The sequence below is a fragment of the Frigoribacterium sp. AC759 genome (assembly GCF_979256015.1).
Genome location: NZ_CEEDMT010000002.1, coordinates 1 through 56,659 on the forward strand (window position 1 = coordinate 1; position 56,659 = coordinate 56,659).

53 protein-coding genes (1 of these 53 cut by a window edge) are annotated in these 56,659 nt (G+C 70.9%); 42 read left to right on the forward strand and 11 right to left on the reverse strand.

Translation table 11 applies throughout. From position 1 onward, the window contains the following. The 5 genes from ACZ6JE_RS02895 to ACZ6JE_RS02915 form a co-directional block, all read left to right on the forward strand. On the forward strand, positions 1-407 hold a 407-nt coding region (locus ACZ6JE_RS02895; protein WP_464318181.1), incomplete at its 5' end, for a DoxX family protein. A 118-nt stretch (positions 408-525) separates the two neighbouring features. Then, entirely contained in the window at positions 526-1,410 is an 885-nt protein-coding gene (locus ACZ6JE_RS02900; RefSeq protein ID WP_464318182.1) for a LamB/YcsF family protein, read from the forward strand. Next, positions 1,407-3,248, forward strand: coding sequence for a 5-oxoprolinase subunit B/C family protein (locus tag ACZ6JE_RS02905; RefSeq protein WP_464318183.1), 1,842 nt, complete (start codon positions 1,407-1,409; stop codon positions 3,246-3,248). Before ACZ6JE_RS02900 ends, ACZ6JE_RS02905 begins: the two co-directional genes overlap by 4 nt. Next, positions 3,245-4,771: an ATP-binding protein gene (locus ACZ6JE_RS02910; RefSeq protein ID WP_464318184.1), complete on the forward strand. Its 1,527-nt coding sequence runs from the start codon at positions 3,245-3,247 to the stop codon at positions 4,769-4,771. Before ACZ6JE_RS02905 ends, ACZ6JE_RS02910 begins: the two co-directional genes overlap by 4 nt. A 54-nt stretch (positions 4,772-4,825) precedes the next feature. Continuing rightward, a complete protein-coding gene (locus tag ACZ6JE_RS02915) occupies positions 4,826-6,301 on the forward strand; it encodes an NCS2 family permease (RefSeq protein WP_464318185.1) in 1,476 nt (491 codons plus the stop codon). A gap of 98 nt (positions 6,302-6,399) precedes the next feature. Here ACZ6JE_RS02915 and ACZ6JE_RS02920 read toward each other — a convergent pair whose 3' ends face one another. Together ACZ6JE_RS02920 and ACZ6JE_RS02925 are read right to left on the reverse strand one after the other, a co-directional pair. After that, positions 6,400-7,260 (reverse strand): aldo/keto reductase, encoded by an 861-nt coding sequence (locus ACZ6JE_RS02920; RefSeq protein ID WP_192060472.1) that lies wholly within the window; start codon positions 7,258-7,260, stop codon positions 6,400-6,402. Next, positions 7,257-8,030: an EI24 domain-containing protein gene (locus ACZ6JE_RS02925; RefSeq protein ID WP_320478866.1), complete on the reverse strand. Its 774-nt coding sequence runs from the start codon at positions 8,028-8,030 to the stop codon at positions 7,257-7,259. Before ACZ6JE_RS02925 ends, ACZ6JE_RS02920 begins: the two co-directional genes overlap by 4 nt. Before the next feature lie 73 nt (positions 8,031-8,103). On the opposite strand from ACZ6JE_RS02925, the gene ACZ6JE_RS02930 reads away from it, so the two are divergent. Next, positions 8,104-8,619 carry a hypothetical protein gene (locus tag ACZ6JE_RS02930; RefSeq protein ID WP_320478867.1) on the forward strand — a complete coding sequence of 172 codons (516 nt, stop codon included), beginning with the start codon at positions 8,104-8,106 and terminating at the stop codon, positions 8,617-8,619. 3 nt (positions 8,620-8,622) lie between these two features. Further along, positions 8,623-9,114, forward strand: coding sequence for a hypothetical protein (locus ACZ6JE_RS02935; protein ID WP_464318186.1), 492 nt, complete (start codon positions 8,623-8,625; stop codon positions 9,112-9,114). Here ACZ6JE_RS02935 and ACZ6JE_RS02940 read toward each other — a convergent pair. Then, complete coding sequence (locus ACZ6JE_RS02940; RefSeq protein ID WP_464318187.1) at positions 9,080-9,631, reverse strand: YbhB/YbcL family Raf kinase inhibitor-like protein; 552 nt, start codon at positions 9,629-9,631, stop codon at positions 9,080-9,082. The genes ACZ6JE_RS02935 and ACZ6JE_RS02940 overlap by 35 nt on opposite strands. 110 nt (positions 9,632-9,741) lie before the next feature. Next, a complete protein-coding gene (locus tag ACZ6JE_RS02945; protein WP_464318188.1) occupies positions 9,742-10,605 on the reverse strand; it encodes an aldo/keto reductase in 864 nt (287 codons plus the stop codon). Positions 10,606-10,792: 187 nt separating this feature from the next. On the opposite strand from ACZ6JE_RS02945, the gene ACZ6JE_RS02950 reads away from it, so the two are divergent. From ACZ6JE_RS02950 to ACZ6JE_RS02960, 3 genes are read left to right on the forward strand one after another with little or no spacing between them, the layout of a single operon-like run. Next, a complete protein-coding gene (locus ACZ6JE_RS02950) occupies positions 10,793-11,227 on the forward strand; it encodes a PGPGW domain-containing protein (protein WP_464318189.1) in 435 nt (144 codons plus the stop codon). A gap of 46 nt (positions 11,228-11,273) precedes the next feature. Continuing rightward, entirely contained in the window at positions 11,274-12,224 is a 951-nt protein-coding gene (locus ACZ6JE_RS02955; protein ID WP_464318190.1) for a DnaJ domain-containing protein, read from the forward strand. 30 nt (positions 12,225-12,254) lie between these two features. Beyond that, positions 12,255-13,148, forward strand: a complete 894-nt coding sequence (locus ACZ6JE_RS02960) for an NUDIX domain-containing protein (RefSeq protein WP_243215762.1) — start codon at positions 12,255-12,257, stop codon at positions 13,146-13,148. 58 nt (positions 13,149-13,206) lie between these two features. On the opposite strand, the gene ACZ6JE_RS02965 is transcribed toward ACZ6JE_RS02960, so the two are convergent. Beyond that, positions 13,207-14,706 (reverse strand): S1C family serine protease, encoded by a 1,500-nt coding sequence (locus tag ACZ6JE_RS02965; RefSeq protein WP_464318191.1) that lies wholly within the window; start codon positions 14,704-14,706, stop codon positions 13,207-13,209. Positions 14,707-14,937: 231 nt separating this feature from the next. On the opposite strand from ACZ6JE_RS02965, the gene ACZ6JE_RS02970 reads away from it, so the two are divergent. From ACZ6JE_RS02970 to ACZ6JE_RS02980, 3 genes are all read left to right on the forward strand, one after another. Continuing rightward, a complete protein-coding gene (locus tag ACZ6JE_RS02970) occupies positions 14,938-15,426 on the forward strand; it encodes an FHA domain-containing protein (RefSeq protein WP_192060465.1) in 489 nt (162 codons plus the stop codon). Next, complete coding sequence (gene ftsR / locus ACZ6JE_RS02975) at positions 15,426-16,124, forward strand: transcriptional regulator FtsR (RefSeq protein WP_192060464.1); 699 nt, start codon at positions 15,426-15,428, stop codon at positions 16,122-16,124. Before ACZ6JE_RS02970 ends, ftsR begins: the two co-directional genes overlap by 1 nt. Before the next feature lie 157 nt (positions 16,125-16,281). Continuing rightward, positions 16,282-16,830 carry a MerR family transcriptional regulator gene (locus tag ACZ6JE_RS02980; RefSeq protein ID WP_192060463.1) on the forward strand — a complete coding sequence of 183 codons (549 nt, stop codon included), beginning with the start codon at positions 16,282-16,284 and terminating at the stop codon, positions 16,828-16,830. 119 nt (positions 16,831-16,949) lie between these two features. Here ACZ6JE_RS02980 and ACZ6JE_RS02985 read toward each other — a convergent pair whose 3' ends face one another. Next, positions 16,950-17,762, reverse strand: a complete 813-nt coding sequence (locus ACZ6JE_RS02985; protein ID WP_192060462.1) for a ParA family protein — start codon at positions 17,760-17,762, stop codon at positions 16,950-16,952. Between the two features lie 93 nt (positions 17,763-17,855). Between ACZ6JE_RS02985 and ACZ6JE_RS02990 the strand changes: the two genes are divergently transcribed. Continuing rightward, positions 17,856-18,353, forward strand: a complete 498-nt coding sequence (locus ACZ6JE_RS02990) for a peptide deformylase (RefSeq protein ID WP_192060461.1) — start codon at positions 17,856-17,858, stop codon at positions 18,351-18,353. Positions 18,354-18,373: 20 nt separating this feature from the next. Here the strand turns inward: ACZ6JE_RS02990 and ACZ6JE_RS02995 are convergent, their stop codons facing one another. After that, a complete protein-coding gene (locus ACZ6JE_RS02995) occupies positions 18,374-20,212 on the reverse strand; it encodes an AMP-dependent synthetase/ligase (RefSeq protein ID WP_192060460.1) in 1,839 nt (612 codons plus the stop codon). Between the two features lie 102 nt (positions 20,213-20,314). Here ACZ6JE_RS02995 and ACZ6JE_RS03000 point away from each other — a divergent pair, with 102 nt between their 5' ends. From ACZ6JE_RS03000 to ACZ6JE_RS03010, 3 genes are all read left to right on the forward strand, one after another. After that, positions 20,315-21,265, forward strand: a complete 951-nt coding sequence (locus ACZ6JE_RS03000) for an ROK family glucokinase (protein WP_243213970.1) — start codon at positions 20,315-20,317, stop codon at positions 21,263-21,265. A 64-nt stretch (positions 21,266-21,329) separates the two neighbouring features. Further along, a complete protein-coding gene (locus tag ACZ6JE_RS03005; protein ID WP_192060458.1) occupies positions 21,330-22,019 on the forward strand; it encodes a lysophospholipid acyltransferase family protein in 690 nt (229 codons plus the stop codon). 55 nt (positions 22,020-22,074) lie between these two features. After that, positions 22,075-23,445 (forward strand): class II 3-deoxy-7-phosphoheptulonate synthase, encoded by a 1,371-nt coding sequence (locus ACZ6JE_RS03010; RefSeq protein ID WP_192060457.1) that lies wholly within the window; start codon positions 22,075-22,077, stop codon positions 23,443-23,445. Between the two features lie 91 nt (positions 23,446-23,536). On the opposite strand, the gene pknB is transcribed toward ACZ6JE_RS03010, so the two are convergent. Both pknB and ACZ6JE_RS03020 read right to left on the reverse strand, forming a co-directional pair. After that, complete coding sequence (gene pknB / locus ACZ6JE_RS03015; RefSeq protein WP_464318305.1) at positions 23,537-25,486, reverse strand: Stk1 family PASTA domain-containing Ser/Thr kinase; 1,950 nt, start codon at positions 25,484-25,486, stop codon at positions 23,537-23,539. A 110-nt stretch (positions 25,487-25,596) separates the two neighbouring features. Continuing rightward, complete coding sequence (locus ACZ6JE_RS03020; protein WP_464318192.1) at positions 25,597-26,916, reverse strand: LysM peptidoglycan-binding domain-containing protein; 1,320 nt, start codon at positions 26,914-26,916, stop codon at positions 25,597-25,599. 225 nt (positions 26,917-27,141) lie between these two features. Between ACZ6JE_RS03020 and ACZ6JE_RS03025 the strand changes: the two genes are divergently transcribed. Then, on the forward strand, positions 27,142-27,501 hold the full coding sequence (locus tag ACZ6JE_RS03025; protein WP_341850017.1) for an Rv2175c family DNA-binding protein: 360 nt from the start codon (positions 27,142-27,144) through the stop codon (positions 27,499-27,501). Between the two features lie 60 nt (positions 27,502-27,561). Here ACZ6JE_RS03025 and ACZ6JE_RS03030 read toward each other — a convergent pair whose 3' ends face one another. Then, positions 27,562-28,683, reverse strand: coding sequence for a polyprenyl synthetase family protein (locus ACZ6JE_RS03030; protein ID WP_243213972.1), 1,122 nt, complete (start codon positions 28,681-28,683; stop codon positions 27,562-27,564). A 98-nt stretch (positions 28,684-28,781) separates the two neighbouring features. On the opposite strand from ACZ6JE_RS03030, the gene ACZ6JE_RS03035 reads away from it, so the two are divergent. From ACZ6JE_RS03035 to dnaE, 21 genes are all read left to right on the forward strand, one after another. Then, positions 28,782-29,186: a DUF3040 domain-containing protein gene (locus ACZ6JE_RS03035; RefSeq protein ID WP_192060454.1), complete on the forward strand. Its 405-nt coding sequence runs from the start codon at positions 28,782-28,784 to the stop codon at positions 29,184-29,186. Positions 29,187-29,485: 299 nt separating this feature from the next. After that, positions 29,486-29,917 carry a division/cell wall cluster transcriptional repressor MraZ gene (gene mraZ, locus ACZ6JE_RS03040; RefSeq protein ID WP_192060453.1) on the forward strand — a complete coding sequence of 144 codons (432 nt, stop codon included), beginning with the start codon at positions 29,486-29,488 and terminating at the stop codon, positions 29,915-29,917. 102 nt (positions 29,918-30,019) lie between these two features. Next, complete coding sequence (gene rsmH, locus ACZ6JE_RS03045; protein WP_192060452.1) at positions 30,020-30,970, forward strand: 16S rRNA (cytosine(1402)-N(4))-methyltransferase RsmH; 951 nt, start codon at positions 30,020-30,022, stop codon at positions 30,968-30,970. Beyond that, positions 30,967-31,665, forward strand: a complete 699-nt coding sequence (ftsL, locus tag ACZ6JE_RS03050; protein ID WP_464318193.1) for a cell division protein FtsL — start codon at positions 30,967-30,969, stop codon at positions 31,663-31,665. Before rsmH ends, ftsL begins: the two co-directional genes overlap by 4 nt. A 74-nt stretch (positions 31,666-31,739) precedes the next feature. Beyond that, on the forward strand, positions 31,740-33,527 hold the full coding sequence (locus tag ACZ6JE_RS03055) for a peptidoglycan D,D-transpeptidase FtsI family protein (RefSeq protein ID WP_371740732.1): 1,788 nt from the start codon (positions 31,740-31,742) through the stop codon (positions 33,525-33,527). Positions 33,528-33,541: 14 nt separating this feature from the next. Further along, positions 33,542-35,092, forward strand: a complete 1,551-nt coding sequence (locus ACZ6JE_RS03060; RefSeq protein ID WP_192060450.1) for a Mur ligase family protein — start codon at positions 33,542-33,544, stop codon at positions 35,090-35,092. After that, positions 35,089-36,489 carry a UDP-N-acetylmuramoyl-tripeptide--D-alanyl-D-alanine ligase gene (locus tag ACZ6JE_RS03065; RefSeq protein WP_464318194.1) on the forward strand — a complete coding sequence of 467 codons (1,401 nt, stop codon included), beginning with the start codon at positions 35,089-35,091 and terminating at the stop codon, positions 36,487-36,489. Before ACZ6JE_RS03060 ends, ACZ6JE_RS03065 begins: the two co-directional genes overlap by 4 nt. Beyond that, positions 36,486-37,589, forward strand: coding sequence for a phospho-N-acetylmuramoyl-pentapeptide-transferase (gene mraY / locus ACZ6JE_RS03070; protein ID WP_192060448.1), 1,104 nt, complete (start codon positions 36,486-36,488; stop codon positions 37,587-37,589). The genes ACZ6JE_RS03065 and mraY overlap by 4 nt, the downstream gene beginning before the upstream one ends. Beyond that, entirely contained in the window at positions 37,586-39,154 is a 1,569-nt protein-coding gene (murD, locus tag ACZ6JE_RS03075) for a UDP-N-acetylmuramoyl-L-alanine--D-glutamate ligase (protein ID WP_243213976.1), read from the forward strand. The genes mraY and murD overlap by 4 nt, the downstream gene beginning before the upstream one ends. After that, positions 39,147-40,418 (forward strand): putative lipid II flippase FtsW, encoded by a 1,272-nt coding sequence (ftsW, locus tag ACZ6JE_RS03080; RefSeq protein WP_243213977.1) that lies wholly within the window; start codon positions 39,147-39,149, stop codon positions 40,416-40,418. Before murD ends, ftsW begins: the two co-directional genes overlap by 8 nt. After that, the gene (locus ACZ6JE_RS03085) at positions 40,415-41,548 is read left to right on the forward strand and encodes a UDP-N-acetylglucosamine--N-acetylmuramyl-(pentapeptide) pyrophosphoryl-undecaprenol N-acetylglucosamine transferase (protein ID WP_464318195.1); all 1,134 of its coding nucleotides are present in this window, start codon (positions 40,415-40,417) and stop codon (positions 41,546-41,548) included. The genes ftsW and ACZ6JE_RS03085 overlap by 4 nt, the downstream gene beginning before the upstream one ends. Then, positions 41,545-42,975 (forward strand): UDP-N-acetylmuramate--L-alanine ligase, encoded by a 1,431-nt coding sequence (gene murC, locus ACZ6JE_RS03090; protein ID WP_192060444.1) that lies wholly within the window; start codon positions 41,545-41,547, stop codon positions 42,973-42,975. The genes ACZ6JE_RS03085 and murC overlap by 4 nt, the downstream gene beginning before the upstream one ends. Positions 42,976-43,423: 448 nt before the next feature. Then, positions 43,424-44,155: a cell division protein FtsQ/DivIB gene (locus ACZ6JE_RS03095; RefSeq protein ID WP_243213979.1), complete on the forward strand. Its 732-nt coding sequence runs from the start codon at positions 43,424-43,426 to the stop codon at positions 44,153-44,155. 137 nt (positions 44,156-44,292) lie between these two features. After that, complete coding sequence (ftsZ, locus tag ACZ6JE_RS03100; protein WP_192060442.1) at positions 44,293-45,456, forward strand: cell division protein FtsZ; 1,164 nt, start codon at positions 44,293-44,295, stop codon at positions 45,454-45,456. 2 nt (positions 45,457-45,458) lie between these two features. After that, positions 45,459-46,157, forward strand: coding sequence for a YggS family pyridoxal phosphate-dependent enzyme (locus tag ACZ6JE_RS03105; protein WP_464318196.1), 699 nt, complete (start codon positions 45,459-45,461; stop codon positions 46,155-46,157). A gap of 35 nt (positions 46,158-46,192) precedes the next feature. Next, positions 46,193-46,726, forward strand: coding sequence for a cell division protein SepF (locus tag ACZ6JE_RS03110; protein WP_192060440.1), 534 nt, complete (start codon positions 46,193-46,195; stop codon positions 46,724-46,726). A gap of 80 nt (positions 46,727-46,806) precedes the next feature. After that, positions 46,807-47,100 carry a YggT family protein gene (locus ACZ6JE_RS03115; protein WP_192060439.1) on the forward strand — a complete coding sequence of 98 codons (294 nt, stop codon included), beginning with the start codon at positions 46,807-46,809 and terminating at the stop codon, positions 47,098-47,100. Positions 47,101-47,330: 230 nt separating this feature from the next. After that, complete coding sequence (locus tag ACZ6JE_RS03120) at positions 47,331-48,077, forward strand: DivIVA domain-containing protein (protein ID WP_192060438.1); 747 nt, start codon at positions 47,331-47,333, stop codon at positions 48,075-48,077. A 4-nt stretch (positions 48,078-48,081) separates the two neighbouring features. After that, positions 48,082-48,693 (forward strand): signal peptidase II, encoded by a 612-nt coding sequence (gene lspA, locus ACZ6JE_RS03125; protein ID WP_464318197.1) that lies wholly within the window; start codon positions 48,082-48,084, stop codon positions 48,691-48,693. Then, positions 48,690-49,613 (forward strand): RluA family pseudouridine synthase, encoded by a 924-nt coding sequence (locus tag ACZ6JE_RS03130; RefSeq protein WP_464318198.1) that lies wholly within the window; start codon positions 48,690-48,692, stop codon positions 49,611-49,613. The genes lspA and ACZ6JE_RS03130 overlap by 4 nt, the downstream gene beginning before the upstream one ends. Before the next feature lie 98 nt (positions 49,614-49,711). Continuing rightward, a complete protein-coding gene (gene dnaE, locus ACZ6JE_RS03135) occupies positions 49,712-53,173 on the forward strand; it encodes a DNA polymerase III subunit alpha (protein ID WP_192060601.1) in 3,462 nt (1,153 codons plus the stop codon). Between the two features lie 39 nt (positions 53,174-53,212). Here dnaE and ACZ6JE_RS03140 read toward each other — a convergent pair whose 3' ends face one another. Then, a complete protein-coding gene (locus tag ACZ6JE_RS03140; protein ID WP_320477231.1) occupies positions 53,213-53,749 on the reverse strand; it encodes a flavin reductase family protein in 537 nt (178 codons plus the stop codon). Between the two features lie 89 nt (positions 53,750-53,838). Here ACZ6JE_RS03140 and hisD point away from each other — a divergent pair, with 89 nt between their 5' ends. The 3 genes from hisD to ACZ6JE_RS03155 all read left to right on the forward strand — a co-directional run. Then, positions 53,839-55,149, forward strand: coding sequence for a histidinol dehydrogenase (gene hisD, locus ACZ6JE_RS03145; protein ID WP_464318199.1), 1,311 nt, complete (start codon positions 53,839-53,841; stop codon positions 55,147-55,149). Positions 55,150-55,212: 63 nt separating this feature from the next. Continuing rightward, complete coding sequence (gene nrdR, locus ACZ6JE_RS03150; RefSeq protein ID WP_192060434.1) at positions 55,213-55,695, forward strand: transcriptional regulator NrdR; 483 nt, start codon at positions 55,213-55,215, stop codon at positions 55,693-55,695. Continuing rightward, positions 55,692-56,659: the 5' portion of a quinone-dependent dihydroorotate dehydrogenase gene (locus ACZ6JE_RS03155; protein WP_243213984.1), read on the forward strand. It continues 76 nt past the right edge of the window; only the first 968 of its 1,044 coding nucleotides appear in the window; its start codon is at positions 55,692-55,694; its stop codon lies beyond the right edge, outside the window. Before nrdR ends, ACZ6JE_RS03155 begins: the two co-directional genes overlap by 4 nt.

The window sequence follows — 56,659 nt, forward strand, 5'->3', positions numbered from 1 at the left end:
GCCCCGCCTCCCGGGCGACCCACCCCGACGCCGACCGTGCCCGCACCACGGCACGGGCGCTCGCCGCGGCCCTCGGGGTCAGCGGGGTCCTGCACCTCGTCCGCCCCGCGGTCTACGACTCGATCGTGCCCCGCGTCCTCCCCGGCCCCGCCCGGGCCTACACGGTCGTCTCGGGCGTGGCCGAGATCGGCATCGCGGCGGCTCTGCTGTCGCGGCCGACCCGACGTCTCGGCGGCACCCTCGCCGCGGCGCTCTTCGTCGCCGTGTTCCCGGCCAACGTGTCGATGGCGGGCCGATCCGTCCGCAGCGGCCGCGCCTCCTCGGTGCGCACCGCGATCGCGATCGCGCGGCTGCCCCTGCAGTGGCCGCTGGTGAGTCGGGCGCTGCTCGTGCGCCGCGCCTCCTGATCCGCGACGCACCGGCGGCCCGGCGGCGCCCAGCAGTCGGCGCGCCGACCCCGCTACGGTGGGGAGCGACCCCTCTGCGCATCCCGACGCACCGCCCGAGCCGCACGGAAGGCCCCGCATGACGACCATCGACCTGAACGCCGATCTCGGCGAGGGCTACGGTCGCTGGACTCTCGGCGACGACGACGCGATGCTCGCCGCGGTCACGAGCGCCAACGTCGCCTGCGGGTTCCACGCGGGCGACCCCCTCACCATGACCGCCGTGGTCGACGCGGCGCACCGTCGCGGCGTCGCCGTGGGCGCCCACGTCTCGTACCGGGATCTCGCGGGCTTCGGGCGCCGTTTCGTCGACGCCTCCGAGGCCGAGCTGGTCGGCGACGTCGTCTACCAGATCGGTGCGCTGACCGGGGTCGCGGCGTCGGTCGGGGCGACGGTCCGCTACGTCAAGCCGCACGGCGCGCTCTACTCGGTGATCGCGGGCGACGACGAGCGCGGTCAGCGGCACGCCCATGCCGTCGTCGAGGGCGTCACGCGGGTCGACCCCGGCCTGGTGCTCGTGGGCCTGGCGGGTTCGCCGCTGCTGACCCGGGCCACCGAGGCGGGGCTGTCGACCATCGCCGAGGCCTTCGCCGACCGGGCCTACACGCCCGACGGCCGACTCGTCCCGCGCACGGACCCCGGCGCCGTGCTTCACGACCCCGCCGAGATCGTCGACCGTGTGCTGCGGCTCGTCGAGACGGGGCGCATCCGGGCCGTCGACGGCACCGATCTCGAACTGCTCGCCGAGTCGGTCTGCGTGCACGGCGACACCCCCGGCGCCGTCGCGATCGCCGCCGGGCTGCGCACGGCTCTCGAGGCGGCGGGCGTCGACGTCCGCTCGTTCGTCGCCGTCCCGCGTCAGGTCGCGGCCACCGAGGCCGCCGTCCCGCCGGCGGCGCAGACCGCAGCGCTCCCGTTCCCGCTCCAGCCCTCGGCCGATTCCGCCGCCGGGTCGCCGTCGTGAGCGACGATCACGGGGTCGACCTCCAGTCGGCGATCGCGCGACTGCGCGTGCTCCCGCTCGGCACCGACGGCATCCTGATCGAGACCGGCGGGCTCGACGAGTCGCTGGCGCTGTTCGGAGCGCTGCTCGCGCAGCCCGTCGCCGGTCTGCTCGACGTCGTGCCCGCGGCGCGGACGGTCGCGGTGCGGTTCCTGCCCAGCCTCCTACCTGTGCGGTCGCTGCTCGCGGTGATCCGATCGCTGCCGAAGTCCCGCGACGCGGCGACCAGCGGTCGACTCGTCGAGATCCCCGTGCACTACGACGGGGCCGATCTCGACGAGGTGGCGCGACTCACCGGGCTGAGCGTCGACGAGGTCGTGCGGAGGCACACGGACGCCGTGCACACCGTCGCGTTCACCGGCTTCGCGCCCGGCTTCGCCTACCTCTCGGGCGGCGACCCGGCTCTCGACGTGCCCCGGCGGGACGTCCCGCGCACCGCCGTGCCCGCGGGCGCCGTCGCCCTCGCCGCGGGCTTCTCCGGCGTCTACCCGCGAGAGAGCCCGGGCGGCTGGCAGCTCCTCGGTCGCACGACCGTCCCGATGTGGGATCTCTCCGAGCGCGTCCCCGCCCTCCTGCAGCCGGGCATGCGCGTCCGCTTCGTCGCCGTGCCGGAGCGCGAGGGCGGCGTCGATCTCGACGGCGTCACGACGCCCCACGGCGACGACCGCACCGAGGAGGCGCGGGTCGGCTCCCCGACGACCGCTCCTGTCGCGCTCCGGGCCGCCACGGTCGAGCACGCGGCGGACCCGGCAGTGTCGCCGACCCGCGCGCTCGTCGTGTCGGCTCCCGGGCCGTTCAGCATCATCGAAGACCTGGGGCGCCCCGGCCGGTCGGGTCTCGGCGTCTCGCGATCGGGCGCGATGGACCACCGGGCGCTCCGCGAGGCGAACCGGCTCGTCGGCTCGTCCACCGGGTCCCCGGCCCTCGAGATGGCCTACGGGGGTCTCGTGGCCACGGCTCGGGGCGACCTCGTCGTCGCGATCGCCGGGGCGCCCGTCGCCATCACCGTCGACCGCGGCGGCGACCGGATCACCGGCGTCGTCGGAGCCCCCTTCGCGCTCGACGACGGCGACGTGCTCGAGGTGGGCGCGCCTCCTCGGGGCGTCTACTCGTACCTCGCCGTCCGCGGCGGCTGGCTCGTCGACCCGGTGCTCGACAGCGCGTCAGGCGACGTCCTGGCCGGGCTCGGACCCGAGCGCCTGCAGGCGGGCGACGAGCTCGTCGTGGCTCGCGGGTGGTCCGAGTCGGTGGCCGCCGCGGCCCCTCACGTGCAGCGGAACGTCTCGGGGCCCGACGAGGTGACGTTCCTCGACGTCGTGCTGGGACCCCGTGACGACTGGTTCACCGACGAGGCGCTCGCCCGCCTGACCGAGCAGGAGTGGACGGTCACGCCGCAGTCGAACCGCATCGGGCTCCGGCTCGAGGGCGCGGTCCCGCTCGACCGCGCCGTGACCGACGAGCTCGACAGCGAGGCCACGGTCTCGGGCGCCCTGCAGATCCCGCCCGACGGGCAGCCGGTCCTGTTCATGGCCGACCACCCCGTCACCGGCGGGTACCCGGTCGTCGCCTGCGTGGTCGGCGATCAGCTCGATCGCGCCGCTCAGGTGCCGATCGGCGCCCGGGTGCGCTTCCGCGCCGTGCCCGGCCCGGCGCTGACCGGCCGCGCCGCTGCGGCGGCCGCCGCAGCCTCGTCGCCCGGGGCCGGGGCCGGGGCCGGGGCCGGGGCCGGGTCCGAAGCCGACGACACCGCACCGGTCGGTCCGCCGGCCGCCGTGCCCGAGCGAGGTGACGAGGCGTGAAGAAGGTCCTCATCGCCGAGCGCGGTCTGATCGCCGTCCGCATCGCGGGCGCCTGCGCCGAGCTCGACCTCGGCTCGGTCGCGGTGCATGCGACCGACGACGCCGAGGCCCTCCACGTCCGTGCGGCCGACGAGGCGTGGGCCCTCGACACCGGCGACGCCCTCGACGCCTACCTCGACATGGACGCCCTGATCGTGGTCGCTCGTCGCAGCGGAGCCGACGCCGTCCACCCCGGCTGCGGCCCGCTCTCCGAGAACGCCGAGTTCGCGCGCCGCGTGGTCGCCGCCGGGTTGACCTGGATCGGCCCGACCCCCGAGACGATGGAGACGCTGGGCGACAAGATCGCCACGCGCGCCCTCGCCGACTCGGTCGGCGCGGCGCTGGTCGTCGGCACGGCGGGGCCGATCGAGAGCGCCTCCGACGCCGTCGTGTTCGCTCAGCGGCACGGCATGCCGATCGCCTTGAAGGCCGCTCACGGCGGGGGAGGGCTGGGCCTCCGCGTCGCCCGCCGCCTCGACGAGGTCGCCGACTTCTTCGACTCCGCGGTGCGCGAGTCGGCGGCGGTCTTCGGTCGGGGCGAGTGCTTCGTCGAGCAGTACGTCGACCGGCCGCGGCACGTCGAGGCCCAGGTGCTCGGCGACGGCCGCGGCGGGGTGGTCGTCGTCGACGTGCGCGACTGCTCGGTGCAGCGACGTCATCAGAAGCTCGTCGCCGAGTCGCCCGCGCCGTTCCTGACCGACGCCCAGCGCGACACGGTCGTCGAGACCGCAAGGTCGATCGCGGGTGCGGTCGACTACCGGGGGGCCGGCACGGTCGAGTTCCTCGTCTCGCAGGCCGGTGCGGTCTCGTTCCTCGAGTTCGGCACGGCCCTGGCCGTCGAGCACGCCGCGACGGAGGAGTCGACGGGGGTCGACCTCGTCCGGCAGCAGCTGCTCGTCGCTGCCGACCGGCCCCTCGAGGTCGGCGACCAGCCGCCGGTGCTCGGTCACAGCATCACCTTCCGCGTCACCGCCGAAGACCCTGGGCGGGGCTTCCTGCCGACCGACGCCGCGGTCACGGCCCTGTCGCTGCCCGGCGGCCCCGGGGTCCGGGTCGATCCCGGCGTGGTGTCCGGCGGCGCGGTGCCTGCGGGGCGCGACTCGCTCCTCCTGACCGTCACGGCCAGCGGTCGCGATCGCGACGAGGCGCTGCGGCGGGCCCGACGAGCGCTCTCCGACCTCGACGTCGTCGGGCCGGCGACGACCGCGCCGTTCCACCGTCTGCTGCTCGACGAAGAGGCCTTCACCGCCGGCGACGGGCGGTTCGGGGTGCACACCCGCTGGATCGAGACCGAGCTCGACGGCCTCGACGCCCTCGCGGTCGCCACGCCGCCGGGCGGTCGCGAGCCGGGCCCCGTCCGCAGCTGGATCGAGGTCGACGGCAGGCGGGTCGAGGTCGCCCTGTCGGCCGCGCTGGCGTCGTCCGAGGTCGTGGCCGCCCTCGTCGCGGCGTCGACGACGGAGGGCGATCCGCCGCCGCTCTAAGATGGGCGTCTGCCCGCGGCCGTCGGGCCACGTCCCCCACCTCGGAGTCGCCTCATGACCACGTCCGCGCCCACCGGCCCCGCCACGACACCCACGAGGCCCGCCGGCCGTCTCGATCGGTACTTCGAGATCACGGCCCGAGGTTCGTCGTTCGCACGGGAGTTCCGCGGCGGCATCGTGACCTTCGTCACGATGGCGTACATCGTCATCCTGAACCCGCTGATCCTCGGCGGCTTCAGCGCCGACCAGGCGGCACAGGACGTCACGGGCGGCTGGCTGCAGAACGACCAGGTCGCCGCGGTCACGGCCCTCACCGCGGGGGTGATGACCATCCTCTTCGGAACGGTCGCGCGCCTCCCGTTCGCCTTCGCCGCAGGGCTCGGCATCAACTCGTTCCTCGCCGTCAACGTCGTGAACGACGTCACCTGGCCCGAGGCGATGGGGCTGGTGGTCATCAACGGCCTCGTCATCACGATCCTCGCCGTCACGGGCCTCCGCGGGTTGATCTTCAACGCCGTCCCAGCCGCCCTCAAGACCGCGATCACGGTCGGCATCGGCCTCTTCATCGCCTTCATCGGTCTCGTCGACTCCGGCTTCGTGCGCCCGAGCGGATCGGCCTCGCCGCCGGTGCAGCTCGGCGACGCCGGCTCGATCGCCAGCCTGCCGACGCTCACCTTCGTGATCGGACTCATCGCGATCGCCGTCCTGATGGCCCGTCGCGTCAAGGGCGCCATCCTCATCGGCATCGTGGGCACGACGATCGTGTCGATCGTGCTCGAGTCGATCTTCCGCGTGGGGCCGTCGCTCGGTCAGGACGCCGACAAGTGGAACCTCAACGCCCCCGTGCTGCCCACGCAGATCATCGCCCTCCCCGACCTGTCGCTGATCGGCGACGTCAGCTTCGGCGCCTTCGCCCGCATCGGCGTCCTCTCGGCCGTCATGCTCGTCTTCACCCTGGTCTTCACGAACTTCTTCGACGCCATGGGCACCATGACCGGCCTCGCGAAGGCGTCCGAGGTCGCCGACGACAAGGGCACGTTCCCGCGGCTGCGTTCGGCGCTGGTCGTCGAGGGCATCGGCGCGGTCGCCGGCGGGGCGACCAGCTCGTCGTCGAACACGGTGTTCGTCGAGTCGGCCTCGGGAATCGGCGAGGGTGCGCGCACCGGGTTCGCCTCGCTGGTCACCGGTCTGCTCTTCATCCTCGCGATGTTCTTCACGCCGCTCACGCAGGTCGTGCCGCTCGAGGTCGCCTCGGCGGCGCTCGTCATCGTCGGTGCGCTGATGGTCTCGCAGATCCGCGACATCGACTGGACCGACTTCTCCGTCGCCCTGCCCGTCTTCCTCACGATCATCGTGATGCCGCTGACCTACTCGATCGCCAACGGCATCGGCGCGGGCTTCATCAGCTGGGTGCTGGTCCGGGCGTTCTCGGGCAAGGCGCGGGGCATCAGCCCGCTGCTGTGGATCGTCGCCGCCGGGTTCCTGGTCTACTTCGTGCGCGGGCCGATCGAGGCTCTGCTGGCTCGGTAGCGGACTGCTGCCCGTCGCCGGTCGGCGAGGCGGCGATCGGGCGACCCACCGGTGAGCGAGTCGTCGACCCGGCGACGCCCGAGCCGAGGAGGCGCGGGTCAGCGCATCTCGAGCGGCACCGGTCCCGACGGGGCCGGGAACGCCCGCTCGAGCTGCACGAACGCCTGATCGTCGAGGTCGACGGCCAGCGCGGCGGCGTTCTCGAGCGCGTGCCCGGTCGTCCCGGCCTTGACGGCCGCGAGCATGTCGGGCGCGAGTCGAAGCACCCAGGCGAGCGCGACCTGCGCCGGTGCGGCCCCGAGGTCGGCGGCGACCGACGTCAGCACGGGGTGGTCGAGCAGCTCACCGCTGTCGACGGGGGAGTACGACATGAGCGGCATGCCGTGGTCGCGCGCCCAGGGCAGCAGGTCGAACTCGGGCCCGCGGTGGGCGAGGTTGTAGAGCACCTGGTTCGTCTGCACGTTCACGCCCCCGGCGGGGCCGACGAGCTCGGTCATGTCGTCGACGTCGAAGTTGCTGACCCCCCAGCCGCCGATCGATCCCTCGGCGACCAGCGCCTCCATGGCCTCCACGGTGTCGGTCAGCGGGTGCCCGCCGCGCCAGTGCAGCAGGTAGAGGTCGAGCCGTTCGACGCCCAGTCGCCCGAGACTCGCGTGACAGGCCTCGATCGTGCCGCGGCGCGAGGCGTTCCCCGGCAGCACCTTGCTCACGAGGAACACCTCGTCGCGCCGACCGGCGACCGCCTCGCCGACGAGACTCTCCGACGCCCCCTGCCCGTACATCTCGGCCGTGTCGATCAGCGTCAGGCCGGCGTCGATGCCGGCGCGCAGTGCTGCGATCTCGGTGTCTCGGCGGCGGGGATCGTCGCCCAGTCGCCAGGTGCCCTGGCCGAGTGCGGGCACGACGCGTCCGTCGGGAAGCGGCACGGACGGGTTGGTGGGGGAGGCGGGGGTCGTCATGCGGGGCGATGGTAGTCGCCGGGCGGCTGGGCGAGCACCTCTCGGGAGAGAAGGGTGGCGGCGGCCACGGCGGCGGGCATGACGGCGACGGCTCCGAAGGGCACGAAGAAGAGCAGGTAGGTGGCCGTGCCGAGACCGAGGGTGCGGGCCCTCCGCGTGGCCAGGAGCCGGCGTCGCTCGCGAAGGCTCCGGCCCCGGGCGTCGAAGGCGTAGCCCGTGAGCTCGACCGCCAGGAACCAGCCTCCCGTCAGCGCGCCCAGCACCGGGATCGCCGTCTGGCCGACCACGGGCACGAATCCGCCGGCGAACAGCAGGAGCCCGACTCCGCCGGTGGCGATCAGCAGGCGCACCGAGTCGCCGGCGCTGCGGGCGAGACCGGCCCAGAAGCCGCGGTCGACCTCGGCGGGGGCGTCGCCCTCCCCCTCCTCGACCCGACGCCAGATGCGCTCGTAGAACGGGTCGCCGACCAGCAGCGTCACCGCGGTGAAGGCGACGACGGCCAGCAGCACGGCGAGCGCCGTCACGGCCAGCCCGGCGACGAGGCGGGCGGCTGTCCGCGCCCACTCCGACCAGTCCTGCGCGAACGGGGTCACGGTCACGGCGATGTCGTCGGCGGCGAACCCCACGACGACGACGAGCGCGACGAACACGGCGCCGACGACGAGCGCCGGGACGGCGCCGAGCAGCATCAGGCGCGGCGACGTGCCCCAGAGTCGCAGGCCGCGTCCGAGCAGGCCGACACCGGCGAGGAACTCCCTGACCACGTCCACCCCGAGAGAGTACCGAGCCGAGGAGGCGCGGGTCCGGTCATGCCGTCCTCCTGTGTCCTCCACAGCCCGGCCCGTGTCCTCCCCTCCCCATCCGGTCGACGTCGACCCTCTCCACAACCGCCCCGTCGCCCGCCTCGAAGCGGTCTCCGTGCTGGGCATCCTCGTTCCCATGACAGCTCTCGAGACGTATCCACCCACCCTCGCCCCTCTGCCCACCGACGAAGAGCTGGCCGACTTCGTCGACGACTTCTGCCTCGAGCCGTGCGACATGCGCGCGATCCTCTGGATGTACCTCGACGACGACGGCGTCCCTCTCGCGCCGCCGATCGCCGTCAGCGGATGCCCGGCCGTGCCGACCCGCGGCGAGGCGGAGCTCTACGCCACACGCATCGTCGAGGTCGCCGGGTGGGTCGAGGCCGCCTCGGTCCTGCTGGTCTGGCAGAACGACGACGAGTCTCTCTCGGCCTCGTTCGACGACCAGCGGTGGGCCCAGGCGATCCTCTCCTGCGTCGATCCCGGCGGGCTGACGATCCATCCACCGATGCGGCGGACTCCGACCGACGTGTCACGACTCGTCCTGGCGGGCTGAGGGGTGCGAGTCCGCGGCCCCGAGGTCCCCCTCGACCCCGACCCCGAGTACCTGCGGCTGCCCGCCCTCGCCCCCGACGCCGATCCCGACACGGCCGACACGTACGCCGCCGAGCTCTGCGCCGAGGCCTGCGACCGCGAGGTCGTGCACGTCGTGTTCCTGGGCGAGGCCGGCGAGCAGCTCTCGCCGGCCGGTCGCCTGCACAACGCCCCGCGCCTGCCGCGGGCGGCCGAACTCGACCAGTTCGTCGACATGCTGCGGCACCAGGGGCTCCGCGTCCGGGCCCGCCAGGTGGTGCTGGTCTGGCAGACGCCGGACGACGACATCACCGACCGGCTCGGCGTCGAGACCTGGGCGCTGGGTCTCCTCGACCGGATGACCGGCGGCCCTCTGGCGCTCCGGGCCCTCTGGCACCGGACGCCCGAGGGCTACTTCGCCCTGGTCGACTCGGGTCTCGAGTTCACGACCCGGCCGGAACCTCGAACGTCGCGCTGATGACGGCCCGCCCCAGGGTGTGGAAGTGCAGGTTGAAGCCCAGGTAGGCGGGGCTGGCCGAGCCGTCGATCCCCAACGTCTCGACGTCGAGGGCGTGCACCGCCACGAAGTAGGTGTGCGGTCCGTGCCCGGCGGGCGGCGCGGCGCCGACGAAGCGGGCCATGCCCGCGTCGTTCCTCAGCTGGATGGCGCCGTCGGGCAGACCCGACCCCTCGTCGTCGCCCGCACCCGAGGGGAGCGAGGTGGTGCCCGCGGGCAGGTCCGCGACGGCCCAATGCCAGAAACCCGATCCGGTCGGGGCGTAGGGGTCGTAGACCGTCACGGCGTAGCTCTTCGTGCCGTCGGGGGCGCCGCTCCAGCTCAGCTGCGGGCTGGCGTCGTCGCCCCCGGGGCCCATCAGGCCGCTGACCTGGGCCCGGCCGAGCTCACCGCCGTCGCGGACGTCGGTGCTCGTGAGGTCGAACGACGGCACCTCGGCGATGATGTCGTACGGGCGGTCGAAGTGGGACTCGGTCATGGTGCTCCTCGGGTCGGGTCGGTTCTGGTCTGGTCGTTTGGTGGCGGTCGTCGTGTCCGCGCTGCGTCGAGACCGGCGCCGGCGGGATGTCGGCGCTGGTCTCCGGGGCATCAGGCCGCGTCGAGACGCTGGATCTCGTCGGCGGACAGCTTGATCGTCGGGGCCGTCGCGGAGTTCATGATCGTCTGCGGTCGGCGCGCGCCGGGGATGGGGATGACGAGCTCCGACTTCGCCAGCTCCCAGGCGAGCGTCAGCACCTGCGGGGTCACGCGGCGGGCGTTGGCGATCTCGGCGAAGACGGAGTGCTTCGCGCCGAGCTCCGCGGCGTCGGTGATGCCGCCGAGCGGGCTCCAGGGCAGGAAGGCGATGCCGAGCTCGTCGCAGAGGGCCAGCTCCACCTCGCTCGACCGAAAGGCCGGCGAGTACTGGTTCTGCACCGAGACGAGGCGGTTGTCGAGCACCGTGTTCGCCTCGCGGATCTGCTCGACGGTGGCGTTCGAGATGCCCGCCATCCGGATGACGCCCTCGTCCAGCAGCTCGGCGAGCGCGCCGATCGAATCCGCGTACGGGACGGCCGGGTCCGGGCGGTGGAACTGGTACAGCCCGATGGCGTCCACACCGAGGCGCTTCGCGGAGGCCTTGGCCGCCTCCTTCAGGTAGGCCGGGTCGCCGTTCTGCGCCCAGGCGCCCTCCGTCGGCCGCAGGTGACCGCCCTTGGTGGCGACGAGCACGTCCGACGTGTCGCCGTGGAACCCGGCCAGCGCCCGCGCGATCAGCTCCTCGTTGTGACCGACCTCGTGCGCGCCCGCCTGGTGGTACGCGTCGGCGGTGTCGATCAGGGTGATGCCCTGCTCGAGCGCGGCGTGGATCGTGGCCACGGCCTGACGCTCGTCGGGGCGCCCTTCGATCGACAGGGTCATGGCGCCCAGTCCGACGGCGCTGACCGTCACGTCTCCGATGGTTCTCGTTCTCATGGGTCTCTCCTTCTCACCACGCGGCGTCCTCCGACGACGCGCGGTGCCCGGGGACGCACCCCGTCCGTGCGGGGTGCATGTCGTGCATCCGTCCTGACTACGCCTCCCACCGCCCGACGGCACGCCACTCAGCCGCTTGGCAGTCGGCGCGGCGGTCCCTGCCAGGGCCGCGCCGTATGGTCTCGACATGATCTCCGACGCCTCGGGCGACCCGCGCCACTCGACGCCGATGGTCCGCGCGACCTCCTCGGGGTCCGACGGATCGGGCTCCGGCTCGTCGGGCTCCGGCTCGTCGGGCGGGGGCGGCCGGTTCCGCGCCTCCTACCGCCGGCAGCGGGCGCGTCTCGACGCGTTCCCCCGGCTCCGCTGGCTGTACAAGGTCGGGGTGGCCCTGGTCGGGCTGTTCGTCGTCGTGCTCGGTCTCGTCCTCGTGCCGCTGCCCGGTCCGGGCTGGCTGATCGTGTTCGTCGGCGTCGCCATCCTCGGCACCGAGTTCCCGCTCGCGCACCGCATCTCGCTCGCGCTGCGTCGCCTCGCGCACCGTCTCCTCCTGCGGTGGCGCGCGTGGCGTGCGGCTCGGGCCGCTCGCGGGGGCCGGTCGACGGGTCCGGCGACCCGCTGACCACCCGCATCGACTCGTTCAGCCGCCCCCCGGTATCCTCGTCGTCGTGACGCCCAGCCCCGCCTCCTCGACCCCGTACGAGGTGCTCGGCGTCCCGGCCGCCGCCTCCGACGACGACCTGCGTCGCGCCTACCGGCGTCTCGCCCGCGAGACCCACCCCGACCTCGGCGGCAGCGCCTCGGCCTTCCGATCCCTCCAGCTCGCGTGGGAGCAGATCGGCACCCCCGAGGCCAGGGCCGCCTACGACCGTCGGCGACCGTCGTCCTCCCCGTCGTCCTCGTCCTCCTCCGCCCGCACGGCGGGCACCGCCCCCGGCTGGGCGCCGCCGTCGCGGGAGACCGCGCGCACCGACTCGAAGCCCCGGGCTCGCGTCCACGGGCATCCGGGCGGCGCCAACCGCGAGCGGTATCTCGGCCTCATGCGCGAGTGGGTCGGTCGGGGCGTCCCCCTCGACGACCCGTACGACGAGCGACTCGTCCGCACCGCGCCTCCTGAGATCCGGCACGTGCTCGCCGACGCCCTGGCGGAAGAGGCCACGGTGGCCACGGTCACCGACCTCGGCATCGCCTTCACGATCTGGAGCGACGTCGACGCCGGCGCCGAGGGCAAGCTCGACCACATCGTGCTCGGGCCCGCCGGACTGTTCGCGATCCAGTCGTCCGACTGGGGCAGCGAGGTCTCGCTGACGAAGGGCGAGCTCGTCGGCGCGGGCATCCCCGAGCACGAGCACCCCGTCCGAGACCTCACGCGTCAGGCTCGGGCCGTGCGCCGCGACACCCGGGTCTCGTTCACGCATCAGCTGATCGTCGTGCCCGACGACGACTTCGCCGCCGCGCTCGAGCCAGCCGGTCGGGGTCGCCGCGGGGGCACGTTCGTGCTCCGCCGCTCGCTGCTGCCGCAGGTGCTGAGGCACGGGCCCGACCTGTCCGACCGCACGACGATCTCCGACGTCTTCGAGATCCGTGATCGTCTGCAGCAGACCGTCCGTTTCGTCTGACGCCGTGCGCGCATGTGGCAAGCTCGACCCGTGACCATCCACGGACCGGCCGACGGCTGGGTCGAGAGCCCTGACGGCCGACGATTCTGGGGCCGAGCGGGGGCTGCGGGTCTGCTCGCCATCGACGCCGACGACCGCGTCCTGCTGCAGCATCGTGCCGAGTGGAGCCACTTCGGCGGCACCTGGGGCCTGCCCGGCGGCGCCCGCCAGTTCGACGAGTCCGCGGTCGAGGGCGCGCTCCGCGAGAGCGGCGAGGAGGCCGCCGTCCCGGGGGAGTCCCTGCGGCTGCTCTTCGCCTCGGCGCTCGATCTCGGCTTCTGGTCGTACTCCACCATCGTCGCCCGCGTGGTGACTCCCTTCGACGCCGTCGTGGCCGACGCCGAGAGCCTCGAGCTCCGGTGGGTGCCCCGCGCCGAGATCGACGGCCTGCCGCTGCACCCCGGCTTCGCGACGTCCTGGCCGGGGCTCGCGGGCTATCTCGATCTCGACGTGCGCCTGGTCGTCGACGCGGCGAACGTCGTCGGCTCGCGACCCGACGGGTGGTGGCGCGATCGTGCGGGAGCGGCCACGCGCCTCCTCGGCGGCCTGGCTGCGGCGCAGACCGTCGGTCTGCCGGCGTCGCTGGTGCTTGACGAGTCGCCTCAGGGGCCCGGTGCGCCGACCTCGTGGTGGCCCGAGACGACCGTGGTGCTCGAGGGCGAGGCCCGGGCCGCCGAGTCGTCGGACGCCGCGATCGACGTCCTGCGCGCCCCCGGCGACGGCGACGGGGCCATCGTCGCCCACGTCGAGCAGCTGACGCAGCGGTCTCCGGAGGCGCGGGTCGTCGTGGTCACGGCCGACCGCGAGCTGGCCGGTCGCGTCGAGCGCCTCGGGGCGAGCGTCGTGGGTCCGAGGCGCCTCCTCGACGCTCTCGCCAGCGACTGACGCCGAGAGCCCGCCGCCGCCATGAGGGCGGTGACGGGCTCGTCGATGGTGCTGCGGCTCAGGCGGCGGGGCCGTCGCCGAGGGTGACCGTGGCGGTGTGCGAGGCGCCGGCGGCGTCGGTCCAGGCGAGCGAGACGCTGTCGCCCGACTCGTGGGCCTGCACGGCCGCGGTGAGAGCCGACGCGTCGGCGACGGGGGTGCCGTCGAGCGCGGTGATCGTGTCGCCGGCGACGAGGCCCGCCGACTCCGCGGCGCTGCCCGCGACGGTTCCGGCGATGGGCACACCGGTCGTGGCGGCACCCGTCGCGGTCTGCGAGATCTGAGCTCCGAGGAACGGCGGCAGCCCGATCCGGATCGTGTCGCTGCCGTTCCCGGCGACGATCTGCTTGGCGATGCTCAGCGCGTCGTCGATCGGGATGGCGTAGCCCGTGATCGGGGTGGTGCCCGAGGAGGCGGCCGTCACGATCCCGACGACGTCGCCGTCAGCATCGCGCAGCGGCCCGCCGGAGTCGCCGGACACGACGTCGGACTGGATCTCGATCAGGCCCGAGAGCGACTCGCCGCCAGTGCCCGTCTCGCTCTGCACCTGGATCGACTGGTCGGTGGCGAGCACGCTTCCCGCCGCGGTCACGAGGTCGCCCGTGCCCTCGGCGTTGCCCGTGGAGTGCACGGCGTCGTCGACCGACACGGAGTCGGAGTCGCCGAACGACACGGGGGTGAGCCCCGAGGCGTCCTGCAGCTGCAGGACGGCGACGTCGTTCGTGGCGTCGGTCCCCACGACGTCGGCGGTGTACGAGCGCCCGGTCGTCTCGTCGGTCACCTCGATGCTCGTGGCGCCCTGCACGACGTGGTTGTTCGTCAGGATGAGCCCGTCGGCGTCGAGGATCATGCCGGTGCCCGCCGATTTATACGAGTCGTCGTAGTTCAGGGTGGAGACGATCGTCACCACGCCGGCCGTCTCGTCCGACGTGGCTGCGGTGGCGCTCGACTCGGCGCCGCCCGAGGAGCCCTGCGTGCCGCCCTGCGCTCCGTCGCCGGTGCCGCCCTGCGTCCCGCCGCTGCCCCGGCCGTCTCCGAACGGGGACGTGCCCGTCCCGCCCTCGGGCGACGTGTACTGCGGGGCGAGCTCGATCGACTGCTGCTGCGACGCCGCCTGGGCCGCCGCGATGCCGGCGGTGTGCCCGATGGCGTAGGCCGCGCCTCCCGCCCCGCCGGCGCCGAGCACGAGGGCCGCGGCCGCGCCGGTCAGCAGCATCCAGCGCTTCGGGCGGCGGGTCTCCCGAGGGCGTGCGAACGCGGCGGGGACCGACTCCGTCCCGGAGGCGGTGGTCGGGCCCGCGGCCGAGCTCGCGTCGTACGACTGGTGGGCCGTGTCGTGCGCGACCGTCGACGACGGCGCGTTCACGTAGCGTGCGTCCGACGATCCGGTGACGTGGGGCAGCGTGCGGGCGTCCGCCGGGGCTGTCGGCGTCGGCGCCGGCGTCGTCGTCGCGTCGTCGGTGGGGCGTCCGGGTGCGCCGTCGGTTCCGTCGGTCGTGTCGCTCTCGTGGTCGTTCATGGGGTGCCTCCAGATGCGGTGGTGGTGCGGTGAGACAAGAGAAGCTCCCGTTCCCATGGAATCCCTATGACTCACCTCGGAGGCCGTGGGGAGTTCCGTGAGGGCCAGCCCAGGAGGTGCGTGCCGGTCCGTCTCCGGGATGACGCCGTCCTCCGCGAGAGCCGTTCCGCCTCCGACGTTGCGGACGAGGTCCCGACTTCCGATACGCTGGGAGGCCGAAGGAGGTCCACGATGGCAGAGCACGCCAATCAGGTACCCGGCGAGCACCCCGGTGCTCAGGGCGCCCATCGCGAGGTCGACACCACCCTGAGTTTCAACGAGGAGTTCCAGGCGCAGCTGGCGGCCCTCGAGGGTGGCGTCTCGACCGACGAGCGCGATGCCGTCGCGGCGCTCCCGTCCGGCTCGGCGCTGCTGGTCGTCCGTCGCGGCCCGAACATCGGCGCGCGCTTCCTCCTCGACTCGGATGTCACCGTGGCCGGTCGCCACCCCGATGCCGGCATCTTCCTCGACGACGTCACCGTCAGTCGGAAGCACGCCGAGTTCCGTCGCCAGGGCACCTCCTTCAGCGTCGTCGACCTCGGTTCGCTGAACGGCACCTACTTCGACGGCGTCCGCATCGACGAGGCCCTGCTGAGCGACGGTGCCGAGGTACAGGTCGGCAAGTTCCGTCTGACGTTCTACGCATCACGCGTCGACCTGGCGCACCTGGCGATCCAGTAGTGCCCCGACCCGCCGCCGCTCGGTCGCCGCAGACCGGGCAGACGGATCTCCTCACCATCGGGCAGGTGCTGTCGCGACTCAAGCCGGAGTTCCCCGATCTCAGCAACAGCAAGCTGCGGTTCCTCGAAGAACGCGAGCTCGTCACCCCGGTGCGGACCCCATCCGGCTACCGCAAGTTCTCACCCGCCGATGTCGAGCGTCTCCGCTTCATCCTCGGCCTCCAGCGCGACCACTACCTACCGCTCAAAGTCATCCGGCAGCACCTGGCCGACCTCGACGCCGGTCGTCCTACCGCACTGCCCCCGGGGGCCGGCGGCGTGTCGCTGGTCACGTCCCCTCGACGACTCTCGCGAGACGAGCTCATCGCCCGCACCGGGGCGACCCCTGCGCTCCTCGACGACGCGGTCGCCGCGTCGCTGATCCCCGCCGTCGAGCACCACGGCGACGAGTCCGTGACCGTCCTCGCCGCCCTCGTCGAGCTGCGGAAGACCGGTATCGAGCCCCGGCACCTCCGCACCGTCCGGGTCGCCGCAGAACGCGAGCTCGATCTGATCGAGTCGGCCGTCGCCTCGGTGGCCCGGCGTCGCGACGCCGCGGGTCGAGCCCGCGTGGCCGAGCTGTCGCGCGAGCTCGCCGAGCAGCTGGACGTCGTCCGCCGCTCCCTCGTCCGGTCGGCCCTCGACCGTCTCGACACGTAGACGCGCGGCCGCGCGGCGAATATCCTCGACACGCCGAGGTCTCCACGCGAATGTCGCCTGGTCGAGGTTCCCATATGGGTACCGTGGGTCCAGGTCAAACCATCAACCCGACGTTGAACGTTCCGGGTCTGGGCAGAACACAGCGGAAGGCAACGGCATGAGTGAGTCAGGTTCCCCCGAGGGGTCCCGCTACGAGCTGGGGCTGCTGTTCACCGACGGGATGCCCGACCTCGACGCCGACAGCGGCTACCGGGGCACGGTCGCCGCCCGAGCCGCCGGCATCAGCTATCGCCAGCTCGACTACTGGGCCCGTACGGGGCTGGTCGAGCCGACCATCCGCAGCGCGGCGGGGTCCGGCTCCCAGCGGCTCTACGGCTTCCGCGACATCCTCGTCCTCAAGCTCGTCAAGCGACTGCTCGACACCGGCATCTCCCTCCAGCAGATCCGCACCGCGGTCAACCAGCTCCGCGAGTCCGGTGTCAGCGACCTGGCCCAGACGACGCTGATGTCCGACGGTGCGAGCGTCTACCTGTGCACCTCCGACGACGAGGTCATCGACCTCGTGAGCCGCGGCCAGGGCGTCTTCGGCATCGCCGTCGGCAAGGTGCTGCGCGAGGTCGAGACCAGCCTGGTCGAGCTCGACAGCACGCCGGCCGCCGACCCGTCCGACGAGCTCGCGGCCCGTCGCGACTCCCGCGCCAGCTGACCCACCCGGCGCCCGTGCGTCGTCCGAGACCGACGAAACCGGCCAGATGACGAGAAGAGCCCCCACCGGCCGGTGGGGGCTCTTCTCGTGTCAGCGGTGGGCGCCGCCGGCTGCGACGATCAGCGGGTCGCGGGCTCGGCGTAGTCGCCGATCTTGGCCGTCCGCATGATGCGCTCGAGCAGCTGATCGAAGTTCCGCGCCATCTCCTGGGCGCTCTCGCCGGGCCAGACGTGCAGCGGCTTGGCCGCACCCTGCGCCTGCTGCAATGACGTGCGCTCGGGCAGCTGCGGGCTGAGGACGAGCGGGCCGAACATGTCGCGGAGCTCCTTGATGCGGAACTGGTGCTCGATCGACTGCACCCGGGCGCGGTTCACGATGATCCCGAGGGGCTGGAGGCGCGGCGAGAGACCTCGACGGATCTCCTCGATGGCACGGAGCGCGCGGTCGGCCGCGGCGACGCTGAAGAGGCCGGGCTCGGTCACGACCGTGACGCGGTCGGAGGCCGCCCATGCCGTGCGGGTGAGCGCGTTGAGCGAGGGTGCGCAGTCGATCAGGACGAGGTCGTAATCGGCCTCGACGTTGGCCAGCGCCTCCTCGAGCTTCCAGATGTCGCGGATCGACGGGTGCGGGCCGTCGAAGTTGATGGCGGACGGGCTGCCGATCATGACGTCGACCTTGCCCTGGCTGCCCTTCGTCCAACCGCTCGGAGCGATGGCGGCTCGGACGGTCTTCTCCTTCGGCGAGGCCAGGACGTCGGCCACGTTGAGGTGGCCGGCCACGGTGATGTCGAGACCGGTCGAGACGTCCGACTGCGGATCGAGGTCGACGACGAGGGTTCTGAGGCCTTTGGCGAAGGCGGCCGACGTGAGTCCGAGCGTCACCGTCGTCTTGCCGACGCCCCCCTTGAGAGAGCTGACGCTGAGTACATGCACGAGCCACACGATACCTTCACTACTGTTGAAGCACCTAAAAGCCACGTCGGCGACCTGGATTCCCCTGCCACTCCCACCTTGGAGGTGCACGCCGTGAGCGTGAGATCCATCCGTCTGTTCGGCGACCCGGTCCTCCGGTCGCCCTCCGATCCCGTGACGATCGGCGACCCGCGGCTCGCGTCGCTCGTCGCAGACCTGCTCGACACCGTCCGCGAGCCGGGCCGTGCCGGTGTGGCGGCGGCGCAGATCGGCGTCAACCTCCGGGCGTTCAGCTACAACGTCGACGGCGACGTCGGCTACGTGCTGAACCCCGTGCTGGTCGAGACGTCGGGTGAGCGCGAGCTCGTCGACGAGGGGTGCCTCTCGGTGCCCGGGTTCTGGTTCCCGACTCCGCGCTGGTCGTACGCCCGGGTCGAAGGCGTGGACCTAGACGGCGAGCCGGTCGTGCTCGAGGGCACCGGTTTGATGGCCCAGGCCCTGCAGCACGAGACGGATCACCTGGACGGCACGCTCTACGTCATGACCCTCGAGCCGGCCACGCGACGCGAGGCTCTGCGGGAGATCCGCATGAGCGACTGGTGGAGAGCCTGATCGACGACCGGGCGCCCGACTCAGCGCTTCGGCTCGGTGACCGTCCGGACCGAGTCGGTGCTGGGGTACACCGTGTAGAGGTCCGCGATCTGCGGCGCGAAGTCCTTGACGATGACGGCGCGCTTGATGCTCATCTTCGGCGTCAGATGGCCGCTCTGCTCCGTGAACTCGGTGGGGAGCACTATGAACTTGCGGATCGACTCGGCGCGGGAGACCGCGGTGTTCGCCTCGTCGACGGCCCGTTGGATCTCCGCGATCACGGCGGGATGCTCCGCCGCCTCGGCGAGCGGCATGTCGGCGGCCTCACCGGCGTTGTTCAACCACACGGGCAGCATCTCGGTGTCGAGCGTCACCAGCGCCGAGATGAACGGCTTCTGGTCTCCGACCACGACGACCTGAGCGACGAGGGGGTTGGCGCGAATAGGGTCCTCGAGCACGGCCGGTGCGACGTTCTTGCCACCGGCCGTCACGATGATCTCCTTCTTGCGGCCGGTGATCGTGAGATAGCCGTCGGCGTCGAGGGAGCCGAGGTCCCCGGTGCGGAACCAGCCGTCCGACAGGACCTCGGCAGTGCCTTCGGGGTCGTTCCAGTAGCCGGCGAAGACGTTCTCGCCCTTCACGGAGATCTCACCGTCGTCGTCCGTGCGGATCGAGACGCCGGGCAGCGCGGGGCCGACCGTGCCGATCTTGAACTTCGAGACGAGATTGACCGATGCCGGCGCGGTGGTCTCGGTGAGTCCGTACCCCTCGAGGATCCGGATGTCGAGACTGCGGAAGAAGTGTCCGAGCCTCGTGCCGAGCGGCGCGGAGCCCGACACGGCGTACCGGATGTTCCCGCCCATGGCCTTCTTCAGCTTGCTGTAGACGAGTCGGTCGAACAGGGCGAAGCGCAGCTTCAGCCCCAGGGGCACGGCGCCCTCGTCGAGCGCCTTGCTGTGGGCGATGGCGACCGCGACGGCACGACGGAAGATGGCGCCCTTGCCGCCGGCCTCGGCCTTCTGCTCGGCGGAGTTGTAGACCTTCTCGAACACGCGGGGGACCGCCAGCAGGAACGACGGCTTGAACGACGCGAGAGACGGCAGCAGCTGCTTCGTGTCGGCCTGGTGACCGACCCGGACGCCCGCATGGACGGACATCACGGCGATGAAGCGCGCGAAGACGTGCGCGGTGGTGATGAAGAGGAGCGTCGACGACCCCGGTGCGACGACGTCGGACATGGCGTGCGCGGCGTTGCGGCTCGTCTCGACGAAGTTCGCGTGGGTGAGCATGCAGCCCCGCGGCCGCCCGGTGGTGCCGGAGGTGTAGATGATGGTCGCGAGATCGCTCGGCCCGGCGGCGGACCGGCGGCGCTCGAGCTCGTCGTCGGCGACGTCGACTCCTGCGGCCGCGAGCTTGTCGAGATCTCCGAGATCGATCTGCCAGACGTGGGCGACCTCGGGCAGCTCGGGGTGGACCTCGTCGAAACGGGCGAAGTGGTCGGCCGTCTCGAGGATGAGCGCGACGGCCCCCGAGTCGCTCAGGTTCCAATGCACCTGGGCAGGCGACGAGGTCTCGTACACCGGTACGAGCAGGGCTCCGGCGAACCAGGTGGCGAAGTCGACGAGAGTCCACTCGTAGCGGGTCCGGCACATGAGCCCGACGGCGTCGCCGGGCCGGATGCCCGAGGCGATCAGACCCTTGGCGAGGGCGCGGACCTGGGCGAGGAACTCCGCGGCCGTGACGTCCGACCAGCCTCCGACGCCGTCGGGGACGGCGAACAGTGCTGCGTCGGGCGTGGCCTCGGCGCGATCGATCAAGAGGTCGGTCGCGTTGGCGTTCACGTCGGGCTCCAGGGCGAGGGGGACGGTGTGTTCGTTCACGGCAGCTCCTTCGGTACCGAACGATGGTCCCCACACCCTAGCGGGGAGCCCGTCGGAGCGGGATGCCTGGCCGAGCGGGGGCCGGGGATAGACTCGATCCTCGTGCAGGCAATCGGAATCGACATCGGTGGAACGAAGATCGCGGGTGGCGTCGTCACCGAGCTGGGCGAGATCGTCGCCGAGAGGCGGGTGCCGACGCCGGCGGGCGACTCGAAGGCCATCGTCGACGCCGTCGTCGAGATGATCACGTCGCTGCAGTCCGAGCACGGCGACGTCGTCGCCGCGGGCGTGGCCGCCCCCGGATTCATCGACGCGGCCCAGTCGACCGTCTACTACACGCCGAACATCGCGTGGCGGAACGAGCCCCTCCGGGCGCTGCTGTCCGAGCGCCTCGACCTGCACATCACGATCGACAACGACGCGAACGCCGCAGGCTGGGCCGAGTTCCGCTTCGGCGCAGGGCGACTCGCGAGCGACATGACCATGCTCACCATCGGCACGGGCGTCGGCGGGGCGATCGTCGCTCAAGACCGCCTCCTGCGCGGTGGCTTCGGGACGGGCGGCGAGCTCGGTCACCTGCGCGTGGTCCCCGACGGTCTCCCGTGCGGCTGCGGTGCCCGCGGGTGCATCGAGCAGTACGGTTCGGGCCGGGCGCTCCTCCGCATGGCCGGCGAGGTCGCCGACCGCCCCGGTGCCGGCGCCGCTCTGGCAGCGGTCCGCGAGTCCCGGGGCGAGCTGACCGGTCACGACGTCGGCGAGCTCCTCAAGGAGGGCGATCCGGGGGCGGTCGAGGCGCTCCGCGAGCTGGGCGGCTGGCTGGGTCAGGCCGCCGCCTCCCTGTCCGTCGTCCTCGATCCCCAGGTCTTCGTCTTCGGCGGCGGCGTCGCCCAGTCGGGGGAGCTGCTGCTCGCTCCCGTCCGCGAGGCGTACCTCGCGCACCTCCCGGCGCGGGGCTATCACCCCGAGCCCGACTTCGTCATCGCCGAGCTCGTCAACGACGCCGGCGTCGTCGGCGCCGCCGACCTCGCCCGGCTGCACGCCACCGGGCTCTGATCCGAACCGGTCGCTCCGCGATCGGAACCGCCCACCGCACCATCGTCCGACGAGAGATGCATCGATGCTCTACTGGTTCCTGAAGACACTCATCGCGACACCCCTGGTGCTCTCGGTGTTCCGGCCCTGGGTCCGGGGTGCCGAGCACGTGCCCGAGACGGGCGCGGTGATCTTCGCCAGCAACCACCTCTCGTTCGTCGACTCGATCTTCCTGCCCATCGCCCTCGACCGACGCATCTCGTTCCTCGCCAAGAGCGACTACTTCACCGGCAAGGGCGTCAAGGGCTGGGCCATGCGGCTGTTCTTCACGGCGACGGGTCAGCTGTCCATCGACCGGTCGGGCGGCAAGGCGTCGGAGGCGTCGTTGGCCACCGGTCTCTCGGTTCTGAGCCGCGGCGAGCAGCTCGGCATCTACCCCGAGGGCACGCGCAGCCCCGACGGTCGCCTCTACCGCGGTCGCACCGGTGTGGCCCGGATGATCCTCGAGGGCCACGTGCCCGTCATCCCCGTGGCGATGATCGACACCGAGAAGGTCATGAAGACGGGCACGAAGATCCCCAAGATCCGTCGGGTCGGCGTGGTCTTCGGCGAGCCCCTGGACTTCAGCCGCTTCGAGGGCATGGAGGGCGACCGGTTCATCCTCCGCTCCATCACCGACGAGATCATGTACGAGCTCAACGCCCTGAGCGGTCAGGAGTACGCCGACGTGTACGCCTCCAGCGTCAAAGAGAAGCGCTCGGGGTCTTCGCGGTAGGCTCGCTCGTCGGGGTCGTTCGACCCCGAGCCCGCTTACGCTCGCAAGGAAGACCGTGACCCAGCCCAGAGAACCGTTCGCCACGTCCGACACCGACGTCGTCGAGGGTCTCGACTATTGGCGCACCCTTCCCATCAAGCAGCAGCCGTCGTGGCCCGACGCCGCGGCGGTCGAGGCGGCCTCCGCCGAGATCGCCACCCTGCCGCCGCTCGTCTTCGCGGGCGAGGTCGACACCCTCCGGTCCAGGCTCGCTTCGGCGGCCCGCGGCGAGGCGTTCCTCCTCCAGGGGGGCGACTGCGCCGAGACGTTCGCCGGGGCCACCGCCGATCAGATCCGCGACCGGGTGAAGACCATCCTCCAGATGGCGGTCGTCCTCACCTACGGCGCCTCGATGCCCGTCATCAAGATGGGCCGGATGGCCGGTCAGTTCGCGAAGCCCCGCTCCAGCGACGACGAGACGCGCGACGGCGTGACCCTCCCGGCCTACCGCGGCGACATCGTCAACGGCTACGACTTCACCCCCGAGTCGCGTCGGGCCGATCCGGCTCGACTGGTCAAGGGGTACCACACCTCGGCATCGACGATAAACCTCATCCGAGCCTTCACCCAGGGCGGCTTCGCCGATCTCCGTCAGGTCCACAGCTGGAACCGGGGCTTCGCGGCCAATCCCGCGAACGCCGCGTACGAGCACCTGGCGAAGGAGATCGACAAGGCCATCCGGTTCATGGAGGCCGCCGGGGCCGACTTCGACGAGCTCAAGCGCGTCGAGTTCTACACCAGCCACGAGGGGCTGCTGATGGACTACGAGCGCCCCATGACACGGATCGACTCCCGCACGGGCGACCCGTACCTCCTGTCGTCGCACTTCGTCTGGATCGGCGAGCGCACCCGCGACCTCGACGGCGCCCACGTCGACTTCCTGTCGCGCGTCCGCAACCCGATCGGGGTCAAGCTCGGGCCGAGCACGACGCCCGACGACATGATGCGCCTGATCGACAAGCTCGACCCCGAGCGCGAGCCCGGTCGTCTGACCTTCATCACCCGCATGGGGGCGAAGAAGATCCGCGATGCCCTGCCGCCGCTGCTCGAGGCGATCACGAGGGCCGATGCGACTCCGCTCTGGGTCAGCGACCCGATGCATGGCAACGGTCTGACCACGCCGACGGGCTACAAGACCCGTCGCTTCGACGAGATCATGGACGAGGTCAAGGGCTTCTTCGAGGCGCACCGCGCCGCGGGCACGCACCCGGGCGGCATCCACATCGAGCTGACCGGCGACGACGTGACGGAGTGCCTCGGCGGCTCCGAGCACATCGACGAGGCAACCTTGGCGACGCGGTACGAGTCGCTCTGCGACCCGCGCCTCAACCACATGCAGTCGCTCGAGCTGGCGTTCCTCGTGGCGGAGGAGCTCGCGGCGAACTGACCCGCACCTCCTCGTCGCCTCGGGCCCCTGTCGATTCCCGGCAGGGGCCCGTCGTCGATTCAGGAGGCGCGGGTCGCGCCGCCGAGGAGTCTCACTCGACCCGGTAGCTGAGCCTGATCGTCGACCCTGCCGCCACGACGCTCCCGGGTGCCGGGTCGGTGGCGGTGACGGGCAGCGAGGCCTTCCAGTCGTAGAAGGCGCAGGTGAAGTTGAGGCAGTCGTCGAAGTCGGCGAAGAGGCCGAGGGCCTCGAGCTGCGCGGTGGCGTCGTCGATGGTCTGACCGGTGACGTCGGGGACGGTGACCGGAGCCGGGCCGTCCGAGACGACCAGGTCGATGGTGTCACCGGGTGTGACCGGACCCTGCTCCGTCGGCTGGGCGCGGATGACCGACCCGGCCTCCATCTCGCCGCTGTACTCGCTGCCCGACTGCGTGCCGACGAGACCGGCCCCGGTCAGCTCGGACTGGGCGTCTTCCAGGGTCTGGCCGACGACGTCGGGCACGGGGCCGAGCGACACGGTCAGCGTGATCGGCTGCTGTTCGCCGTACTCGGCTCCAGCCGACAGGCCGACCGCGTTCCCGTCCCCGCCGACGCCGGCGATGCCGATCACTGTCCCCTCGTCTTTGGCGTCGAACTGACGGACGGGCTCCTCGACGGAGAAGTCGGACAGAGCCGCCCGGGCCGCGTCGAGGGTGGCGCCGAGCACCTCCGGGATCGCGATCTGCCGGGGGCCCTGCGACACCACGAGGGTCACCGTCGACCCCTTCTGCAGGGCGGTGCTCGCCTGCGGGTCCGTGGCGGTGACCTGGCCGGCCGGCACCACGGGGGAGAAGTCGCTGCGGTTGTCGGGGGCCACCGTGAAGCCCTCGTCGATGAGCTGCGCGGCAGCGACCGCCGGGTCCTGCCCCGAGACATCGGGAACCTGGGCCTGAGCGCCGGGGCCGGAGCCGAAGTACCAACCCGCGCCGCCGGCGAGCAGCGCGAGCACCACCACGACGACGAGCCAGATCGCCCCGCGCCGGTGTCGACGGGCGGCGAGAGCCTGCAGGCGGTCGGCGTTGCCGTCTTCGGTGGCGGGGCCGACCGGTCCGGTCCGGTGGCGGGCTCTGGGCACGACCTCGGTGTCGCCCGTCGCGCCCGCCGCCGAGAAGCCCGGCAGCACCGCCGTCGCCGCGGCGGAGGGGAGGACCATCGTGCGGTTCGGCGGGGGGCCGGAGGGGTCGGCCAGCGCGCGCTGGACGTCGAGCAGCTGGTCGAGCAGCGCCCGCGCGTCGCGGGGACGGTGCTCGGGGTCGCGAGCCGTGGCCCAGAGCACGAGCTCGTCCAGTTCGACGGGCACCGACGGGTTCACGATGCCGGGAGCCGGAACGGTGTCGTTGGCGTGCTGGTAGGCGATCTGCATGGGCTGGTCGCCCTTGTACGGCTGCTCGCCCGTCAGCATCTCGTAGAGCATGATGCCGAGGGCGTAGATGTCGCTGCGCGTGTCGGCGATGCCCCGGGTCACGAGTTCGGGCGAGAGATAGGCGATGGTGCCGAGCAGGGCGGCCCCGGTCGCCGTGTTGGCCGTCGCCGCCCGGGCCAGCCCGAAGTCGCCGATCTTGATGCGGCCGTCGTCGGCGAGCAGGACGTTCTCGGGCTTGAGGTCGCGGTGCACGATGCCCGCGCGGTGCGCGGCCGCGAGACCTGCCAGCACGGCTTCCATGATGTCCATCGCCTGCTCGGGGGTGAGGACCTTGTGGTCCTGCAGCAGCTCCCGGAGGGTGATGCCCGGCAGGTACTCCATCACCAGGTAGGCGGAGTCGTCGTCCTGGCCCTGGTCGAAGACGTTGACGACGTTCGGGTGCGCCAGGCGTGCCGCCGAGCGCGCCTCCTGGATGAAGCGCTCCTTGAACGAGGCGTCGTCGGCGAGGTGGCCGTGCATGATCTTGATCGCGACGCGGCGCTCGAGTCGGAGGTCGGTCGCGAGGTAGACGGTGGCCATCCCGCCACGCGCGATCCGTGAACGGACCTGGTACCGATCGTCGATGAGCCGGCCGATCATCGGGTCAGTCTGGTTCACGCTCACGGCGCCGATTTTACGGTGCTGCGGGCCGCCGGTCGCTCCGAATCACCGGCCGGAGCCGAAGTCGCCCGGCGGGGAGATCATGCGGCCTAGCCCAGAGCGGCCAGCCAGGAGGCGGCCGACGACTCCCACTTGGCGTACGCGGTCGGGTGACCCGAGATCTGGACGGCCTGCGCCGCGCTCGTCAGCGACATGGACGACCATCCCTTGATGTCGAGCAGGCCCCGGGTGAAGCCCTTGTTGGGGTTGGTCGCGCCGCCGAAGAACAGCTTCGTGGCGTGCGTCGGGTCGAGCAGCTGAGCCCGGGTGCCCCACCCGGTGCTCGGACGCTGCTGGAAGAGCCCGACCGAGTCGCGGTCGCCGTGGTCGATGTTGCGGAGGCTCGACTCCTGTGCGGCGGCGGCGAGGGCGATCACGATGGCGCGGTCGTTCGCGCCGATCTGACGACCGACGGAGATGATCGCCCGGGCGTTGCGCTCCTGCTCGGCGCTCAGGGACGTGCCGGCGGGCCTCGGAGTGGCGGATGTGGCGGCGGGCGTGGTGGTGGGGGCCGAGGTCGCGCCGCGACCGGGGATCGTGAGGGTCTTGCCCGCGTAGATGGTGCTGGTGATGCGCAAGCCGTTCGCCGACAGCAGCGCCGAGACGCTCGTGCCCGTCGCCGACGCGATGCGACCGATCGTGTCGCCCGACTTGATCGTGTACTTCGACCCGGTCGCCGACGACGTGGACGGCGCAGGTGTCGCGGTCTTCCGCGGTGCGGCGGTGCTCGGCGTCGAGCCGCCCGGGACGGTGAGCTTCTGACCGGGGTAGATGATGCTCGACCAGCCGAGGCCGTTGGCCGCGAGGAGGGCCGAGGTGCCGACGCCGTGTGCCCCGGCGATCGAGCTGAGCGTGTCGCCCCGCTTGATCGTGTAGCTGCGGGCGGCTCCCGAGGAGGCGCGGGTCGGCTGAGCACCGGACCCCGCGGTCGTCAGGCTCAGCTTCTGCCCGGGGAAGATCGTCGACTTCCAGCTGAGGCCGTTGAGGGCCAGGACGGAAGCGGTGCTGAGTCCGAACGACCCGGCGATCGTCGCGACCGTGTCGCCCTTCTTCACCGTGTACGAGGAGGGGGCGATGACCGAGGCGCGGGTCGACGCGAGCTCGACCACGGCCTCCTCCACGACGGTCGCCCCGGCCGTCTCGATGGCGGGGAGCACCGGCTTGGGAGCGGCCTGGGGCTTCTTCACCTTGTCGCCCGAGTCGTCGAGCGACGAGATCGGTCCTGTGAGACCGAGGCCCAGTGCCATGGAGCCGACCAGCATGATCGGCACGGTGTTGAGCATGGAGCGAGCGATCTTGCCGGTCGCACGCTGGTCGTCACCGGCTGTGTCGATGCGGCCGAAGGCGCTCGTCGTCGGGCTGTCGTTCATGCGGTGATCCTCGAGTCTCGGGGGGCGAGCGCGCCGTCGGCCTGATTCGGACGGCGTGTCTCGAAGATATCAAGTTGACACAGGTGGTGTGTCAAGTCAATCACCGTGACTGCTGTGACTCCGTTGACTGGTGTGACTGCTGTGGCTGCTGTGGCTGCAGTGACTGTTGAGGTCGGTGTCATTGGCGAGGAGGCACGTCGCCGCCGGGCATGGCAAGGTTGACCGGTGATCGATCTCTCTGCGCAGTCCTGGTTCTCCGACACCGAGTGGTTGGCGGTGCCCGACCTCGTCGAGAAGACGGGCATGAGCGTCAGTCGGGTCCGTCGCCTCTTCGACGACCACGCCCTCGTGGGTGCCAAGGTGGCTGGCGCGCTGCGGACCCCGTCGGTCTTCCTCGATGTGGACGGTCAGCCGCGAAGCGATCTCCGGGGCACGATCACCGTGCTGCACGACAACGGGTTCAGCGATGAGGAGACCCTCGACTGGTTGATGTCGACGGAGGAGTCGCTTGCCACCAGTCCCATCGAGGCCCTCCGGGCCGGTCGCAAGGCCGAGGTCCGACGCGTCGCACAGGGTCTCCTCTGACGCAGCCGCTGGTCGCTCCGCCGACGATGCCGACTGCGGAGTCGCCGCCCCCGCGGTGCGCTACGACGTCCGGCGTGTGACCGTGTCGGCGAGGCGCGTGAGCTGAGCGCGCGCCGACGGCGCGAGCCCCGAGCGGTCGAGGGCGTGCGTGGCTCGCTCGACCTGGTCGCTGATCGACTGCTCGACGGCGTCGACCGCGCCGGAGTCGCGCAGGGTCGCCTGCAGCATCGAGATCTGGTCGTCGTCGAGTTCGGGGTCGCCGAGGAGCTCGTCGAGCAGACGGACGGCGCCGGCGGGCAGGGAGCGCCGGGCCATGGCCACCAGCACGGTGCGCTTGCCCTCTCTGAGGTCGTCGCCGGCGGGCTTGCCCGTGACCTCGGGGTCGCCGAAGACGCCGAGGAGGTCGTCTCTCAGCTGGTAGGCGATTCCGAGCGGCAGGCCGAAGTGACGGAGCGACTCGAGGGCCTCGGGGGAGCCTCCGGCCATCGCCGCGCCGATGGTGAGCGGCGCCTCGACGCTGTACTTGGCCGATTTGTAGACGATCACCCGCTGCGCCCGGGGGAGGAGGTCGATGTCGTCGACCGTGCGCCAGGCGTTCTCCTCGAGGATGTCGAGGTACTGCCCGACCGTGACCTCGGTGCGCATGCGGTTGAACTCGGCCCTGGCCGCCCGAGCGGCGTCGCGGGAGGCGAGCCCGTCGAACGCCTCGGACATGAGCTCGTCGCTCCAGGCCAGGAGCAGATCGCCCATCAGGAGAGCCCCGGAGGTGCCGAACGGGGTGGGATCGCCGAGCCAGGAGCCCTCGCGGTGCAGTCGCTCGAATCGGCGGTGCGCGGACGGCATGCCCCTCCGGGTGTCGGAGTTGTCCATGATGTCGTCGTGGACGAGCGCCGCGGCGTGGAAGAACTCGAGCCCCGTGGAGGCGCCCATCACGGCGTCGAGGGAGCGTGCGTCGGGCGGCGTGCCCATGGGGTCGAACCCCGTGTCGAGACCGGCGACGGACTGCCAGCCCCAGTAGCAGAAGAGCGCCCGGAACCGTTTGCCGCCGCGCAGCAGATCGTTGGAGAAGACCGCGAACGGATCGAGGTCCGGAGCGATGGCGCGGAGCACCGGCCGCTGCCGCTCGAGGAACTGGTCTATCCGCTCTTGAACGACGTCCACTAACCGCGTACTCTCAGCCACGCTGCCTAGCCTAGCGACAGCACTCAGGCATACACTGCCAGCTACTCATACGCGTCGATCCCGAGGTCGTAGGGCCTGTGCTCGAAGGGAACACCAAGATGCCACTTTCCGAACAGGAGCAGCGGCTCCTCGACGAGATGGAGCGCAGCCTCTACAGCAACGACTCCGACTTCGTGGCGGCCGTCGGCAGTGGCCGCGGTCGACCGAACTACACGATGGTCGTCGTCGGCGTGCTGGGCGGTCTGCTCGGCATCGCCGTCATCGTCGCCGGGGTCATCCTGCGCCAGCCGCTCGTCGGCGTCCTCGGGTTCGTCCTCGTCGTGGCCGGTGCGCTCTTCGCCATCGCCCCGCCGAAGCGGAAGGGCGCGTCCGTCCCGCCGCCGCCGAGCTCGTCCCGGTCGTCGAGCACTCGGACGACCGCATCCGGCAGGTCGTCGGCCAGCATGATGGACCGCCTCAACGAGCGCTGGGATCGCCGCAACGACGGCGACGGTGGTCGGTAACCGACTTCCTCCACAGCGCTCCACCGATCTCAGGGGTCGGCCTCCGGGCCGGCCCCTTCGGCGTGCACGGGGCTCTGAGACCGGCCGTTTCGGCGATGGGACGTGCTCCAGCTCGTCGACCCGCTCCTCCGGCAGTCCTGCTGCTCCCTCTTCCTCCACCCCCTCGATCCGCTGAACAGCGGCGATCGAGGGGGTTTTTCTGTGCCCAGAACGGGGCTTTTCGTTGTCGAGTGGTGGGTTGTGGAGTAAAGTGGAGGTACATGGCGCCACCGGGTGCGATGCGGGAGGGGGCGAGGCGCATGTTCCTCGGCACCTACTCGCCCAAGCTCGACGAGAAAGGCCGGATCATCCTTCCCGCGAAGTTCCGTGACGAGCTGGCCTCCGGCCTCGTCATGACCCGCGGTCAGGAGCGCTGCGTGTACGTCTTCTCGCAGCGCGAGTTCGAGGACATGCACTCGCGGATCCGACAGGCGCCCATCACGAGCAAAGAGGGGCGCGACTACATGCGCCTGTTCCTGTCGGGTGCCAGCGACGAGATCCCCGACAAGCAGAACCGGGTCACCATCCCGGCTCAGCTGCGCGACTACGCCGGTCTCGGGCGCGAGCTCACCGTCATCGGCGCCGGCAACCGCGCCGAGATCTGGGCCACCGACGCCTGGAACACCTACTACGAGGCCCAAGAGGCCGCATTCGCCAACACCACGGAGGAGGTGATCCCCGGCCTCTTCTAGGTCTTCGGCCCCGACTCCCAGCCGTCCGCCCTGGCGCACCTTCCCCGGTGCCAGGTCGGGACGGATGGGGATCAGGGCCTGAGAACACGAGCCGACATCGCCATGGCAGAACAGATCCACACCCCCGTCCTCCTCGACCGCACGCTCGAGCTGCTCGCCCCGTCGCTCGGTCGACCGGGCGCCGTCGCCGTCGACTGCACGCTCGGCATGGGTGGTCACACCGAGGCCCTGCTCGCGAGATTTCCCGAGCTGACGGTCGTCGGCCTCGACCGCGACACGCAGGCCCTCGAGATCGCCGGCGATCGTCTGCGGCCCTTCGGCGACCGCGCCAGGCTCGTGCACACGACCTACGACGGCATCGGCGACGCGCTCGACGGCCTGGGCATCGGCACGGTCGACGGAGTGCTCTTCGACCTCGGGGTGTCGTCGTTGCAGCTCGACCGGGTCGAGCGCGGCTTCTCGTACTCGAAGGACGCACCGCTCGACATGCGGATGGACCCGACGTCCGAGGTCACGGCCGAGACGATCCTCGCCGAGTACCCCGAGTCCGAGCTCCGTCGCATTTTCTACCAGTACGGCGAAGAGAAGCTGGCTCCCCGCTACGCCCGTCGCATCGTCGAAGGTCGCGTCGACTCGCCGCTGACCCGCAGCGGCGAGCTGGTCGACCTCCTCGTCGCCGCCACGCCGATGGCCCTTCAGCGCGCGGGTCACCCTGCCAAGCGGGTCTTCCAGGCCCTCCGGATCGAGGTCAACGGCGAGCTCGCCTCCCTCGAGGCGGCGGTACCCGTCGCCCTCGACCGGCTGGGGGAGTCTGGCCGCATGGTCGTGCTCGCCTACCAGTCCCTCGAAGACCGCTTCGTCAAGCGCGAGCTGGCGGCCCGCACGACTTCGACGGCGCCGCAGGGCCTGCCCGTCGAGCTCCCCGAGCACCGCCCCGAGTTCCGACTCCTCGTCCGCGGAGCCGAACTGGCCTCAGCGGAAGAGATCGACCGGAACCCCCGGGCCAAACCCGTGCGCCTCCGCGCAGCCGAACGAATCCGGAGATCAGCATGAGCAGCCAGTTCGCCCTCGTCGACCCGACGCCCCTCGTCGACGCAGCTCCCGGCCCCCGTGCTCGGCCGGTCGAGATCGTCGCCAGCCGCGCGCAACGGCGGGCCCGGCCGAAGATCGCCTACGCACTCGTCGCAACGGCGGCCCTCTTCGTCCTCCTCCTCGCGCAGCTGGCCATCAGCATCGCGTTGAGCGACGGGGCCTACAAGATCTCGGCGCTCCAAGCCTCGCAGACCGAGCTCACGCGTGACCAGCAGAAGTACTCCGAGCGCCTCGACGTGCTGTCGTCTCCGCAGAACCTGGCGAACAACGCCGAGGAGCTGGGGATGGTGCGGAACTCCAACCCCGTCTACCTCGATCCCTCCACCGGGGTCGTGCACGGTCAGCCGTCACCCGCCGACGGTGAGGCCGATGGCACCGACAATCTCATCCCCAACACCCTCCTCGACGGCGTCCCCCTGGCGACCGCTCCCGAGAAGGCGGCACCGACCGAGGGCGCACCGGCCGAGGTCGCGCCGTCCGTCGCGGCCGCAGGCGCGGGTGACTCGGGCACCTCGGCGTCCGACACGACGGTCGCCTCCGCGGGGTCGGCCGCGTCGGCGACCGACTCCGCAGTGGCGGGCGCGCCGAGCGAGGGATCGCCCGAGCAGTCGGTAGCGTCTGACCCGAATCAGCTGGCGGCTCCGCAGACCCGTTAGCGGTATCCCCGTCCGGGCCACCGGACGACGACAGCGGTCGGGGCAGCACGGCCCGCCGCGGTGAGGAATCCTTCGTGAACGCAACACCCCGCAGCCGCCGGCTTCGAGCGACCCTGGCCATGGCCCTCGTGATCGCGCTGATCGGGGTGTTCGTCGTCCGACTGGCCGACATCCAGCTCGTCCAGGCGGCCGAGCTGAACGACCAGTCGCAGAACAAGCGCGAGATCAGCCAGGTCATCTACGGAGATCGCGGCGACATCCTGGCCTCCGACGGCACGGTCCTCGCCGGCAGCGTGACGCGTTACAACATCACCGCGGCACCGGCATTCGCCAAGACGCGGACGATCACGGAGAAGGACGCGGACGGCGAGAAGACGAAGAAGACGCTCACCGTCGAGCAGGTCATGGCCCAGGTGGCCGAGATCACCGGCGGCGACGCCGACGCGATGTACGAGAGCATCACGAAAGACCCCACCGCGAACTTCGCGTACCTCGTCAAGGGGGTCGACGTCGACGCCTTCCGCGCCGTCCGCGATCTGAAGAACAGCGGCATCTCCTACCTCTACTACGAGCGCCAGTCGGCTCGGACGTATCCCAACGGATCGGTGGCTGGCAACCTGACCGGGTTCATCGGCACGGACGGTCCGCAGGCGGGTCTCGAGCTCAGCGCCGACCAGTGCCTGGCCGGCACGGACGGAAGCCAGACCTATGAACGAGGCGCCGACGGGGTCCAGCTGCCCGGCAGCACCGTGACCGACAAGGCAGCCGTCCCCGGCGGTGCGCTCACGCTGTCGATCGACAAGGATCTCCAGTACATGACGCAGCAGTCGCTCGCCGAGCAGGCGCAGGCCATCGGGGCCGAGTCGGCGACGGCGGTCGTCATGAAGGCCGACACCGCCGCGCTCCTCGCCGTGGCCGACTACCCGGCCGTCGACCCGAACGACGTGGACGGTACGGATGTGGATGACCTCGGATCGAAGGCGTTCACCGCTTCCTACGAGCCCGGGTCCACGTTCAAGGCGATGACCGCGGCCATGCTCCTCGACTCCGGCACGGCCACCCCGACGAGCCCGGCCACGGTGCCCTACTCGCGCAGCTTCCCCTGGGGTGGCTCGATCCACGACGCGGTGTTCCACCCGACCGAGAACCTCACGCTCACCGGCATCCTCCGCGACTCGTCGAACGTCGGCATCTCGCTGCTCGGCGAGAACCTGCCGGCGCAGGCCAGGTACGACTACATGCTGAAGTTCGGGCTCAACGAGCCCACGGGCGTGGGGTTCCTCGGCGAGCCCACGCAGGGCGTCCGCAACGTCTCCGACTGGGATCAGCAGACCAGCATCAACTCCATGTTCGGGCAGGGCGTCTCCACCACGGCCGTGCACCTGGCGAGCGTCTTCCAGACCCTCGCCAACCACGGTCAGCGGCTTCCCGTGAACCTGGTGCAGAAGTGCACGGCACCCGACGGCTCGGTGTCTCAGACGCCGAGCGCCGAGGGCACCCAGGTCGTCTCGTCGTACGCGGCGGATACGACGGTGAACATGCTCGAGAAGGTCGTCAGCGACGGCGACCTCAAAGACGTCCTGACCATCCCCGGCTACCGCGTCGCGGCCAAGACCGGAACCGCCGAAGTGGCGAAGTCGGACGGCACGGGCTACGGTTCGGACCGCATCGTGTCGGTCGCCGGCATCGCCCCCGCCGAAGACCCGCAGTTCGTCGTCGTCGTGACCTTCACGAAGCCCAGTACCATCAAGACGTCGGCCGCCGCGGCGCCGACCTTCAACAAGATCATGTCCCAGGCCCTCGAGATGTACCGCGTCCCTCCGTCGACGGAGCCGGCACCGGACATCGCCGAGACCTGGTGAGAGAAGAGGATTCATTGAACGCCCGGATCCCCCCGGTCCTCCGACCGGAACATCCGTCGGCGAGGTCCCTCGCCCAACTGGTCAGCGAGTTCGGACTCGAGCACGAGGGCTCCCTCGACGGCATCGAAGTCACGGGCGTCACGCTGAGCACGGCGGACCTCCACCCCGGCGACCTGTACGTCGGCATGCCCGGCGCGCACCGACACGGTGCCGAGTTCGCCGCCCAGGCCCGTGAGGGCGGTGCGGTGGCTCTGCTCACCGACCAGGCCGGTCTCGACATCGCGCGCGAGTCGGGCCTGCCCGTCGTGCTGGTCGACTCGCCGCGCGCCGCCCTCGGCGACGTGTCCGCCTGGATCTACCGCACGGGCGGCGAGGGCTCACCCCTGCTGTTCGCCGTCACCGGCACGAACGGCAAGACCTCGACGTCGTACCTGCTCGAGGGCATCCTCCGCCAGCTCGGGCTCGTCACCGGTCTGAGCAGCACCGCCGAGAGGCACATCGGCGACCTCACGGTCGTCAGCCGACTCACCACGCCCGAGGCGAGCGAGATGCACGCTCTTCTCGCGCGGATGCGCGAAAGCGAGGTCCGTGCGGTCGCCGTCGAGGTGAGCGCCCAGGCTCTCAGCCGCAATCGCGTCGACGGGCTGGTCTTCGACGTGGCCGCATTCACGAACCTCAGTCACGACCACCTCGACGACTACGCCGACATGGAGGAGTACTTCCATGCGAAGCTGCCGCTCTTCCAACCCGATCGGGCGAAGCGCGCCGTCATCTCCCTCGACTCGCCCTACGGTCAGCGCGTCGTCGACAACGCCCGCATCCCGCTGACGACGATCACGGTCCTGCCCGACGTCGAGGCGGACTGGACGGTCGAGATCGTCGACGAGCAGGCGGCCTACACCGAGTTCCGCCTGACCGGCCCCGAGAACCGGTCGCTCGTGACGAGGGTCCCGCTCATCGGCTGGCACATGGTCGCCAACGCGGCGCTCGCGATCGTCATGCTCGTCGAGGCGGGCTTCGAGCTCGGGGCGATCGCCCAGGCGCTCGAGACGGAGGGCGGCATCGTCGCGTACCTGCCCGGTCGCACCGAGCGCGTCTCCGGCGACAGAGGGCCCAGCGTGTACGTCGACTTCGGGCACAGCCCCGACGCCTTCCTGACCACCCTCGCCGCGGTCCGGCGCTTCACCACCGGCAAGGTCGTCATGCTCTTCGGCGCGGACGGCGACCGCGACACCACCAAGCGCGGCGAGATGGCCCGCGTCGCAGCCGCCGGTTCCGACATCCTGGTCGTCACCGATCACCACCCGCGGTTCGAAGACCCCGCAGCCATCCGACGCACGCTCGTCGACGCTGCGCGCGAGGCCTACCCCGAGCACGAGATCCACGAGGTGAGTCCGCCCGAGGCGGCCATCCGTGCCGCCGTGGCGCTGGCGGGCGAGGGCGACTCGATCCTCTGGGCAGGCCCCGGTCACCAGGACTACCGCGACATCCGGGGTGAGCGCACGCCCTACTCGGCGCGCGACGAGGCCCGTGCGGCCCTGCGTGAGGCCGGGTGGGCCGAATGATCGCGCTGACCGCTCACGAGATCGCCGAGATCACCGGCGGAGCCCTCGGCGGCGCCGTCGTCGACGGGCTCGTCCTCGACGGCTCCGTCGAGACGGACTCGCGTCTCGTCACCCCGGGGTCGATCTTCTTCGCCCTGCGCGGAGAGGTCACCGACGGTCACCTCTTCGTCGACGCCGCAGTCTCCAACGGGGCCGCGCTCGTCGTCGCCGAGCAGCCGGTCGAGGCCGATGTCCCGACGATCGTCGTCGACGACGGCATCGTGGCGCTCTCGCGTCTGGCCGCTGCCGTCGTCGAGCGCGTGCGCCGTCACGGCCGACTCAAGGTCGTCGGCATCACCGGCTCGAACGGCAAGACGAGCACGAAGAACATGCTCCGCGCCATCCTGTCGGACATCGCTCCGACGGTCGCTCCCGAGGGGTCCTTCAACAACCACGTCGGCGCACCGATCTCGATGCTGCGCATCGACGACTCGACCGAGTACCTCGTGGTCGAGATGGGCGCGGCCGGCCCGGGTGAGATCGCCCGTCTGGTCGACATCGCCCGCCCCGACACGGGTGTCGTGCTCAAGGTGGGGCTCGCTCACGCGGGCGGCTTCGGCGGGATCGAGGGCACTCGGGCAGCCAAGGCCGAGATGGTGACCGACCTCCCCGAGTCGGGCACCGCCGTGCTGAACGCCGACGACGAACGCGTGGCCGGCATGGCGTCCGTCACGGCGGCACGCGTGGTCACCTTCGGGCAGAGCCCGACGGCCGACTACCGGGCGTCCGACGTCGACGTCACGGCCGGGGGCACCACCTTCGTCTTCGAGCACGGCGACCTGCGTCGCCGTGTCGCTCTGCGCATCCTCGGCGAGCATCACGTGATGAACGCCCTGGCCGCGCTCACCGTCGTGGGCGAGTGGGGTGTCGATCTCGATCGGGCGGCCACCGTCCTCGAGGGCGTGGCCCGAGCCGAGCGCTGGCGCATGGAGCTCTTCGAGGCACCGGGCGGGGTCGCCGTCGTGAACGACGCGTACAACGCGAGTCCCGACTCCGTCGCGGCCGCCCTCAAGACCCTCGCCCAGATCACGCCCACCGACGGCCGATCCATCGCCGTCCTCGGCGAGATGGCCGAGCTGGGCGAATTCGCCCGTGACGAGCACGACCGCATCGGCCGCCTCGTCGTGCGTCTCAACATCTCGCAGCTGATCGTGGTCGGTCAGGCCGCGCGGCACATCCACATGGCAGCTGGGCTCGAGGGCTCCTGGGACGGAGAATCACTGCTCGTGGACACCATCGACGAGGCGTACGACCTCCTCCATCCCGGACTCCGCACCGGCGACGTCGTGCTCGTGAAGTCGTCCAAGTCCGCGGGGCTCAGGTTCCTCGGAGACCGTCTCGCGGGGGTCGACGCATGATCGCCCTCCTGATCGCGGGAGCCGTCTCCCTCGTCTTCACGCTGCTGATGACGCCTCTGTTCATCAAGCTGTTCCACCGTCTCGGCTGGGGCCAGTTCATCCGCGACGACGGTCCGCAGTCGCACCACACGAAGCGCGGCACCGCCACGATGGGCGGCATCGTCCTCATCCTCGGCACGGTGATCGGCTACTTCGTCGGCCATCTCGTCGCACAGGACGAGCTGACCTCGAGCGGTCTGCTCGTGCTGTTCCTCATGGTGGGTCTCGGGGCCGTGGGCTTCCTCGACGACTTCCTGAAGGTGCGCAACCAGCGCAGTCTCGGTCTCGGCGGCTGGGCGAAGATCATCGGTCAGGTCGTCGTGGGCGCGGTGTTCGCGATCCTCGCCCTCTCGTTCCCGAACGAGAACGGTCTGACGCCCGCGTCGACGAAGATCTCCGGCATCCGCGACATCCCGTGGCTCGACTTCATGTTCTTCGGCAGCATCATCGGCGGTGGGCTCTTCCTGATCTGGGTCGTGCTGATCACCGTCAGCACGTCGAACGGCGTGAACGTCGCCGACGGGCTCGACGGTCTGGCGACCGGATCCTCCATCCTCGCCATCGCGTCGTACATCTTCATCGGTTTCTGGCAGTTCAACCAGTCGTGCTTCAGCACGCGCCTCGACGAGACGACGCGATCCGCCTGCTACACGGTCGCCAACCCGCTCGACCTCGCCGTGGTCGCCGCGGCCATCTGCGGCGGTCTGATCGGCTTCCTGTGGTGGAACACCTCCCCGGCGCAGATCTTCCTCGGCGACACCGGGTCGCTCGGTCTCGGCGGCGCCCTCGCCGCCCTGGCGATCCTCAGCCGCACCGAGCTGCTCCTCGTGCTCATCGGCGGCCTGTTCATCGTCGTCACCGGTTCGGTCATCCTCCAGCGGGCGTACTTCAAGCTCACCAAGGGCAAGCGGATCTTCCTGATGAGTCCGCTGCATCACCACTTCGAGCTGAAGGGCTGGGCCGAGGTCACGGTGGTCGTCCGGTTCTGGATCATCGCCGGGCTCTTCGTCGCCGCCGGCGTCGGCGTGTTCTACCTCGAATGGATCTCCCGCACCTCATGACCGACGCACCTCTCGACGGCGGACCCGCCCAGCGCCTCCTCGGTCTCGACAGCTGGCACGCCGACTGGTCGGGTCTCCGCGTGGCCGTCCTCGGGCTGGGGGTCACCGGCTTCTCGGTGGCCGACACCCTGACCGAGCTCGGCGCACGCGTCGTGGTGCTCGCGCCGGCCGTCGACGACGATCGCGCCGAGCTCCTCGACCTGATCGGGGCGGAGCTGCTGATCGAACCCGAGATGTCGACCGCTCCGGAGGCGCTGGTCGCCTTCGCCCCCGAGGTCGTCGTCGTCTCGCCGGGATTCGCGCCGCACCACCCGCTCGTCCGCTGGGCGAACGAGAGCGGGGCAGCCGTCTGGGGCGACGTCGAGCTGGCGTGGCGCGTCCGCGACAAGACCTCGCGGGTCGCCGAGTGGCTCCTGGTCACCGGCACCAACGGCAAGACGACCACCACGCAGCTCGCGACGGCGATGGCCGTCGCCGACGGCAGGCGGGCCGCTGCGGTCGGGAACATCGGCGTGCCGGTGCTCGACGCGGTGCGCGACCCCGAGGGTCACGATCTGTTCGTCGTCGAGCTCTCGAGTCACCAGCTGCACAGCCTGCCGCTCGACGGCCCCGGCGCGCTGCGGCCGCTCGCGGCCGTCTGCCTGAATCTCGAGGACGACCACCTCGAGTGGCACGGGGGCGCCGACGCCTACCGGGACGCGAAGGCGAAGGTCTACTCGAACGCCGTCCGCGCCTGCGTCTACAACAAGGGCGACGACGCCACACGGCGCATGGTCGAAGACGCCGACGTCGCCGAGGGCTGCCGTGCGATCGGCTTCGGCCTGTCGGCGCCCGGTCCGAGCGACTTCGGCGTGGTGTCCGGCGACGACGGGGGAGTCCTCGTCGACCGTGCGTTCCTGGCGGCCCGCCGGACGAGCGCGCTCGAGCTGACCACGACGACGGCCCTCGACGAGGTCGGCCTCGGCGCCGACCACCTCGTCGCCGACGTGCTCGCGGCCGCCGCACTCGTCCGGGCCGCGGGTGTCGACCCGGTGTCGATCAAGACCGCGCTGGCGGGGTTCCGGGTCGACCACCACCGGATGGAGGTCGTGGGCGAGGCCGACGGCGTCACGTGGGTGGACGACTCGAAGGCGACGAATCCGCATGCGGCGCGCGCCTCCCTGGCTGCCTTCCCGTCGGTCGTGTGGATCGTCGGCGGCGTGTTCAAGGGCGTCGACGTCGAACCGCTCGTCGAGGAGTCCGTCGACCGGGTCCGGGCCGCGGTCGTCATCGGCACCGACCGGCTGGGCATCGTCCAGGCCTTCGCGCGACACGCGCCCGACATGCCCGTCTTCGAGGTCGAGGCGACCGACACTGAGCAGGTGATGCCGACGGCCGTGAGGCTGGCGGCCGAGGCCGCGCAGGCCGGCGATGTCGTCCTGCTGGCCCCGGCGGCGGCATCGTTCGATCAGTTCAGCGACTACACCGCGCGCGGCAGGGCATTCTCCTCCGCCGTCCACGACCACTCGGGAGGCACGGCCGATGGCCCATCCACCGTCCAGCCTCCCGCGTCGCCGCTTGGCTGACCTCACCGGGCGCCGCTCCCGCCCGACGACCGATCCGGGTGCCGACACCGACTCGACCGACCCGTCGGGGCGCCCCGCCGCGGCGGTCGTCGCGGTGAAGCGTCTGTTCGCGGCCGAGACCGGCTCGTTCTTCGTGATCCTCGGGACGACCCTGTTCCTCGTCGTCCTGGGTCTCGTCATGGTCCTCTCGTCGTCGTCGGTGGAGTCGTACATCGCCTCCGGTCAGACCTCGTTCTTCGGTTCGTTCGTGCGCCAGGGGATCTACGCCGCGGTCGGCATCCCGCTGATGCTGATCGTCTCGCGCGTCCCCATCTGGTTCTGGAAGCGCTGGGCATGGCAGATCCTCGGCGCGACCCTCGTGCTCCAGCTGCTCGTCTTCACCGGTCTCGGCATCGAGGTCGGCGGCAACCGCAACTGGATCGACCTCGGTTCGTTCACCGCTCAGCCGTCCGAGGCCGTCAAACTCGCCCTCGCCATCTGGCTCGGCATGATCCTCGCCGTCAAGCGCGACCTCCTCGACGACTGGCGCCACCTGGCCATCCCGCTGGTGCCCGTCGTGCTCGTCGCGGTCGGCCTGGTCGTCGCCGGCGGAGACCTCGGCACGACCATGGTCATGCTGCTGCTCGTGTTCGGGGCCGTCTGGTTCGCCGGCATCAAGCTGCGCTACCTGCTCATCCCCATCGCCCTCCTGGCCGTGGTCGTCCCGATGATCGCGTTCGGATCGGTGTCGCGCAACGACCGGATCGCCGCCTGGATGGCCGGCTGCAGCGACGACAGCGCCTATCAGGGCATCTGCTGGCAGTCCCTGCACGGCACCTGGGCGCTCGCCTCGGGCGGGCTCTTCGGGGTCGGGCTCGGCAACTCGAAGGCGAAGTGGTCGTGGCTGCCCGAGGCCGACAACGACTTCATCTTCGCCGTGCTCGGCGAAGAGCTCGGACTGATCGGCGCGGTCGTCGTCCTGGCCCTCTTCGTCGTGCTGGCCATCGCGTTCATCAAGATCATCCGCAAGACGCGCGACCCGTTCGTGCGCGTCGTCACGGGGGCCATCGCGGCCTGGATCGTCGGACAGGCCCTCATCAACATCGCCGTCGTGCTCGGCCTGCTGCCGGTGCTCGGGGTGCCCCTGCCGTTGATCTCGGCGGGCGGGTCCGCTCTGATCGTCACCCTGGTGGCGATCGGCGTCGTCCTCTCGTTCGCCCGGTATCCGGAGGAGTCGGAGCCGAGCCCGACCGTCGGTCGTCAACGAGTAGGGTCTCTCCGGTGACGACGTACCTTCTCGCCGGCGGAGGAACCGCCGGGCATGTGAACCCGCTCCTGGCCGTGGCCGACCGCATCCGCCTCCGCGAGCCCGATGCCGTCGTGCTCGTGCTCGGAACGGCCGAGGGCCTCGAGGCGCGGCTCGTCCCGCTGCGGGGCTACGAGCTGCTGACCGTCCCGCGTCTGCCGTTCCCGCGTCGACCCTCGGCGGCCGCTCTGCGATTCCCTTCTCGGCTCGTCCAGGCGGTCCAGGGTGTTCGCGAGCTCCTCAGACGACACCGCGTCGACGTCGTCGTCGGATTCGGCGGGTACGCGTCCGCCCCGGCCTACATGGCGGCGTGGCGATCGAAGGTCCCCTTCGTCGTACACGAGGCCAATGCGAAGCCGGGCATCGCGAACGTCCTCGGCTCGTACCTGACCTCGCACGTCGGAACGGTCTTCCGCTCGACGTCGCTCCGTCACGGCCGCCAGGTGGGCATGCCGCTGCGTCACGAGATCGAGACCCTCGACCGTCGGGCCAGCCGCTCCGAGGCCGTGGCCGAGTTCGGGCTCGACGAGTCGAAGCCCACGCTTCTGGTGACCGGGGGGTCGAGCGGTGCGAAGCGCATCAACGAGACCATGTCGACGGCCGCAGCCTCCGTGCTCGGCGCCGGCTGGCAGATCCTCCACATCACCGGGGCGAAGTCGGATCTGGGGCCGAGCGACCTGCCCGACCACCACCTCCTGCGCTACTGCGACCGCATGGACCTCGCACTGTCCGCCGCCGACTTCGTCGTGTCCCGTTCGGGTTCGGCGACGGTGAGCGAGCTCACCGCCCTCGGTCTGCCCTCCGTGCTCGTGCCCTACCCGGTCGGAAACGGCGAGCAGCGCCACAACGCGACCGACGTCGTCCAGGCCGGAGGCGCGGTGCTGGTCGTCGACGCCGACTTCACACCCGAGTGGGTCGCCTCGACCCTCGTGCCTCTGCTCCTCGACCGTTCGCGGATCGCCGACATGGCGGTGCAGGCGTCGACGGTCGGAGTCCTCGACGGCACCGACCGCACCGTCGACCTCGTGGTCGACGCGGCGCGACCTCGAGACCGATCCACCGCCGACGCACCGGCGAGAACCCCCGCGACGAACGACGAGAACTCATGATCAAGCCCGACCTCAGCCAGCAGATCCCGACCGAACTCGGTCACGTCCACTTCGTCGGCATCGGCGGATCGGGTATGAGCGGCATCGCCCGGGTGTTCCTCGCGGCCGGGCACGAGGTGACCGGCTCGGACATCCGCGACACTCCCGGGGTCCAGGCCCTGCGCGATCTCGGCGCCACCGTGTCGATCGGCCACGACGCCGCCAATCTCGGCGACGCCGACACCCTCGTGGTGACCGGGGCGCTCTGGCAGGACAATCCCGAGTATCGGGCCGCCCTCGCGAAGGGGCTCCCCGTGCTGCACCGCTCGCAGGCGCTCGCCTGGCTGATCGGCGGTCAGCGCCTGGTCTCCGTCGCCGGCGCGCACGGCAAGACGACGTCCACCGGGATGATCGTGACCGCGCTCCTGGCGGCCGGCCGCGACCCCAGCTTCGTCAACGGGGGAGTCATCCAGTCCCTCGGCGTGAGTGCTCGGGGCGGCACGGAGGAGCTCGTGGTCGTCGAGGCCGACGAGTCCGACGGCTCGTTCCTGCTCTACGACACCTCCGTCGCGCTCGTCACCAACGTCGACGCCGACCACCTCGACCACTACGGCTCGCATGAGGCGTTCGACGAGGCCTTCGTGCAGTTCGCCGGTGCGGCTTCCGAACTCGTCGTCATCTCCAGCGACGACCCCGGCGCCCGCCGGGTCCGAGCCGCGCTCGAGCACTCGAACGTCGTCACCTTCGGACTCGACGCCGGGGCCGACGTGCGTCTGAGCGACGTCGCGACGGTCGGACCGGTGTCGTTCACCCTGCATCACGCCGGCACCGAGCGCCCCGTCCAGCTGAGGGTGCCCGGGGTGCACAACGCCGTCAACGCGGCGGGTGCCTTCGCCGTGCTGATCGGCCTCGGCGTCGACCCCGAGGCGGCGGTCGCCGGACTCGAGACCTTCGGTGGCACGGAGCGCCGCTTCGAGCTGCACGGCACCGTCGCCGGGGTCAGCGTCTACGACGACTACGCCCACCACCCGACAGAGGTGGCGGCGGCGCTGCAGGCGGCGCGGTCCGTCGTGGGCGACGGGCGGCTCATCGCCGTGCACCAGCCGCACCTCTACAGCCGCACCCGCATGATGGCCGGAGAGTTCGCCGAGACCTACGAGTCGCTCGCCGACCACACGATCGTCCTCGACGTCTACGGCGCGCGGGAGGACCCCGAGCCGGGAGTCACGGGCGCGCTGGTCTCCGAGCGCTTCGCCGACCCCTCGCGGGTCGACTTCGTCTCCGACTGGCAGGCCGCCGCCGTGCGCACGGCCGAGGTCGCCCGCGACGGCGACTTCGTCATCACGCTCGGCTGCGGCGATGTGTACCGCATCGTGCCGCAGCTGCTCGCCGCGCTCGACGCGGGCGCCGCGCCCGTCGATCCCGTGTCGGAAAAGACCGGAGCGTGACTCGACCGACCAGCCCCGGCGTCAGGGACCGGTCGTGAAGCGGCCCGAGGGATTCGACCCCTCGGCCCGCCCCGCGCCGAGATCCGACGCGCCGACCGGAGGCGAGACCCCGGGGGCTGCATCCGACGGGCCAGGCGAGGGATCCACCCCGGGTCGTCTGCGATCCCGGCTGGGTGCGCTGCGCCTCCCCGGTTCACGGGACGACTCGTCGCGACCGGTCGACCCCGGGGAGGAATCCGGCGCCGACGGGTCGGCATCGGCCTCGATGTCCGACCGTCGACCGTCGGGCGGCGACGGTGACAGCGCAGCGGATGGACCGCGGCCGACGAAGAGCGAGCCGTCGGAGCCCGTGAGCCTGCCGACGCGCGACACGTCGCGCGACGAGGCGCGTCGTCGAGCGTCCGACGCCCGGCGGGCGAGTCGGCGTGCGTCCCGGCAGAGGAGGCGCGTGGAGCGTCTCGAGGTCCGCCGCTTCACCCGTCGGTCGAGGCACCGTCGGGCGACCTGGACCTCGGTCGCGGTCGTGGCCGCACTGCTCGGAGCATCCGTCGGCGTCGCCGTCTTCTCGCCCCTCCTCTCGTTGCAGACGATCACGGTCGACGGCACCGACCGGGTCGACGCGGCCGCGGTGCAGGCGGCCGTCGACGACCAGCTGGGTACGCCTCTGGCCCGCATCGACTTCGACCGAATCACGCGCGAGCTGGAGGCGTTCCCGCTGATCGCCAGCTACGTGACCGAGACCGCGCCTCCCCACACCCTGGTGATCCGCATCACCGAGCGTCAACCCATCGCGACGGTGGCGGACGGCGACGCGTTCGAGCTCGTCGACCCGGCGGGCATCGTCGTGCAGCGCCTCGACGCGCGTCAGGAGGGCGTGCCCCTCGTCGACGTCGCCGGGGCCCCGCTCGACGGCACGGCCTTCCGTGCGTCGACGGAGGTGCTGCTGGCCCTGCCCGCCGCCCTCCGATCGACGGTGGACCGGGTGACGGCGTCGACGGCCGACGATGTGACGTTGACCCTCACCACCGGTCAGCGGGTCGTCTGGGGGAGCGACGAGCACTCCGACCGCAAGGCGGAGGTCCTCGCCGGTCTGATGGCCGATCAGGCTTCGAGAGACGCCTCCGCCTCGGTCGAGTACGACGTCTCGGCGCCCGACAACGGCATCATCCGACCCATCTGATCATGCCGTTCGCGACACGCCTGCCACGATGTTGTCGGGTCCCGGTCGCGGCACATACCTTGTGACTGCATAACTTGCATACCATGTACAACCTTAACCTTCAACTTACGAGTTAAGGTTTCAGCGGAGGCCCGGACGTGACAACGAACCATAACTACCTAGCCGTGATCAAGGTCGTCGGTGTCGGCGGCGGTGGCGTCAACGCCGTCAACCGCATGATCGAACTCGGGCTCCGCGGAGTCGAGTTCATCGCGATCAACACCGACGCCCAGGCGCTCCTGCTCAGCGACGCCGACGTGAAGCTCGACGTCGGACGCGAGCTGACCCGCGGTCTCGGTGCGGGCGCCGACCCAGAGGTGGGTCGCCGCGCGGCGGAGGACCACGCGGAAGAGATCGAAGAGGCCCTCGCAGGCGCCGACATGGTCTTCGTCACGGCGGGTGAGGGTGGCGGCACCGGCACGGGCGGCGCCCCGGTCGTCGCGCGCATCGCGAAGTCGATCGGCGCACTCACCATCGGCGTCGTCACGAAGCCCTTCGGCTTCGAGGGCAAGCGCCGCCAGGCGCAGGCCGAGGCCGGGGTCGCCGCGCTGAAGGACGAGGTCGACACCCTCATCGTCGTCCCCAACGACCGTCTGCTCGAGATCAGCGAACGCGGCATCAGCATGGTCGAGGCGTTCGGCACGGCCGACCAGGTGCTGCTCGCCGGCGTCCAGGGCATCACCGACCTCATCACGACCCCCGGTCTGATCAACCTCGACTTCGCCGACGTCAAGTCGGTCATGCAGGGAGCCGGCTCGGCGCTGATGGGCATCGGCTCGTCGCGCGGTGCCGACCGGGCGATCAAGGCGGCCGAGCTGGCCGTCGCGTCGCCTCTGCTCGAGGCGAGCATCGACGGCGCCCACGGCGTGCTGCTCTCCATCCAGGGCGGTTCGAACCTCGGAATCTTCGAGATCAACGACGCGGCCCGCCTGGTCCAGGAGGCCGTGCACGCCGAGGCCAACATCATCTTCGGCGCCGTCATCGACGACACCCTGGGCGACGAGGTCCGGGTCACGGTCATCGCCGCGGGCTTCGACGGCGGAGAGCCCTCCACCAAGACGAAGGAGCGCCGCTCGAGCTTCGTCGAGTCCGAGGCTCCCGCGTCGGCGTCCGTCGCCGGCGTCTCCGCCATCGCCGACAGCGGTGCGACGCACGACACGCCGTCCTGGAAGCGCCCCGACGACACCGCGTCCACCCAGGCCGCCGACCCCGTCTTCGACGACGGAGACGACGACCTGGACGTGCCCGACTTCCTCAAGTAGGGGTGTCGGTCGAACCCGCCGTCGGCGGTGACCTCGAGGCTCGCCTCGCCCGGGTCGCCGCCGACGTCGGCGATGCCGTCCGGGCCGCCGGTCGTCGGCCCGACGAGGTCACGACGATCGTCGTCACGAAGTTCCACCCGGCGGAGCTCGTCTCGAGGCTCTACGACCTCGGGGTCCGAGACGTCGGTGAGAACCGCCACCAGGAGGCGCAGGTCAAGGCGGCGGACCTCTCCGGTCTCGAGGGTCTCCGCTGGCACTTCGTCGGGCAGCTGCAGTCCAAGAAGGCGCGTCAGGCCCGTCGGTACGCCGCGGCGGTCCACTCGCTCGACCGGGCGAGCGTCGTCGACGCGCTGGCCGCCGACGACGGCACACTCGTCGACGGGTTCGTCCAGGTCAACCTCACCGACGATCCGGGTCGCGGCGGTGTCGCACCCGCCGACGTCGAGGCTCTGGCCGAACGCATCGTGTCGACGCCCGGCCTGCGGCTGCGCGGCGTCATGGCCGTGGCCCCGCTCGACGAGCCGGCGCGACCGGCCTTCGCGCGCCTCCGGGTCATCTCCGACCGGGTGCGTTCGATCGCGCCCGAGGCCGGCGACATCTCGGCGGGGATGTCCGGCGACTTCGCCGAGGCCGTCGCGGAAGGCGCGACACACCTACGAATCGGCACGGCAATCACGGGAATGCGGCCGCCTGCTCGTTAATGTCGGGGGAGACGTCCACGATCCGGAGGAAACACATGGCCAACCCGCTGCGCAAGACGATGGTCTACCTGGGCCTCGCCGACGAAGAACTCGAGTACGACGAGCAGACGCCCGCCGCTGCCGCTCCGACGCAGCCCGCCCGCCAGCCCTCCGCCGCGGCGACGTCGCCCGTGGCTCCGGTCGCCCCGGTGGCCGCACCGGCTCCCACCGCACCTCGCGCTCCCGTGACGCCCCTGCGTCGCGCCTCGACCACCACCACGACGAAGAACACGGTGCCTCACGACATGAACGAGATCCTCACGGTCCACCCGCGCGAGTACAAGGACGCCCAGGCGATCGCCGAGAGCTTCCGCGACGGGATCCCCGTCATCATCAACCTCTCGCAGATGACCGAGGCCGACGCCCGTCGTCTCGTCGACTTCGCGAGCGGCCTCTCGCAGGGGCTGTACGGCAAGATCGAGCGCGTCACCAACAAGGTGTTCCTGCTCTCGCCCGCGCACATCGCCGTCAGCGGCGAGCAGGCTGAGGTAGAGTCCGACATCGAGGCGTCCTTCTTCGCCCAGTCCTGACGGGTCGAGGCGCCGCCGCCACGCCGTCCTCTCTGAACGCGGTACGACCGCGCCGACTCGTGTGAGCTGATGACACCCCGATGATCGTTTCTCTGATCGCCACGATCGCCTACTACCTGCTGCTCCTGTTCTTCCTGATGATGTGGGCTCGCTTCGTCCTCGACCTGGCTCAGTCGTTCAGCCGCGGGTGGCGACCTCGCGGCCCGGTCCTCGTGCTCGCCGAGGTGACCTACACCGTGACCGACCCGCCCATCAGGGCGGTGCGGAAGGTGCTGCCGCCGGTGCGACTCGGCTCGGTCGCCCTGGACTTCGGCTGGAGTCTGATCATGCTCGCCGTCATCATCCTCATGAGCGTGACGTCCTACCTCCGCTGACGGCGGCACGCCGCGTCGCTGCACCCGCATCTCTGATGTTCGCTACGGTATACATGAACGTCGGGTGCCCCGACCGGCTCCGAGACTCCGTCCCGGCGTCTCGCGGCACCACAGCAGGACCCATGCGACAGCACGACCCATACGTCGGTCACGCCACACGGCGACCGGTACAGACCACGATCGACTGAGACCACGATCAATCGATCCACGAGATTCACGAGGTGACGGCAATGGCTTTGACGCCTGAAGACGTAGTCAACAAGCGGTTCCAGCCGACGAAGTTCCGCGAGGGCTACGACCAAGACGAGGTCGACGACTTCCTCGACGAGGTGGTCGCAGAACTTCGTCGCCTCAACCAGGAGAACGACGAGCTGCGTCAGCGTCTCGACTCGGGCGAGTCCCGCGACGACGAGGGCCAGGCGCCTGCTCCGGTCTCCGCCGTCGCAGCGCCTGTCGCGCCGACTCCGGCCTCGGTCCCCGCACCCGAGCCCGCACCGGCCCCCGAGCCTGCTGTCGCCGCGGTCGTCGCACCCGCCGCGCCGGCCTACGTCGGTCCGTCGGCCGACGAGACCGAGAGCACCAACAACCTCCTGCAGCTGGCTCGCCGCCTGCACGAAGAGCACGTCCGCGAGGGCGTCGAGAAGCGCGACGCGCTGATCGCCGAGGGTCACTCCACCGCGGCACGCGTCGTCGCCGAGGGCGAGGCCAAGAAGCGCGAGCTCGTCTCCGACGCCGAGACCCGAGCCCGCGACGTCGTCCAGACGGCCGAGGCCGAGAAGCGCGAGACCCTCGAGAAGCTCGCCACCGAGCGCACGGGACTCGAGCGTCGCATCGACGACCTCCGCACGTTCGAGCGCGACTACCGTCAGAAGCTCAAGAGCTACATCGAGGGTCAGCTGCGCGAGCTCGACGGAGAGTCGACCGGCGAGAACCAGCCGGTCGCCCCCGCCAGCGCGCAGGGCTTCGGGTCCAACTAAGGTCTTGGCACCCGACACCCCCTCGACGAAGGTCAGCGTCCGCCTCCTGGCGGCGCTGGCCTTCGTCGCTGTCTGCGTCTACGCGGCAGACCAGCTCACCAAGCACCTCGTGACCACGACGATGACCGAGGGCAGCACCATCGACGTCGTCGGCACCTTCTTCCAGCTCCACTTCGTCAAGAACCCGGGCGCGGCGTTCTCTCTCGCCAGCGGTTCCACCTGGATCTTCTCCCTCGCCGCCGCGGCGGTCGTCGTGGCGATCATCGTCTTCGCCCGTCGCATCCGCTCGAGCGCCTGGGCCGTCATGCTCGGCATGCTCCTCGGCGGCACGCTCGGCAACCTCACCGACCGTCTCTTCCGCGAACCGTCGTTCGGCATGGGGCACGTGGTCGACTTCCTGTACTTCCCGGACCTCCTGCCGGCCATCTTCAACGTCGCCGACATCTTCATCGTGTCGAGCATGGGCCTGCTGCTGCTGCTGACCCTCCTCGGGGTCAACCTCGACGGCACCCGTGTGCTCTCGAAGAAGAGGCAGCGCGAGCTCGACCGCGAGGCGGAGGACGCCGCGTCGACCGGCACCGCGCCTCCTGTCGACGCCCCGGTGGACCGCTCGTGAGCGAGTACCGTTCGCTGCCCGTGCCCGACGGTCTGGCAGGCGAGAGGGTCGATGCGGCCCTGGCCAAGCTGCTCGGCTTCAGCCGGACGTTCGCCGTCGAGGTCGTGAGCGCCGGAGGCGTGTCCGTCGACTCCCGAACGGTCGGCAAGTCCGACCGGCTCGAGGCGGGCTCATGGCTCGAGGTCGAGTGGACCCCGAGAGAAGGCCCCTCGATCGTCGCGCTGGACGTGCCCGGCATGGGCATCGTCCACGACGACGACGAGATCGTCGTGGTCGACAAGCCCGTGGGGGTCGCCGCCCATCCGTCCGTCGGCTGGACGGGTCCGACCGTGCTCGGCGGTCTCGCGGCCGCGGGTTTCGCCATCGCGACCTCGGGCGCCGCCGAACGGGCGGGGATCGTCCACCGACTCGACGTGGGCACCAGCGGTCTCATGGTGGTAGCCAAGACGGAGCGCGCCTACACCGTGCTGAAGCAGGCCTTCCGCGAGCGGACGGTCGACAAGATCTACAACGCCGTCGTGCAGGGGCACCCCGATCCCCTGACCGGGACGATCGACGCTCCGATCGGCCGTCATCCGTCGTCGGACTGGAAGTTCGCCGTCGTCGTCGACGGGAAGCCCTCCGTCACGCACTACGAGACCGTCGAGGCCTTCCCCTCGGCCTCCCTGCTCGAGATCCATCTCGAGACCGGGCGGACGCACCAGATCCGCGTGCACATGTCGGCGCAGCGCCACCCCTGCGTGGGCGACACGACGTACGGGGCCGACCCGACGCTGTCCGCCAAGCTCGGGCTGACCCGGCAGTGGCTGCACGCCGTGAGTCTCGGATTCCGGCACCCGGGCACGGGCGAGCAGGTCGTCTACCGGTCCGACCATCCCGCCGATCTTCGACACGCGCTCGATGTCCTCGGTGAGAGTTAGGCTGTTCCTCCAGCAGTCAGATCCACCATCAGACGGGGAGCCTCTTGGCCTCGAGCAACGACTCATTCGTCCACCTGCACGTCCACAGCGAGTACTCGATGCTCGACGGTGCCGCGAGGGTCACACCGCTCGTCACGGAGGCCGCCGCGCAGGGCATGCCCGCCGTGGCGGTCACCGACCACGGCAACGTGTTCGGCGCCTTCGAATTCTGGAAATCCGCGACCGACGCCGGCGTGAAGCCGATCATCGGCACCGAGGCCTACATCACACCCGGCACGCACCGCAGCGACAAGACGCGGGTGCGCTGGGGCGACGGCGGTCGCGACGACGTCTCGGGCGCCGGCGCGTACACGCACATGACCCTGCTGGCCGAGAACACCGGGGGCATGCACAACCTCTTCCGGCTGTCGTCGAGGGCGTCGCTCGAGGGGTACTACTTCAAGCCCCGCATGGACCGCGAGCTGCTGTCCCAGTACGGCAAGGGGCTGATCGCCACCACGGGCTGCCCGAGCGGCGAGGTGCAGACCCGCCTTCGACTGGGTCAGTACGACGAGGCCGTCAAGGCCGCCTCCGACTTCCGCGACATCTTCGGGCGCGAGAACTACTTCGCCGAGATCATGGATCACGGTCTCGGCATCGAGCGGCGGATCATGGGCGATCTGCTCAGACTGGCGAAAGACCTCGATCTGCCCCTCGTGGCGACGAACGACCTGCACTACACCCACGAGCACGATGCGACGAGTCATGCGGCGTTGCTGTGCGTGCAGTCCGGCTCGACGCTGAACGACCCGAACCGCTTCAAGTTCGACGCCGACGAGTTCTACCTCAAGACCGCCCAGCAGATGCGTCACCTGTTCCGCGACCACCCCGAGGCCTGCGACAACACGCTGCTCATCGCCGAGCGATGCGACGTGCAGTTCAACACCTCCGCGAACTACATGCCGCGCTACCCCGTGCCCGAGGGTGAGACGGAAGAGACCTGGTTCATCAAAGAGGTCGAGAAGGGCCTCGTCTACCGCTACCCGAACGGGATCCCCGACGACGTCCGCAAGCAGGCGGAGTACGAGATCGGCGTCATCGCCGGCATGGGGTTCCCCGGGTACTTCCTCGTCGTCGCCGACTTCATCAACTGGTCGAAGGAGAACGGCATCCGCGTCGGGCCGGGTCGAGGCTCCGGCGCCGGATCGATGGCGGCCTACGCCATGCGCATCACCGACCTCGACCCGCTGCGGCACGGCCTCATCTTCGAGCGGTTCCTCAACCCCGACCGCGTCTCGATGCCCGACTTCGACGTCGACTTCGACGACCGTCGCCGGGGCGAGGTCATCCAGTACGTCACGGAGAAGTACGGCGACGAGCGGGTGGCGCAGATCGTCACGTACGGCACCATCAAGGCCAAGCAGGCGCTGAAAGACAGCTCGCGGGTGCTGGGGTTCCCGTTCGGGATGGGCGAGAAGCTCACGAAGGCCATGCCTCCGGCCATCATGGGCAAGGACATCCCGCTCACCGGCATCTTCGACAAGCAGCACGACCGGTACAAAGAAGCGGGCGACATCCGTGCGGTCGTGGAGTCCGATCCGGAGGCGCGCACGGTCTTCGACACGGCACTCGGACTCGAGGGCCTGAAGCGGCAGTGGGGCGTCCATGCCGCGGGTGTCATCATGTCGAGCGATCCGCTGCTCGACATCATCCCCATCATGAAGCGCGAGCAGGACGGCCAGATCGTCACGCAGTTCGACTACCCCGCCTGCGAGTCGCTCGGTCTGATCAAGATGGACTTCCTGGGGTTGCGGAACCTCACGATCATCAACGACGCCCTCGACAACATCAAGACGAACCGCGACTTCGACCTGGTGCTCGAAGACCTCGAGCTCGACGACGCCGGCGCTTACGAGCTCCTGGCCTCGGGCGACACCCTGGGCGTCTTCCAGCTCGACGGCGGGCCGATGCGCGGTCTGCTCCGCCTGATGAAGCCCGACAACTTCGAGGACATCTCGGCCGTCATCGCGCTGTACCGACCAGGACCCATGGGTGCGAACTCGCACACGAACTACGCCCTCCGCAAGAACGGGCTGCAAGAGATCACGGCCATCCACCCCGAGCTGGAAGAGCCCCTGTCCGAGGTCCTCGGCGGCACCTACGGTCTGATCATCTACCAGGAGCAGGTGATGAGCGTCGCGCAGAAGCTCGCCGGCTTCTCGCTCGGTCAGGCCGACATCCTGCGGCGCGCGATGGGCAAGAAGAAGAAGTCCGAACTGGACAAGCAGTTCGCGGGCTTCTCGCAGGGCATGGCCGACAACGGCTACTCGCCGGAGGCCGTGCAGAAGATCTGGGACATCCTGCTGCCGTTCTCCGACTACGCGTTCAACAAGGCGCACTCGGCGGCCTACGGCGTCGTCTCGTACTGGACGGCCTATCTGAAGGCGCACTACCCCGCCGAGTACATGGCCGCGCTGCTGACGAGCGTCGGCGACTCGCGCGACAAGCTCGGTCTCTATCTGAACGAGTGCCGACGGATGGGCATCAAGGTGCTGCCACCGGACGTCAACGAGTCGATCGGGTTCTTCGCCGCCGTCGGCGACGACATCCGCTTCGGCATGGGCGCCGTGCGCAACGTGGGGTTCAACGTCGTCGACCACATCATCGCGGCCCGCCAGAAGGAGGGCGCGTTCACGACGTTCCACGACTTCCTGCGCAAGGTGCCGCTGCCGGTGACGAACAAGCGCACGGTCGAGTCGCTGGTCAAGGCCGGAGCCTTCGACACCCTGGGCTCGACTCGACGGGCGCTGGTCGAGGTCCACGAGTCGGCGGTCGAGGCGGCGGTCAGCGAGAAGCGCGCCGAGGCGAACGGCCAGGTCGGCTTCGACTTCGACAGCCTGTGGGACGAGCCGGCCGACGTGCAGCAGGTGCCCGAGCGACCGGAGTGGTCGAAGCGCGACAAGCTCGCCTTCGAGCGCGACATGCTGGGTCTCTACGTGTCGGACCACCCGTTGGCCGGGCTCGAGCTGCCCTTGGCGAAGCACGCCCAGACCACGGTCACCGATCTGCTGGCGAGCGACGCCTCGATGGACGGCGAGACCGTCACCATCGCGGGGCTGATCACGAGCGTCCAGCACCGGGTCGCGCGCAACAGCGGCAACCCGTACGGCATCATCACCGTCGAGGACTTCGGCGGTGAGATCACCGCGATGTTCCTGGGCAAGACCTATCAGGAGTTCGGCCCGACGCTGGTCGGCGACTCCATCATCGTCCTCAAAGGCCGGGTCAGCCTCCGCGACGACGGCATGAACCTCCACGCGGTCAGCATGTTCAGCCCCGATCTCGGCGCCGGCGTCAACCACGGGCCCCTCGTGCTGCAGATGCCCGAGTACCGTGCGACCACCGACACGGTGACGGAGCTGGCCGCGGTGCTCGGGCGCCACTCCGGGGGCACGGAGGTGCGCCTCCGTCTGCTCAAGGGCGACAACGCGCGCACCTTCGAGATCCCCATGCCGGTCGACATCACGGCCGACCTGTTCGGCGAGCTGAAGAGCCTGCTCGGCCCGGGCTGCCTGGTCTGAACCGGGCCACCGGTCGGTCGGTCGACCGGTGGCCCGGTCCTACTGGTCGACCGGCCGGCCGGGTGTGAGGTATCGGCGGTCGTGGTAGAGCAGGGCGTCGTCGTCGAGACCCGTTCCGCCGCCTTCGACACGGACCACGACGACGGCGTTGCCCTCGACGGGGAGTCGCTCGACGATGCGACCGCTGAACCAGGCCGTGACGCCCCGCATCAGTGGGAGTCCACCGGGCCCCACGAGCCAGTCGTCGTCGTCCGCGAAGCGCATCGCCGCCGGCCCCGCCATGCGCCGAGCAGCCTGCTCGTTCCGCGCGCCGAGCAGATGCACGATCACATCCTCGACCTCGGACACCGCACGCCAGGAGCTGGCCGTGCGGGCCATGTTGAAGGTCGCCAACGGGGGACTCGCGGCCAGAGAGGCCAGGGAGGTGGCGGTGAAACCCACCGGGCTCCCGTCGGACGCGCGGGTCGTCACGATGGCGACCCCGGCGGCGTGGCGGCGGAAGGCCTCGCGGAAGGCGAGGACGTCCTCGCCCGGCGATTGGGCGGGGCGGGGGTCCGCCTGCTGGGGCTCCGTCATGACAGGGGTGCGCCTCCTCGGCTTCGAGCGTCGTCTCCGGCGGTGCCCTCAGGACCTCGAGGCGGCACCATGACTAGGCTGGGGCGGTCATGATCCAGACCACAGACCTCCGCGGAACACACCCTACCCACGCCGACCTCCTCGACCTCGTACCCCGTGCGCGGGCGGACGTCAGCACCGCCTCGGAGGCCGCGGCGCGCCTCGTCGCCGATGTCCGAGAACGGGGCGCCGACGCGCTGCGCGATCAGGCCGAGCGCTTCGACGGCGTCCGCACCGAGACGTTCCGGGTGTCGGCCGACGAGATCGCCGCCGCCGTCGCGGGGCTCGATCCGCTCGTGCGCGAGGCGCTCGAGGAGTCCATCGCCCGCGTCACCGAGGGCAGTCGGGCGCAGATCCCGGCGGGCACGGTGACCCGGCCCGCCGACGGCGCCGTCATCGAGCAGCGCTGGCAGCCCGTGACCCGCGCCGGCGTGTACGTGCCCGGCGGCAAGGCCGTCTACCCCTCGAGCGTCGTCATGAACGTCGTGCCGGCCCAGGTCGCGGGCGTCGAGTCGATCGCGGTGGTGAGTCCCGCCCAGCGCGAGTTCGGCGGCGGGGTCCACCCGGTCATCCTCGGCGCCGCAGGGCTGCTCGGCGTCGACGAGGTCTACGCCATGGGCGGGGCGGGGTCGATCGGCGCGTTGGCCTACGGCGTTCCCGAGATCGGCCTCGAGCCGGTCCAGGTCATCACCGGGCCGGGCAACAACTTCGTCGCGGCGGCCAAGCAGATCGTCCGCGGCCACGTCGGGATCGACGCCGTCGCCGGCGCCACCGAGATCCTCGTCATCGCCGACGGCTCGGCCGATCCGGTGCTCGTCGCCGTCGACCTCATCAGCCAGGCCGAGCACGACGAGGAGGCCGCCGCCGTCCTCGTTACCGACTCCGCCGACCTCGTCGACGAGGTGCGACGCGAGCTCGAGCGCCTGGTGCCCCTGACGATGAGCGCCGAGAGGGTCCGGGTGGCCCTCGCCGGGCGGCAGTCGGCCCTCGTCATCGTCGACGACATGAAGGCCGCCGTCGCGTTCAGCAACGCCTACGGCCCGGAGCACCTCGAGATCCAGACCCGCGACGACGAGGCCGTGCTGCGTTCGATCACGAGCGCCGGCGCCGTCTTCGTCGGGAGCAGCACGCCGGTCAGCCTGGGCGACTACCTGGCGGGCTCGAACCATGTCCTCCCGACCGGCGGCCAGGCGCGCTTCTCGTCGGGTCTCGGCGCCTACACGTTCCTGCGTCCGCAGCAGATCGTCCGCTACGACGAGTCGGCCCTGGCCGTCGTCGCCGACCGCCTCGTCGCCCTGTCGCGCGCCGAGCTCCTGCCCGCGCACGGCGAGGCCGTGGCGGCACGCATCCGACGCCCCTGACCCGCGCCGCCGGTTCCTCCCCTCGACAGGGGAGGCCCCTGCTCCCAGTACGCTGAGGGCACCATGTTCTGTCCCTTCTGCCGTCATCCCGATTCCCGCGTCGTCGACTCGCGCACCAGCGACGACGGCACGTCCATCCGGCGACGCCGCCAGTGCCCGCACTGCAGTCGGCGTTTCAGCACGACCGAGACGGCCAGCCTCAACGTCGTGAAGCGCAACGGGGTGCTCGAGCCGTTCAGCCGCGAGAAGATCATCTCCGGCGTGCGCAAGGCCTGCCAGGGTCGACCCGTGACCGACGGCGACCTGGCCGTCCTGGCCCAGCGGGTCGAGGAGGCCGTCCGCGCCAGCGGCACGTCGCAGATCGAGGCCAACGACATCGGCCTGGCGATCCTGCCCCCGCTGCGAGAGCTCGACGAGGTGGCCTACCTGCGGTTCGCCAGCGTCTACCAGGCGTTCGACTCGCTCGACGACTTCGAGGCCTCCATCGCGACGCTGCGCGAAGAGCACGCCGGGCGGCCCCGCACGACCCGATCGGTCGACGAATGACGACCCCGTACCGGCTCCTGTTCGATCTCGTCCTGTCGAAGCTCGACCCCGAAGACGCGCACCACCTGGCGTTCCGGGTCATCCGCGCCGTCCCCCGGGTCGGACTCGCGCCGCTCGCGAGGCAGTTCACCGCGCCGCACCCGTCGCTGGCCGTCTCGGCGCTGGGTCTCCGCTTCGACTCCCCGTTCGGCGTCGCGGCGGGCTTCGACAAAGACGCCCGGGGCATCGCCGGGCTCGGAGCGCTCGGATTCGGGCACGTCGAGGTCGGCACCATCACCGCCCGGCCGCAACCCGGCAACGAGCGCCCTCGGCTCTTCCGGCTCGTCCCCGACCTGGCGGTCGTGAACCGCATGGGGTTCAACAACGGAGGCGCGCAGCAGGCCGCGACGGAGCTCGCGAAGGCACGGAGCGCCTCCCGCCGTCCGGTCGTCGGGGTGAACATCGGCAAGAGCCGTGTCGTCGACGTGGACGACGCGGTCGACGACTACCTGGTCAGCACGAGGCTCCTCGCGCCGTTGGCGGACTACCTGGCGGTCAACGTCAGCTCGCCCAACACGCCGGGCCTCCGGGGGCTCCAAGAGCTGGATCGACTGGGCCCGCTGCTCAGCGCGGTCGCCGAGGCAGCAGGGTCGACTCCCGTCCTGGTGAAGATCGCGCCCGACCTCGACGACGAGGGCATCCGCACGATCGGCCGACTCGTCGGCGACCTGGGGCTGGCGGGGGTGATCGCCACGAACACGACGCTGTCGCGCGAGGGGCTCGAGACCGACGCGAGCGTGGTCGAGGCGGCCGGTGCCGGGGGGCTCTCCGGTGCGCCCCTGGCGGCACGTTCGCTCGAGGTGCTGCGACTGCTCGTCGACGCCGTGCCCGAGGGCACCTGCATCATCTCCGTCGGGGGAGTCACCTCCGCCGCCGACGTCGACGAACGGCTGCGCGCCGGTGCGACTCTGGTCCAGGGGTACAC

What these genes read in the sequence shown, in the direction of transcription:
- ACZ6JE_RS03035 (WP_192060454.1), top strand. Translation starts at nt 28,782, where the DNA reads ATGCCACTTTCCGAACAGGAGCAGCGGCTCCTCGACGAGATGGAGCGC.
- pknB (WP_464318305.1), bottom strand. Translation starts at nt 25,486, where the DNA reads ATGATCGGCCGGCTCATCGACGATCGGTACCAGGTCCGTTCACGGATC.
- ACZ6JE_RS02920 (WP_192060472.1), bottom strand. Translation starts at nt 7,260, where the DNA reads ATGACGACCCCCGCCTCCCCCACCAACCCGTCCGTGCCGCTTCCCGAC.
- ACZ6JE_RS02900 (WP_464318182.1), top strand. Translation starts at nt 526, where the DNA reads ATGACGACCATCGACCTGAACGCCGATCTCGGCGAGGGCTACGGTCGC.
- ACZ6JE_RS02945 (WP_464318188.1), bottom strand. Translation starts at nt 10,605, where the DNA reads ATGAGAACGAGAACCATCGGAGACGTGACGGTCAGCGCCGTCGGACTG.
- mraY (WP_192060448.1), top strand. Translation starts at nt 36,486, where the DNA reads ATGATCGCCCTCCTGATCGCGGGAGCCGTCTCCCTCGTCTTCACGCTG.
- ACZ6JE_RS02980 (WP_192060463.1), top strand. Translation starts at nt 16,282, where the DNA reads ATGAGTGAGTCAGGTTCCCCCGAGGGGTCCCGCTACGAGCTGGGGCTG.
- ACZ6JE_RS02940 (WP_464318187.1), bottom strand. Translation starts at nt 9,631, where the DNA reads ATGACCGAGTCCCACTTCGACCGCCCGTACGACATCATCGCCGAGGTG.
- ACZ6JE_RS03005 (WP_192060458.1), top strand. Translation starts at nt 21,330, where the DNA reads ATGCTCTACTGGTTCCTGAAGACACTCATCGCGACACCCCTGGTGCTC.
- mraZ (WP_192060453.1), top strand. Translation starts at nt 29,486, where the DNA reads ATGTTCCTCGGCACCTACTCGCCCAAGCTCGACGAGAAAGGCCGGATC.
- ACZ6JE_RS02970 (WP_192060465.1), top strand. Translation starts at nt 14,938, where the DNA reads ATGGCAGAGCACGCCAATCAGGTACCCGGCGAGCACCCCGGTGCTCAG.
- ACZ6JE_RS02950 (WP_464318189.1), top strand. Translation starts at nt 10,793, where the DNA reads ATGATCTCCGACGCCTCGGGCGACCCGCGCCACTCGACGCCGATGGTC.
- ACZ6JE_RS03115 (WP_192060439.1), top strand. Translation starts at nt 46,807, where the DNA reads ATGATCGTTTCTCTGATCGCCACGATCGCCTACTACCTGCTGCTCCTG.
- ACZ6JE_RS03065 (WP_464318194.1), top strand. Translation starts at nt 35,089, where the DNA reads ATGATCGCGCTGACCGCTCACGAGATCGCCGAGATCACCGGCGGAGCC.
- ACZ6JE_RS03120 (WP_192060438.1), top strand. Translation starts at nt 47,331, where the DNA reads ATGGCTTTGACGCCTGAAGACGTAGTCAACAAGCGGTTCCAGCCGACG.
- ACZ6JE_RS02965 (WP_464318191.1), bottom strand. Translation starts at nt 14,706, where the DNA reads ATGAACGACCACGAGAGCGACACGACCGACGGAACCGACGGCGCACCC.
- ACZ6JE_RS02915 (WP_464318185.1), top strand. Translation starts at nt 4,826, where the DNA reads ATGACCACGTCCGCGCCCACCGGCCCCGCCACGACACCCACGAGGCCC.
- ACZ6JE_RS03020 (WP_464318192.1), bottom strand. Translation starts at nt 26,916, where the DNA reads ATGAACGACAGCCCGACGACGAGCGCCTTCGGCCGCATCGACACAGCC.
- hisD (WP_464318199.1), top strand. Translation starts at nt 53,839, where the DNA reads ATGATCCAGACCACAGACCTCCGCGGAACACACCCTACCCACGCCGAC.
- murC (WP_192060444.1), top strand. Translation starts at nt 41,545, where the DNA reads ATGATCAAGCCCGACCTCAGCCAGCAGATCCCGACCGAACTCGGTCAC.
- murD (WP_243213976.1), top strand. Translation starts at nt 37,586, where the DNA reads ATGACCGACGCACCTCTCGACGGCGGACCCGCCCAGCGCCTCCTCGGT.
- ACZ6JE_RS03110 (WP_192060440.1), top strand. Translation starts at nt 46,193, where the DNA reads ATGGCCAACCCGCTGCGCAAGACGATGGTCTACCTGGGCCTCGCCGAC.
- ACZ6JE_RS03140 (WP_320477231.1), bottom strand. Translation starts at nt 53,749, where the DNA reads ATGACGGAGCCCCAGCAGGCGGACCCCCGCCCCGCCCAATCGCCGGGC.
- ftsL (WP_464318193.1), top strand. Translation starts at nt 30,967, where the DNA reads ATGAGCAGCCAGTTCGCCCTCGTCGACCCGACGCCCCTCGTCGACGCA.
- nrdR (WP_192060434.1), top strand. Translation starts at nt 55,213, where the DNA reads ATGTTCTGTCCCTTCTGCCGTCATCCCGATTCCCGCGTCGTCGACTCG.
- rsmH (WP_192060452.1), top strand. Translation starts at nt 30,020, where the DNA reads ATGGCAGAACAGATCCACACCCCCGTCCTCCTCGACCGCACGCTCGAG.
- dnaE (WP_192060601.1), top strand. Translation starts at nt 49,712, where the DNA reads ATGCTCGACGGTGCCGCGAGGGTCACACCGCTCGTCACGGAGGCCGCC.